Annotated in this window: 38 protein-coding genes; 22 read left to right on the top strand and 16 right to left on the bottom strand. The window is 73.2% G+C overall.

The genetic code is table 11. The features are described from left to right. Positions 1–58: 58 nt before the first annotated feature. On the bottom strand, positions 59–424 hold the full coding sequence (locus AVW11_RS24695; protein ID WP_030844656.1) for a PRC-barrel domain-containing protein: 366 nt from the start codon (positions 422–424) through the stop codon (positions 59–61). A gap of 182 nt (positions 425–606) precedes the next feature. On the opposite strand from AVW11_RS24695, the gene AVW11_RS24690 reads away from it, so the two are divergent. The 3 genes from AVW11_RS24690 (at position 607) to AVW11_RS24680 (ending at position 2885) form a co-directional block, all read left to right on the top strand. Further along, positions 607–1257, top strand: coding sequence for an HAD family hydrolase (locus tag AVW11_RS24690; RefSeq protein WP_030844654.1), 651 nt, complete (start codon positions 607–609; stop codon positions 1255–1257). Between the two features lie 196 nt (positions 1258–1453). Next, positions 1454–2284 (top strand): ammonia-dependent NAD(+) synthetase, encoded by an 831-nt coding sequence (nadE, locus tag AVW11_RS24685; RefSeq protein ID WP_060178653.1) that lies wholly within the window; start codon positions 1454–1456, stop codon positions 2282–2284. 103 nt (positions 2285–2387) lie between these two features. After that, complete coding sequence (locus tag AVW11_RS24680) at positions 2388–2885, top strand: YfbM family protein (RefSeq protein ID WP_076045973.1); 498 nt, start codon at positions 2388–2390, stop codon at positions 2883–2885. Positions 2886–2991: 106 nt separating this feature from the next. On the opposite strand, the gene AVW11_RS24675 is transcribed toward AVW11_RS24680, so the two are convergent. After that, entirely contained in the window at positions 2992–3837 is an 846-nt protein-coding gene (locus AVW11_RS24675) for an IclR family transcriptional regulator (protein WP_060178753.1), read from the bottom strand. A gap of 851 nt (positions 3838–4688) precedes the next feature. Beyond that, on the bottom strand, positions 4689–5267 hold the full coding sequence (locus AVW11_RS24670; RefSeq protein ID WP_220818769.1) for an RNA polymerase sigma factor: 579 nt from the start codon (positions 5265–5267) through the stop codon (positions 4689–4691). A 556-nt stretch (positions 5268–5823) separates the two neighbouring features. Between AVW11_RS24670 and AVW11_RS24660 the strand changes: the two genes are divergently transcribed. After that, entirely contained in the window at positions 5824–7755 is a 1932-nt protein-coding gene (locus AVW11_RS24660) for a glycoside hydrolase family 15 protein (protein WP_076045971.1), read from the top strand. A 160-nt stretch (positions 7756–7915) separates the two neighbouring features. After that, on the top strand, positions 7916–9181 hold the full coding sequence (locus AVW11_RS24655; RefSeq protein WP_076045969.1) for an FAD-dependent monooxygenase: 1266 nt from the start codon (positions 7916–7918) through the stop codon (positions 9179–9181). A 57-nt stretch (positions 9182–9238) separates the two neighbouring features. Here AVW11_RS24655 and AVW11_RS24650 read toward each other — a convergent pair whose 3' ends face one another. Further along, complete coding sequence (locus AVW11_RS24650) at positions 9239–9877, bottom strand: hypothetical protein (RefSeq protein ID WP_076045967.1); 639 nt, start codon at positions 9875–9877, stop codon at positions 9239–9241. 135 nt (positions 9878–10012) lie between these two features. On the opposite strand from AVW11_RS24650, the gene AVW11_RS24645 reads away from it, so the two are divergent. Together AVW11_RS24645 and AVW11_RS24640 are read left to right on the top strand one after the other, a co-directional pair. Continuing rightward, positions 10013–10690, top strand: coding sequence for a response regulator transcription factor (locus AVW11_RS24645; RefSeq protein ID WP_030844637.1), 678 nt, complete (start codon positions 10013–10015; stop codon positions 10688–10690). Positions 10691–10775: 85 nt separating this feature from the next. Beyond that, on the top strand, positions 10776–12149 hold the full coding sequence (locus AVW11_RS24640; protein ID WP_076045987.1) for a HAMP domain-containing histidine kinase: 1374 nt from the start codon (positions 10776–10778) through the stop codon (positions 12147–12149). Positions 12150–12421: 272 nt separating this feature from the next. On the opposite strand, the gene AVW11_RS24635 is transcribed toward AVW11_RS24640, so the two are convergent. Both AVW11_RS24635 and AVW11_RS24630 read right to left on the bottom strand, forming a co-directional pair. Further along, positions 12422–12706 (bottom strand): hypothetical protein, encoded by a 285-nt coding sequence (locus AVW11_RS24635; RefSeq protein WP_060178646.1) that lies wholly within the window; start codon positions 12704–12706, stop codon positions 12422–12424. Positions 12707–12729: 23 nt separating this feature from the next. Then, positions 12730–13629, bottom strand: a complete 900-nt coding sequence (locus tag AVW11_RS24630) for a thermonuclease family protein (protein WP_060178645.1) — start codon at positions 13627–13629, stop codon at positions 12730–12732. A 461-nt stretch (positions 13630–14090) separates the two neighbouring features. On the opposite strand from AVW11_RS24630, the gene fusA reads away from it, so the two are divergent. The 4 genes from fusA (at position 14091) to AVW11_RS24610 (ending at position 18468) form a co-directional block, all read left to right on the top strand. Then, complete coding sequence (gene fusA, locus AVW11_RS24625) at positions 14091–16190, top strand: elongation factor G (RefSeq protein WP_076045965.1); 2100 nt, start codon at positions 14091–14093, stop codon at positions 16188–16190. Between the two features lie 175 nt (positions 16191–16365). Further along, on the top strand, positions 16366–16905 hold the full coding sequence (locus AVW11_RS24620; protein ID WP_076045963.1) for a heme-binding beta-barrel domain-containing protein: 540 nt from the start codon (positions 16366–16368) through the stop codon (positions 16903–16905). A 192-nt stretch (positions 16906–17097) separates the two neighbouring features. Beyond that, on the top strand, positions 17098–17847 hold the full coding sequence (locus AVW11_RS24615) for a polysaccharide deacetylase family protein (protein WP_076045961.1): 750 nt from the start codon (positions 17098–17100) through the stop codon (positions 17845–17847). Between the two features lie 183 nt (positions 17848–18030). Next, positions 18031–18468 (top strand): DUF6069 family protein, encoded by a 438-nt coding sequence (locus AVW11_RS24610; RefSeq protein WP_076045959.1) that lies wholly within the window; start codon positions 18031–18033, stop codon positions 18466–18468. Here AVW11_RS24610 and AVW11_RS24605 read toward each other — a convergent pair. Continuing rightward, complete coding sequence (locus tag AVW11_RS24605) at positions 18401–19597, bottom strand: hypothetical protein (RefSeq protein WP_240528254.1); 1197 nt, start codon at positions 19595–19597, stop codon at positions 18401–18403. The two genes, AVW11_RS24610 and AVW11_RS24605, sit on opposite strands and share 68 nt — an antisense overlap. 195 nt (positions 19598–19792) lie before the next feature. On the opposite strand from AVW11_RS24605, the gene AVW11_RS24600 reads away from it, so the two are divergent. Genes AVW11_RS24600 through AVW11_RS24590 form a run of 3 tightly spaced genes read left to right on the top strand, consistent with a single transcriptional unit; the run spans position 19793 to position 21416 of the window. Further along, on the top strand, positions 19793–20221 hold the full coding sequence (locus tag AVW11_RS24600) for a hypothetical protein (RefSeq protein ID WP_076045985.1): 429 nt from the start codon (positions 19793–19795) through the stop codon (positions 20219–20221). Positions 20222–20232: 11 nt separating this feature from the next. Next, positions 20233–20448 carry a helix-turn-helix transcriptional regulator gene (locus AVW11_RS24595; protein ID WP_234330977.1) on the top strand — a complete coding sequence of 72 codons (216 nt, stop codon included), beginning with the start codon at positions 20233–20235 and terminating at the stop codon, positions 20446–20448. Beyond that, positions 20445–21416, top strand: a complete 972-nt coding sequence (locus AVW11_RS24590; RefSeq protein ID WP_076045957.1) for an NAD(P)-dependent alcohol dehydrogenase — start codon at positions 20445–20447, stop codon at positions 21414–21416. Before AVW11_RS24595 ends, AVW11_RS24590 begins: the two co-directional genes overlap by 4 nt. Positions 21417–21494: 78 nt before the next feature. Here the strand turns inward: AVW11_RS24590 and AVW11_RS24585 are convergent, their stop codons facing one another. Together AVW11_RS24585 and AVW11_RS24580 are read right to left on the bottom strand one after the other, a co-directional pair. Next, positions 21495–22061, bottom strand: a complete 567-nt coding sequence (locus tag AVW11_RS24585) for a CAP domain-containing protein (protein WP_240528253.1) — start codon at positions 22059–22061, stop codon at positions 21495–21497. Positions 22062–22454: 393 nt separating this feature from the next. Continuing rightward, a complete protein-coding gene (locus tag AVW11_RS24580; protein WP_143568893.1) occupies positions 22455–23798 on the bottom strand; it encodes a TraB/GumN family protein in 1344 nt (447 codons plus the stop codon). 254 nt (positions 23799–24052) lie between these two features. Here AVW11_RS24580 and AVW11_RS24575 point away from each other — a divergent pair, with 254 nt between their 5' ends. The 5 genes from AVW11_RS24575 to AVW11_RS24555 all read left to right on the top strand — a co-directional run bounded on the left by AVW11_RS24575 (position 24053) and on the right by AVW11_RS24555 (position 30635). After that, complete coding sequence (locus AVW11_RS24575; protein WP_079250768.1) at positions 24053–24766, top strand: DsbA family protein; 714 nt, start codon at positions 24053–24055, stop codon at positions 24764–24766. 268 nt (positions 24767–25034) lie between these two features. Beyond that, a complete protein-coding gene (locus tag AVW11_RS24570) occupies positions 25035–25928 on the top strand; it encodes a sigma-70 family RNA polymerase sigma factor (protein WP_060178636.1) in 894 nt (297 codons plus the stop codon). Between the two features lie 464 nt (positions 25929–26392). Further along, on the top strand, positions 26393–28444 hold the full coding sequence (locus tag AVW11_RS24565; protein WP_240528252.1) for an RICIN domain-containing protein: 2052 nt from the start codon (positions 26393–26395) through the stop codon (positions 28442–28444). A 145-nt stretch (positions 28445–28589) separates the two neighbouring features. Beyond that, complete coding sequence (locus AVW11_RS37500; protein ID WP_076045952.1) at positions 28590–29252, top strand: hypothetical protein; 663 nt, start codon at positions 28590–28592, stop codon at positions 29250–29252. Positions 29253–29600: 348 nt separating this feature from the next. Beyond that, the gene (locus AVW11_RS24555; RefSeq protein ID WP_079250767.1) at positions 29601–30635 is read left to right on the top strand and encodes an endonuclease/exonuclease/phosphatase family protein; all 1035 of its coding nucleotides are present in this window, start codon (positions 29601–29603) and stop codon (positions 30633–30635) included. Between the two features lie 58 nt (positions 30636–30693). Here the strand turns inward: AVW11_RS24555 and AVW11_RS24550 are convergent, their stop codons facing one another. The 3 genes from AVW11_RS24550 to AVW11_RS24540 all read right to left on the bottom strand — a co-directional run bounded on the left by AVW11_RS24550 (position 30694) and on the right by AVW11_RS24540 (position 34604). Next, positions 30694–31980 (bottom strand): acyltransferase family protein, encoded by a 1287-nt coding sequence (locus AVW11_RS24550; RefSeq protein WP_240528250.1) that lies wholly within the window; start codon positions 31978–31980, stop codon positions 30694–30696. A gap of 2 nt (positions 31981–31982) precedes the next feature. Next, a complete protein-coding gene (locus AVW11_RS24545; RefSeq protein WP_079250770.1) occupies positions 31983–34070 on the bottom strand; it encodes a bifunctional polysaccharide deacetylase/glycosyltransferase family 2 protein in 2088 nt (695 codons plus the stop codon). A 93-nt stretch (positions 34071–34163) separates the two neighbouring features. Then, positions 34164–34604, bottom strand: coding sequence for a hypothetical protein (locus AVW11_RS24540; RefSeq protein WP_143568892.1), 441 nt, complete (start codon positions 34602–34604; stop codon positions 34164–34166). Positions 34605–35041: 437 nt separating this feature from the next. Between AVW11_RS24540 and AVW11_RS24535 the strand changes: the two genes are divergently transcribed. After that, positions 35042–35980, top strand: coding sequence for a glycoside hydrolase family 16 protein (locus tag AVW11_RS24535; protein WP_076045946.1), 939 nt, complete (start codon positions 35042–35044; stop codon positions 35978–35980). 5 nt (positions 35981–35985) lie between these two features. Here the strand turns inward: AVW11_RS24535 and AVW11_RS24530 are convergent, their stop codons facing one another. From AVW11_RS24530 to AVW11_RS24520, 3 genes are all read right to left on the bottom strand, one after another. Beyond that, entirely contained in the window at positions 35986–36738 is a 753-nt protein-coding gene (locus tag AVW11_RS24530) for an SOS response-associated peptidase (protein WP_076045944.1), read from the bottom strand. Positions 36739–36835: 97 nt separating this feature from the next. Further along, positions 36836–38821 (bottom strand): helix-turn-helix domain-containing protein, encoded by a 1986-nt coding sequence (locus tag AVW11_RS24525; protein ID WP_079250766.1) that lies wholly within the window; start codon positions 38819–38821, stop codon positions 36836–36838. A gap of 92 nt (positions 38822–38913) precedes the next feature. Then, positions 38914–40314 carry an MFS transporter gene (locus AVW11_RS24520; RefSeq protein ID WP_076045942.1) on the bottom strand — a complete coding sequence of 467 codons (1401 nt, stop codon included), beginning with the start codon at positions 40312–40314 and terminating at the stop codon, positions 38914–38916. A gap of 232 nt (positions 40315–40546) precedes the next feature. Between AVW11_RS24520 and AVW11_RS24515 the strand changes: the two genes are divergently transcribed. After that, positions 40547–42019, top strand: coding sequence for a M1 family metallopeptidase (locus AVW11_RS24515; RefSeq protein ID WP_076045940.1), 1473 nt, complete (start codon positions 40547–40549; stop codon positions 42017–42019). 16 nt (positions 42020–42035) lie between these two features. On the opposite strand, the gene AVW11_RS24510 is transcribed toward AVW11_RS24515, so the two are convergent. Further along, positions 42036–42728, bottom strand: a complete 693-nt coding sequence (locus AVW11_RS24510; protein ID WP_063898507.1) for an N-acetylmuramoyl-L-alanine amidase — start codon at positions 42726–42728, stop codon at positions 42036–42038. 412 nt (positions 42729–43140) lie between these two features. Between AVW11_RS24510 and AVW11_RS24505 the strand changes: the two genes are divergently transcribed. Then, entirely contained in the window at positions 43141–45348 is a 2208-nt protein-coding gene (locus AVW11_RS24505) for an endonuclease (protein ID WP_076045938.1), read from the top strand. Positions 45349–45435: the final 87 nt, after the last annotated feature.

Raw genomic sequence — 45435 nt, 5'->3', positions numbered from 1 at the left:
GTGGGCCCGAACTCGGCGAGTTCGGGCCCACGGCCTCGAAGCGGTCGGACCCGGCCGGTCAGCGCGGCGGGAGGCCGAACCGGGTGGCGGCGTAGTAGGCGCCCAGTTCCTGGTGGTAGTCCCGGTCCCCGAGGTGCTTGTCCCGGTGGAACTCGGGGGCGTCCTTGATCTGGCCCTTGGTGCGGTCGACGTAGACGGTCTCGGCCTCCGGGTCGATGCTGACGACGGTGCTCGCCGGCAGCAGGACCTCCTTGCCGAAGATCCAGACTCCGGTGTCCACGACCAGGTAGGCGTCACCGACCTCGTCGGAGTGCTTGTCCACCTTGCCGATGCCGCCGTCGGTCGCCTCGACCTTGTAGCCGGTCAGATCGGTGCCGGCCAGGTGGCCCGAGGTCGACCTGTAACTCCACACATGCTCAGTCACGCGGAAACAACTCCTCCGATGAACGGGGGACGGCGGGGATGCCCCTGCCGTCCGTCCTTCTTCGTGTGTCGTGCGCGGGGTGTCCGTTCTCCCCGTGGACTCCGCCTGCCCCGCCGCCGGCACCTCATGCACGCGGACGCAGCCCCTCGGTCCGCGGAGGTCCTGGCACTTATGCTGCGGGAATGATCAGGCCGATTGAACTCGTCATATTCGACTGCGACGGCGTGCTCGTCGACACCGAGCGCATCGCGACGCGCGTTCAGGTCGCGCTGGGGGCGGAGCTGGGGTGGCCGCTCACCGAGGGCGACGTGATCGAGCTGTTCATCGGGCGGTCCAACGCCTCCGTGCGCGAGCAGGTCGCGGCCCGCCTCGGCGGGGCGACGGCAGACGTCTGGGCGAAGCGGTTCGAGCAGCTCCACCGCGAGGCGGTGGACGCCGGCCTGACCCCCGTGGACGGGCTGCCCGAGGCGCTCGACGCGATCGCCCTGCCGACCTGCGTCGCCTCCAGCGGCTCGCACGAGAAGATGCGGCACACCCTGGGCCGCACCGGTCTCTACGACCGCTTCGCGGGCCGCATCCACAGTGCCACGGAGGTGGCCCGCGGCAAGCCGGCCCCGGACCTGTTCCTGTACGCGGCGCAGCGGATGGGCGTCGATCCGGCGGCCTGCGTGGTGGTCGAGGACAGCCGGCCGGGTGTCGAGGCGGCCCGTGCCGCCGGGATGCGGTCCTTGGGCTACGCGGGCGGGATGACCCCGGCCGAGCGGCTCGAAGGCCCGGGGACCCGGGTGTTCCACGACATGCGGGAGCTGCCCGGTCTCATCGCGGCGGGGTGACGCGGGGCCGCGCCGCCCGCCGCCCCGCCGACCGGCCTGCCCCGTCCGCGCGGCAGCCACCTCCGCGGGGCAGCCACGGCCCTCGATCAGGGCTCCGCGGCCTTTCCTCTAGAGTGCTTTCCGGCCCCTCTTCGCATCCGCGGCCCGCCCCGCGGCGCGAACCGACCTGTCCGTGGGGCCCGACCGAGGAGCAATCGTGACCGACCAGGCGTCCATATCGCTGCAGCAGGAGATCGCCCGGGACCTCCAGGTGAGCGCGTCCTTCGACGCCCGGCAGGAGATCGAGCGCCGCGTGGCCTTCCTCGCCGACCGGCTGATCTCGACGGGCCTGCGCTCGCTGGTGCTCGGCATCAGCGGCGGTGTGGACTCCACGACGGCCGGCCGGATGTGCCAGCTCGCGGTCGAGCGGGTGCGGTCCACGGGCCAGGAGGCGACGTTCTTCGCGATGCGGCTGCCGTACGGCGTGCAGGCGGACGAGTCGGACGCGCAGCTGGCGCTGGAGTTCATCCGGCCCGACCAGGTCCTGACCGTCGACGTGAAGGCGTCGAGCGACGCCGCGCTGGAGGCGGTGCTGGCCGGCGGAACGGTCTTCCGCGACGCGCACCACCAGGACTTCGTGCACGGCAACATCAAGGCCCGCCAGCGCATGATCGCCCAGTACGCGGTCGCGGGCGCCCACGCGGGACTCGTGGTGGGCACGGACCACGCGGCCGAGGCGGTGTCGGGCTTCTTCACCAAGTTCGGCGACGGCGCGGCCGATGTGGTTCCGCTCACCGGCCTCACCAAGCGGCGGGTCCGGGCCACGGCGGAGGTGCTGGGCGCGCCGGCCTCGCTGATCTGGAAGACCCCGACCGCCGACCTGGAGACGCTGAAGCCGGGACTGGCCGACGAGGAGGCGCTCGGCGTCACCTACGACGACATCGACGACGTCCTGGAGGGCAAGCCGGTGGACGCGGCCGCCCTCGACATCATCGTCAACCGCTACCGGGCCACCGAGCACAAGCGGCAGCTGCCGATCGCCCCTTGACCGGATCCGGCCGCCGCGGGCTTCCGCGCCGCCGTCGACCACTCCCCCTGAGCGGGCCCCGCTACGGGTATCGATGTCAGTGGCCGCGCGTACGGTGCGGGGCATGAGCATGATCGGGCAGTACCTCCGCCTCACCCCCGCCGAACTCGAACGCGCCTCGCGCGACCCGGACTGGGCGGCCGAGCACGCGCACGACGTGTACGGCCGCGACGACGCGGCGGCCGCCGCGCGGGTGCACGAGACCGACAAGGCCTGGAACGCCTTGGACTTCCTGCTGACCCGTCGCGGTTTTCCGGTGGACGTGGTCTTCGGGGAGGCGGACATGCCCTGGCCGGCGGGTTCCGACTGGGGCTACGGCCCGCCCCGGCTGCTGACCGCGGAGCGGGTGCGCGCCGCCGTGGACGCCCTGGAGGCCCATGCTCCCGACGCACTGGCCGACGGGGTCGCCCCGGCGGATCTGGCCGCGGCGAACGTCTACCCCCAGATCGTCTGGGAGCGGGGCGAGGAGCTGGACTGGGTGGTGTCCCACTGGGCCTGCCTCGCGACGTACCTGCGCGCGGCCGCCCGGGAAGGTGACGCGCTGCTGCTGTGGATCTCCTGACCGGACCGACGGGCCCGACGACCGGGCAGACGGGTCCGACCGGGCTCTCCCCGACACGGGGCCCGGACCCGCCGGTCCGGCCCCCGCGTCGGGCCGCGCATCCTTCCTAGGCGGACGTGGACAGGATGGTGTCCTGCGGCCTGCGGGCCGTGGGCCGGGTGCTGCCGGCGACGATGAGCGCGAGTAAGACGGCGGCCGCTTCGCTCTGCAGGATCCTGGCGGCCTGCTTGAGCCGGCCCGGGTCGGGGACGGGGATGGACAGGGCCACGCATTCCGGGTTGGGGCCGGCGGTGATCGGCACCGCCGCGCACACCGTGCCGAGGGCGTACTCCTGGAGGTCGAGCAGGGGCGTGTTGGGCGGGCGGTCGTCCAACTGCCGGAAGAGGACCGGCCGGCTGGTGAGGGTGTGGGTGGTGAAGGGGGTGAGCCGGTGGCGGGACAGGTGGTCGCGCCGGCCGTCGTGGTCCAGTTGGGCCAGCAGCGCCTTGCCCACCGCGGAGGCGTGGGCCGCGGCGCGGAAGTCGACCCACTCGTCGACCGCGGGTGCGGCCGGCCCGTCCGCGTACTGGGTGATGGCGACCTCGCCGTCGGTGTAGCGGGCGACGTAGACGGCGGCGCCGACCGCGTCCCGCACCCAGGCCAGGGTCTCGCGCAGGTGCCCGCGGCCCTCCGTACGGTCCGTCCCGCTCAGCGGGAGGGCGTGGCCGGCGACGTAGGCGTCCGGTCCGATCGGCGTGACCAGGTCGGCCCGGATCAGCTGCTCCACGGCCCGGGCGAGGACCAGTTGCGGCAGCTTGGTCTCCCGGGCGATCTGTGTCAGGTTCACACCGCCCGAGTGGCGGTTGACGACTTCGAGGGCGCGCAGCGCCCGGTGAACTGATTCCAGCGCCGCGGGGGCCGTCCGTCCCGCGGGGGACGTCCGGGCCGCATGGGTCGATTGCGGCTGCTTCAGCGCTTCGAGTGCCCACCCGTTCGCCTGCTCCGTGAGGTGCAGGGGGTTGAGCCGGGCGTTCTGTGCGACGGCCACGGCGACCTGCGGGCCGGGGGTGACGACCTCCCCGAGGTCGGGGTGCTCCTTGCGGGGGCGCGCCATGAGCGCCTGCCGCAGTCGTGCCGGAAGCCGCAGCGGCGGCCTGGAGGACCCGCCCGGCCCGCCCGTCAGGGAAGAGAGGTCCTGGGTGGTGATGGGCGGGGACGTCCAGATGACGGAGGCTTCGAGGGCCTCTTCGAGGTCGTGCGGGATCTGCGGCAGGGGCGGCAGGTGTTCGTCGGGGGGCAGGATGTGGGCCTGGCGTTTCCAGTACCGGGCGGTCGTGACCTCGGCGCGCGACAGGTGGTGGAGGTAGAGGCAGCGGGCCGCGGTCTGCGAGCCCGCGCCGGCCGCGTACTGGAACCAGAACTGCGCGTCCTCCGTCCGGTCGGCGAGGTGGAGCAGGCACCCGAAGAGCAGCGCCGAGTCCATGCCGTGGGGCCAGGAGTCGACCGCCAGGGCGAGTTCGGCGAAGTCCCGGCTCTCCACGAGGCACCAGGTCAGGTCGTCGAGGCCGCGGGCGGCCCGCACATGGCAGGCGGCGTCGAGGACCAGCTCGTCGGTCTCGGCCGGCGCGGCCCGTCCGTGTGCGGCCGCGCCGGCCGCGGCCGTTCCGGTCGCCGCGCGGGCGCGGTCCGCGGCGATCCGGCGGGCGATGCGGCGCCGGGCCGCGCCCTCGTCGTATCCGGCGTACTCCTCCGCGAGCACCGTCGCGTCCGCCAGGGACGCGTCCAGTTCACACAGCGGCATGTCGCGGTGGCGTGGCATGTCGCTCACTGGTCCTTCTCCTCTCCGGGGATCCAGTCCACCCCGAGTTTGCGGGACAGGGTTCGGCGTGCGCCGCGGATGTGCGATCGGACGGTGGCGGGGGAGATCCCCATCATCCGGGCGACCGTGTCGCAGTCGTTGCCCAGCAGGAAGGCGAGCAGCACCACGTCGTACTGCCGCTCGGACAGGCCCGCGATCGCCGCGTACAGTCCGAGTTTCGACTCCAGCAGCTCCAGCCGTTCCCGGGAGGAGCGGCGCAGCGCGGCGAACCAGGCCGTCTCGACCATGGCCACCTGCCGGCCCAGTACCGCAAGCCGCCGCTCGACGTGCTCGCGCAGCACGGCCCAGGCGAATCCGTGCAGGCTCGCCTCCTTCAGCGCCTGGCGCCACACCTTCAGCAGGAAGGTGAACACGTCGTCGACGACTTCCTCGGCGTCCTTGGGATTTCCCAGCTGAAGGTGGGCGTAGCGCAGATAGGCACGGTGCTGCTGGGAGTGGAAAGCCGTGAACTCCACCGGCAGCACGCCGGCCAGTTCACTGGAGACCGCACGGTCTCCTGATGGGTCGAATTCTCCTTCGTTCATACGCTCCCCCACAGCTGTTCATCGCCGCCCCTCGGGGTGGCGGGGACCTGACGGTGGCGGGCCTTGGGGACGGTTGGTCGGCGGCCGGCGGACGCCTTGCCGGCTTCTCTCTCCGCCCCGGGGCCCGGCAGGCGCATGCGCGCCCGGAACACATCGATGACGACCGCGCCGACCACGGTGGTGACTAACAGAGCGAGGGCGAGCGTCTCGGCGACATTCACGTCGGAGCGAACCTTCCAGGTGGAGTGTGCGTAACCGGCCGCCTGCCCCCGCACCAGCGGCCGCGGAGCGCCGGGCGCTCCCAATCACCACCCCATCGGAAAACGAGCCCGATCGTGCAAGCCGGTCCTCGGAAATCCCGGAAACGAAGCGCATTCGCTTCTGCGCGCGCCCCTGTCACCCCGCGCACGCCCCCGATCGGATGGCGCCGTGACCCGATCCGGTGGGACACGTGCGGACTCCCCCCGCACCGGGGCCCGTTGCCTGCATGGTGGGTCCGGCACGCGGCGCCGGGCACTTCCGCCCGCGCCCGTCGAGGAGGAAGGGCCCCATCCGCATGGCGTTTGCGAGGACCGTACTGCCCGCCACCCTGCTCTCGCTCGCCCTGACCGGTGTTCCGGCCGCCGCTCCCGCCGCGCTGCCCGCGTCGGACGCCGCCGCGTCGGCCGCCGCGCCGTACGACGGGCAGGTGCGCCACGAGAGCGCGCTGTTCAGTGTGAAGGCCCCCGGCAACGCCGCCGCTCAGGAGTTCACGGTGGAGGGCACCCGGCTGTCCCGGGTGAGCGTCTGGCTGGGCAGCGCGGCGGCGACGGGGACGGTGACCGCCCAGGTGCGCCGGGTCCGCTCGGACGCGGGTTCGACGATCGCCTCGGCCACCGCGGACCTCGCCGCCCTCGGCGGTGCCGGGGCCGGCTGGGTGGAGTTCCCGCTCGGGGATGCCGAGGTCACCGCGGGCGGCACCTACCACCTGTTCGTCCAGGCCACGACCGCGGAGGCCGGACCGGTCGCCTGGTACGGCACGCGGCAGGCCGTGCCCGGCTCACTCACCAGCTGGAACTACGACCGGGCGTACTGGGGCGGCTGGCACGCCGACGACTCCGCCCGCCTGGCCTTCCACGTCAACCCCGCCGGCGGCAGGCGGTGCGGGGAGACCGAACCGTGCTACGTGCCCTCCTCCGCGCTCGCGGCCCGTACCGCGGGCCTGCTGACCAACGGGGTGGCCACCGAGGCGGTCCTTCCGTCCTTCGCCGTCGCAGCCTCGTACGTGGACGGGAGCAATGTGCTCCGGCTGCCCTCCGGCCGCTGGCGGTACCTGCCCGCAGGCGCCGCGGAGTCGGCCGTGGTCGAGGCGGGCGACGCGGGTGCGCTGGCGCAGGTCGAGGAGAGCCGCGCCTGGCTGGCCGGGGGCCGGGTGCCGGGGTCCGGCGCTGAGCAGCGGGCCGCCGTACAGCGCGCCCTGCTGTCGATGCGGGCGCTGCTGAAGCCCAACGGCGCCTTCGCTGCGGGGTGGTCGCCGCCGTGGGAGTACTCCTGGCCCCGGGACGGCGCGTTCGCCGCGGCCGCGTTCGCGGTGACGGGGCACGACGAGGAGGCGTACCGGATCCTGGAGTACGACGCGCGCACCCAGCGGGCCGACGGGACCTGGGAGGCCCGTACGAAGCTGGACGGCAGCGGACCGCCCGACGGGCGGAAGTGGCAGCTGGACGGCAACGGATGGGTGCCGTGGGCGACGTGGCAGTGGTACCGGGCCGCGCCGGCCGCGGGACGGGAGGAACGGCTGCGCGGGCTCTACCCGATGGTCCGGGCGGCGGCCGACTTCGCCGCACGCTCGCTCGGCCCGGACGGGCTGCCTCCGGCCTCCCCCGACTACTGGGAGCTGGACACCTCGACCGCGAACATCGGTACCGCCGCTCCCCTGCTGGCCGGGCTGAACGCCTCGGCGGATCTGGCCGCCCGGCTGGGCGCGGACGGGGACGCGGAGCGCTGGGCGGCCGCGTCCAGGCGGCTGTCCGCCGGGATCGCCGCCGCCTTCGCCCCGTTGGGCTACCAGCGCACGGTCGACGGCGAGCACGGCCGGGACAGCGCGGTGGCGTTCATGGCGCCCCCGTTCAACACCGCACCGCCCGGGCTCGGGGAGGCACTGGACTCCACCCACCGGGCGCTGCTGCTGCCCAACGGCGGCCTCTCCCCCGGCAACGACCCCGACTTCAGCTGGGGTTCGTACGCCTGGACCGCCAGCACCTCCTTCTTCGCCCTGGCCTGGGCCGGCACGGGTGAGCGGGCTAAGGCGGGCCGGGTCCTCGACTGGGTGCTGTCCAAGCGCAACGGGCTCGGCGAACTCCCCGAAACGGTGAACGGGGCCGGGCTGCCGTCCTCCGTCGCCCCCCTGGGCTGGACGGACGCGCTGGTGGTGCTCACCGCGGCGGCCCTGCAGGGATCTCCGCAGCCCACTCCTCCGGCGCCCGAGCCGGCGCCCGCGGGCCGGTGAACGCTCGGGTCATGGCGCGGCGGGGGAGGCAAGGACGTGGCCGGGCCACGGACGACCCCGCGAGTCCCCGGTGCGGGGCGCGCACGGTGCCGTCCGGAGCCGACGGCAGACGGCAGACGGCAGCAACAGGCGGCAGACAACAGGTGGTCGGGAGGCGGTTGTGCGGGGCGGAACGGTCGCGGTGATCGGCGGGAGCATCGCAGGTTGCGCGGTCGCCACGGCGGTGTCGCGGGCGGGCGCCGGGCAGGTGACGGTCCTGGAGCGGACGGGCGGCCGGCTGGAGGACCGGGGTGTGGGGCTGTGCGTGCACGACGAGCGGGCCGTCGAACTCCGCGCGAGCGGCGCCCTGCCGGCGGGGATCGCCGCGCATCCCCTCCAACGGCGCCGCTGGGTGGTCCGGGACGACGCCGAGGGGGCGGACGGACGGCTGATCTGGCAGCAGCCGTTCCCCTTCCATTCCTATCACTGGGGGCTTCTGTGGCGCGGACTGCGGGAGTCCGTGCCCGACACGGTCCGCTACCGGCAGGGCGAGACGGTGACGGCCGTCGAGCCCGCCCCGATCGGAACCGGAACCGGAACCGGGGCCGGGGCCGGGGCCGGAGCCGGGGAGGGCGCCCGGGTGCGGCTCGCGGGGGGATCGGTGGAGCACTACGACCTGGTCGTCGGCGCGGACGGCTACCGGTCGGTGGTGCGCGCGGCGCTCAGCCCGGACTCCCGGCCGCACTACGCCGGATACGTGTGCTGGCGCGGCAACGTCGACGCGGCGCGCCTCGGCGAACTCCGCGGCCTCGGTGACCCGGTGCCCGACGCGGTGACCACCGTCTGCTTCCCGGGCGGCAGCTGCGTCGTCTACCGCATCCCCGGTCCCGGCGGCCCCCGGGTGAACTGGGTGCTCTACGCCGCTCCCCCGCGCGACGGACGGCTGCGGCTCGACGACCCCACCAGCTTCCCGCCGGGCGCGCTGCCCCCCGCACTGGCCGAGCACCTCGACGCGCTGCTGGAGCGGGAGTTCCCGCCGTACTGGCGGCGGGCGCTCGCGCTGACGGACCGGGCGGACACCTTCGTCCAGCCGATCTACGACCTGGAGGCGGCCCGCACCGCCGGCGGGCGTCTGCTGCTCACCGGGGACGCCGCCGGCGTGGTGCGCCCGCACAACACGAGCGGCGCCGCCAAGGCCCTCCAGGACGCCACCGCCCTCGCGGACGGCTGGCGCCGCTCGGGATCCTTCGAGGAACTGCTGGACGGCTACCACCGGGCGCGCGGGGCCGCCGGCCGGGAACTGGTCGCGCTGGCCCGCCGGCTGGGCCGGGCCCAGGTGGAGCGGACCCCGGCCTGGGCGGCCATGGACCGCGACGGGATGGCCGCCTGGTGGCAGGGCCAGCTCGACGGGGCCCCCGGGATCGGGGGCCGCGCGATGGCGCCGTAGGCCGTGCGGCGGCCCCGCCGTCCAGGGCGTCCAGCCGTCCGCCGTTCCGTCCAGCCGCTAGCCGCCGAGGCGGGTGTTGCCGGTGATCGTGCCGTCCGAGCCGGACAGCGTGACCGCGTGCCGGACGCCGTCGGGGCCGAGGACCACGGCCAGCCAGGCACCGCCACCGCCTTCCTGGGCGACCGCCCGCAGGCTCTCCACCTTCCCGCCCGGCACGGCCGCGGCGGCCTTGCCGGCCGCGTCGGCGATCGGCAGGGAGGGCAGCGGCGCGGGCGCCCGGCCGCCCTTGCCGGGACCGCCGTGCCGCTCGGACCGGCCCGGGACCCCGGGCAGCTCGGGGGCTTCGGGGTGGCCGAACCGCTCGCCCGCAGAAGGGCCTTCCTCACCACCGGGTGCCTTCCGTGCGCGCTCGTCGTCGGGCGCCCCGCCCTGCGGTCCCCGCTTGAACCCGCCCCCGTGGCCGGGCTCGAAGCGGATCGTGTGCGGCCCCCGGTCCGCCCGCTCGTGGTGGTGGTGCTCGGCCACGGCGACCGCCGCGACCCCACCGCCCACGACCACCACGACGGCGCCCGCCGCCGCCCAGCGGGCGGGCTTGCCGCGGGGCACCAGCCGGGACAGCGCCACGCGCTTGCGGGCACCGGTCTGCGGCGCGTTCTCGGGCAGCCGCTCGGACGGCGGCGGCACGGATTCAGACATACGGCTACTCCTCCGGACAGCCGGACGCACTGCCCGGCTCGCCCCAGAGCATGCCGAGAGGATGCTGAAGCCCAGCTGAAGCCGCCTGAAGACCTCTTCAGCCGGGCGTCCCTCGGGCCTGCGATCCTGTTCGGCATGCGCGTACTGGTGGTGGAGGACGAACGGCGGCTCGCCGTGGCCCTGCAGCGGGGTCTGCAGTCCGAGGGGTTCTCGGTGGACGTGGCCCACGACGGGCCCCAGGGCCTGTGGATGGCGACCGAGCACGACTACGACCTGATCGTCCTCGACATCATGCTCCCCGGGCTGAACGGCTACCGGGTCTGCGCGAAGCTGCGCGCGGCCGGCAACGAGGCGGGAATCCTGATGCTCACCGCCAAGGACGGCGAGTACGACGAAGCGGAAGCCCTGGACACCGGGGCCGACGACTTCCTCTCCAAGCCGTTCTCCTACCTCGTGCTGGTCGCACGGCTGCGCGCCCTCGGCCGGCGGACGGGCGGCCGGCGCCCGCAGGTGATGCGGTTCGGCGACCTCCTCATCGACCCGGCACGGCACACGTGCTCCCGCGGCGGTACGGAGGTCCGGCTGACCGCCAGGGAGTTCGCGATACTCGAATACCTGGGCCGGCGGTCCGGGGAGGTGGTCTCCAAGCGGGACATCCTGGAACAGGTGTGGGACACCGCCTTCGACGGCGACCCCAACGTCGTGGAGGTCCACGTCAGCGCGGTCCGCCGCAAGGTCGACGCTCCCTTCGGCCGGGCCGCGCTGGAGACCGTACGGGGAGCCGGGTACCGGCTGGCGGCCGACGGTGGCTGAAGCGGCGGCAATCTCCCGCCTCCGCGGGCGCGCGGGCGATTGCCTGCGCTCGCTCCGGGCCGCCGCCCTCGGCCGGTGGCCGGTCCTGCGCCGGATGTGGCCCACCACGGTCCGGGCCCGGGCCACCGTTGGCGCGGGCCTGGTGGTGGCCGCTGCCCTGGCGCTCGCCTCCTTCGCCCTGCTCGGGCTGCTGGAGGCCAACCTGCTGCGCAACGCGGAGAACGACGCCCGGCGGCAGGCCGAGACCGTGGCGCAGCTCGCCTCGACCGGGAGGCTCGGCCGGGCCCGTCCGCCGGGCCGGGCGGTCGAGTTCGTGCAGGTGGTGAGCGCCGACGGGCGGGTCCTGTACTCCAGTCCGAACCTCATCGGCGTGCCCGCCTTGCCGCCGGCGCCGCCCGAGGCGCCCGGGACCCGGATGCACACCTGGCGGGTCCGCCCGGTCGACGGCGATCACCGGCAGCGGGTCGTGCAGGTCGTCACGCAGACGCCGGACGGCCCGGCCACCGTGTACGCCGGTGCCTCGCTGCGGGACGCGGACGCGGCCGACGACACCACCACGGCCGCGCTCGTGATCGGCATGCCGCTGCTATGGGCCACCGTCGTCCTGGTGACCTGGCGGGTCACCGGGCACGCGCTGCGGCCGGTGGAGGCGATCCGCGCCGAGGTCGCCGAGATCTCCGACCGGGACCTGCACCGCCGGGTGCCGGTCCCCGCCACCCGCGACGAGGTCGCCCGGCTGGCCGAGACCATGAACGCCACGCTGGACCGGCTGGAGGCGTCCGGCATCCGCCAGCGGCAGTTCATCGCCGACGCCTCCCACGAACTGCGCAGTCCCATCACCGTGCTGCGCACGCAGCTGGAGGTGGCGCTGGCCGTCCGGGACCCCGAGCTGTGGCCGGAACTGATCGGTGGCGCCCTGGAGGACATCGAGCGGCTGCAGCGCCTCGCGGCGGACCTGCTGCTGCTCGCCCGTATCGACGCGGCCCAGCCGGTGCCGGCCGTACCGCTCGACCTGGGCGCCCTGGTCCGCGAGGTGCTGGAGGCCCGCCTCGGCGACCGGGTGCCCGTACGGGCGGACCTCGCGGCGGACGTCGAGGTCACCGCCGGCGCCCTGTGGCTCGGGCGTGTCGTCACCAACCTCGTCGACAACGCGCAGCGGTACGCCGTCCACGGCGTGGACGTCACGTTGCGGACGGCGGGCGGCAGCGGCGCGGCGCGGCGCACCGCCGTGCTGGAGGTCGTCGACGACGGGCCGGGGATCCCCGGGGCCGACCGGGAGCGGGTCTTCGAACGGTTCACACGGCTGGACGACTCGCGCAGCCGCGACCACGGCGGAGCCGGCCTGGGCCTCGCCATAGCGCGTGACCTGAGTACGCACCACGGCGGAACGCTGACGGCCGAGGACTGCGCGAGCGGCGCCCGACTGGTCCTCAGACTGCCGCTGACACCGCGGTCCTGACACGGCGGTCCTGACACGGCGGTCCTGGCACGGCGGTCCTGACGGGGCAGGGCACGGCGGGCAGGCTCCGACGGGCCTGGCCGATCCGACCGGCCGGGCCGCCGGGTTCAGCGGGTATGGCGGTGTCGGCCGTGCTGGTGCGGGTGGTCGGTCGTCAGCAGGACAAGGGCGAGGCCGAGGGGCAGCAGGACGAGCAGAAGAAGGGTCATACGGCGCTTGTGCCCCGCCTGCCGCCGTCGACACGGCCGACCCGCCGAACGGCGGGCGGGCCGCTACCCGGCGGCCAGCACCTGGCCGGCCGTCACCTGGGGCGGGTGGGGCAGAAGCGACGCGAGGTTCTCCCGGACGAAGTCCGCCGCTCTCCTGACCGACTCGTCGGCCCCCGCCCGGTCCTCGAAGACGCTGGTGGAGACCATCACCCCGTCCCCGGCGTCGACCCAGTAGTAGGCCACGAACCCCGGGACCTGGCGCAGGAGCGCCACGAAACCCTCGTCCACCAGCCGTCCCGCCTCGGCGGGATCGGTCACCCCTTCGTAGCGCCGGATCACCGCGTACATGGTGGGTCTCCTCAGTCGTCGGGTCACTTGTCCAGGAAGAGGAGCTCGTCGCTGGAACGGGTCATCCGCAGCGTCTTGCCGTCCTCGCTGATCTCGATCAGCCTGTGCAGTCCGGTCTTGGTCCTGCCGTCCGGCAGGAAGCGGTACTCGTCGGCGGCTCCGGCGAGGTAGGCGGAGAAGCCGGCGAGCGAGGTGACGCCCGATCCGGAGTCCAGGTAGTCCTTCAGCCGGCGGAACAGCTTGGGCAGGATCACCACGCCCGTGGCGTCGTCCGTGATCGACCCGATGCCGTCGATCAACGCCCCGCCGAGGGTCTTGTCCTCGGCCCACACCCCCTTGGGCGGCACGGAGGCACGTGCCTCCCGGGCGGCGTCCCTGAGGACGTCGCGCAGATGGCCGGGCAGGCCCGGATAGAACATCGGATAGGCCAGACCGTCCTCGACCAGACGGTAGTTGACGCTCCTCTTCAGCAGATCCTCGTCGACCGAGACCTCGTAGCCGCTGTACACGGGCGGGCGGACGCCGGCGTCGAAGGCCAGCGCGACGCAGCGGCCATAGGCGTCGGCGCCACTGGTGAGGATGAATCCGGGCACCTGCACGGGGACGGTGGTCACCGTCTCGTTCTCGTGACGGTCGATGCTCGTGAATCCGAGGTGCTTCAGCGTCGCGTCGGCGGCCTGGTGTCCGAGCCGTCTCGGCTGGTGGCGTTCCGGACCGTAGCCCGTCTTCCTGTAGTGCGTCTCCAGTGCGTCCACGCCCTCCAGGCGGATGGGGGCGCGGCCGTCCGCCTTGGGCACCACCCTGGCGCGGCCGCCCACGAGCTTCCAGTCCGCCACGTCGTCCGGGACGAACGGGAGGGTGTCGCCGTCCGGTTCGGCACCGCCGTCCACCCGGAACGACCCCTTGATCAGCAGCATGGGCATGGCGACTCCCGAGAACGAGACGGACTGTCACTTTCCGTGACGCATCATCACTCACGGTACACGGTGTGGGCGGAAAATGCGGTGCCCCGCCCCGGTCGGCTCCCTAGACTCGCCGTACGCGCTGCCGACACGGCCCTGCGCGCCTCATGCCGAGTCCGAAGAGAAGGGGAGCAGCGCCATGTGCACCTACCGCACCGCCGCCTTCGCTCCCCCGTCCCGGTACGACGTGATCCCGGTGTCTCGTGACGCCCGGTGCCGGCTGCGCGGCCGTCACCGTATGCCCGTGACGCACCTTTAGGTCCCGTCCCCCCAGCCCGCCGTTGCGTACGCCACCGCCTGCCCGGACCCGCTCCGGCTTCGGGCGGGCCGGCCGTCCGCGGCCGGCCTGTCGCGGGTGACGGGGCTGTCGTCAGGGAATTCGCGCCGCCCTCTTCATCTCCTCATTCGAAAGGCCTCGGGCCATGCGCGCCAACGGACGCCCCCTCACCACCACTTCCCCCACCGCTGTCCGCAATCTGGGCATCCTCGCCCACGTCGACGCCGGCAAGACCACGATCACCGAACGGATCCTGTTCGCGACCGGCGCCATCCACAAGCGGGGCGAGGTGCACCACGGCACGACCGTCACCGACTACGACCCGCAGGAACGCGACCGCGGCATCACCATCTTCGCCGCGGCCGTGAGCTGCACCTGGAGCGGGCACCACGTCAACCTGATCGACACCCCCGGACACGTCGACTTCTCCGACGAGGTGGAACGCTCGCTGCGGGTGCTCGACGGAGCCGTCGCCGTGTTCGACGCCGTCGCCGGGGTCGAGCCGCAGAGCGAGAGCGTGTGGCGGCAGGCGGACCGGCACGGTGTGCCGCGCATCGCGTTCGTCAACAAGCTGGACCGGGCGGGCGCCGACCTCGACACCGCCGTCGCGTCGATCCGGCGGCGACTGGGCGTCGTACCCCTGGTGGTGCAGCTGCCCATCGGCCGGGAGGACTCCTTCACCGGTGTCGTCGACCTCGTCGCCATGCGCGCGCTGCGCTGGCGGGCCGACTCCGCCGGCTTCGAGTCGGGGCCGGTGCCCGAACCACTGCGGGAGGAAGCCGGTGAACGGCGCAGGCTGCTCGAGGAGACCGTGGCGGAGCTCCACGCCGAGGCCTTGGAGGAGTTCTGCGCGGATTCCCGACTGCGCGACGGGACCCTGGCCCGGGCCCTGCGGGAGCTGACGCTGCGCGGGGACGGCGTCGTGGTGCTGTGCGGCTCGGCGTACCGCAACCGCGGGATCGAACCGCTGCTCGACGCGGTCGTCGCGTACCTGCCGGCGCCCACCGACATGCCGCCGGTACGCGGTGCGGCAAACGGCGCGGAGGCGGACGGCGCGGAGCAGGAGCGCGCACCCGACCCGGCGGAGCCGTTCACGGCCCTCGCCTTCAAGGTGACGGCCACGGCGACGGGCCGCCTCACCTACCTGCGGGTCTACGCGGGCACCCTGCGCAAGGGCGCGGCGGTACTGGACGCTGCCACGGGCCGTACGGAGCGGGTGGGCCGGATCCTGCGGGTCCAGGCCGACCGGCACGAGGACAGGCAGGAGGCGGTCGCCGGTGACATCGTCGCCGTGATCGGGCTCAAGTCCGCCCGGGCGGGCACGACCCTGTGCGCGCCCGGGGCGCCTGTGGTGCTCGAACCGCCCACGGTGGCCGAGCCGGTGGTGTCGGTGGCCGTCGAGGCCGCCCGCACCGCCGACACCGGCCGGCTGTCGACGGCGCTGGCGCGGCTCGCGGAGGAGGACCCCTCGCTGGTCGTGCGCTCCGACGCGGAAACCGGGCAGACCGTGCTGTCGGGGCTGGGCGAGCTGCACCTGGAGGTGGCGGTGGAGAAGATCCGCCGCGGCCACGGGGTGGAGGTCGTCGTGGGCCGGCCGCAGGTCTCGTACCGGGAGACCGTCGTGCGCGGCGTGACCGGTCTGGTCCACCGGCATGTCAAACAGGACGGCGGCGCGGGCCAGTTCGCGCACGTCGTGCTGGACGTGGAGCCGGTGGACGAGCCGGTCTTCGAGTTCCGCTCGACGGTCGTCGGCGGCCGGGTGCCGCAGGAGTACGCCCGCGCGGTGGAAGCTGGCTGCCGCGACGCCCTCGCCGAGGGCCCGCTCGGCGGGTACCCGGTCACCGGGCTGCGCGTCACGCTCACCGACGGGGCGACCCACTCCAAGGACTCCTCGGAGATGGCGTTCCGGGCGGCGGGCCGGTTCGGGCTGCGCGAAGCGCTGCGGCTGAGCACGGTGGAACTGCTGGAGCCGGTCGTGGAGGTCACCGTGAGCGTCCCGGAGGCCGGTGTCGGGGGCGTCCTGGGTGACCTCGCGGCCCGCCGGGGCCGGGTCTCGGGCCGGCAGGCCGAGGCCGGCACCGCCGTGATCACGGCGGCCGTGCCGCTGGCCGAGCTGTTCGGGTACGCGTCCCGGCTGCGCGGCCGCACCCAGGGTCGGGGCGTCTTCACCACCAGGCCGGCCGGCCTGGCGCCGGTACCGGCCTCGGTGGCGGCCTCGGTGACGGGTGGTCCGCCGGCCCGGTGACCTGCGGCTGCCGGCGCCCGCGCCCCGCCCCCTGCTTCGGCGGGGGGCGGGGCGCGGGCGGGCGCGGTCCGGCACGGGCGGGGGCACAGGAACGCCCCGGTGCACCGCCTATGCTGCGGATTCGGTCGGTTCGGTTCGGTTCCGGCGGGGTCACGCGCAGACAGGCAGGGTGAACATGTTCGAGCCGGTACAGGAGAATCCTTACCCCGACAGCCACGTCCTCGGCGAGGGGCCGGATCCGCATCCGCTGCTGGCGCCCGTGCTGCCGCTGCTGGGTCGCTGGTACGGCCGCGGCCGGGGCGAGTACCCGACGCTGGAGAAGGACTTCCGCTACGAGCAGGAGGTCGCCTTCAGCCATGACGGCCGCCCCTTCCTGCGCTACGAGGCGCGGGCGTGGCTGATCGACGAAGCCGGCGCGCCGGTCCGGCCTGCGGGACGCGAGGCCGGGTGGTGGCGGGTGACGCCCGACGCCTCGCTGGAGGTCGTACTCGCCCATCCCACCGGCATCGTCGAGACGTACGTAGGGCGGGCGTCCGGTGCGCAGTTCGTGATCGAGACGCAGGACGTGTCGCTCACGCCGCTGGCCAAGGAGGTGACCGGCACACGCCGCCGGTACACCGTCGAGGACGGGGAGATGACGGTCGTCCACGACATGGCCGCGGTGGGCCGGCCCCTCCAGCACCACCTGACGACGCACCTGCGGCGGCGTCCCTGAACGGTCGGCCTCCGGCCCCTCAGGCCGGGGCTCGGCGGACCCTGGTGGCGCGCCCTGATCCGGCTGCACCGGCCGGGCCCCCGGCCGCTTCACCCGGCTGCGCGGCACGGGCTGCGGCCGCTCCGCCGCGCGCCGCCGCATAGTCGTGGCAGGCCGGCGCCCACCCGCGGTGCCGTGCCGGAGGGAGCGATCGTGGTGGACAGGGGACGACGCGCCGCGCTGGCGGCGCTGCTCGCCGCAGGGCTCGTACCGTGCACCGCCGCCCGTGCCGCGCACGGCGCGGCCCCCCGCTCCGGACCGCGCCCCCCGGCCTCGCTCATGGGCGGTGAGATCCGCCGGCTGCCCACGTCCCGCAAGGTCGTCGCACTCACCTTCAACGCCGCGTGGGACGAGGCCGGGATCGACACCGTCCTGGCGGAGCTGCGGCGGCGCAGGCTGCCCGCCACCTTCTTCCCGACGGGCGCCTTCGCCGACGCCAACCCGGCGGCGGTGCGTTCCATCGGCGCCGCGCACGGCCTGGGCAACCACTCGTACGGCCACCCCTTCTTCGACGGGCTCAGCACCGCCCAGCGGGCGGATGAGGTGCGCCGCGCCGACGCGGCGATCCGGACGGCCTCGGGCACGGAGCCGCTTCCCTTCTTCCGGTTCCCCTACAGCTCCACCACCGTCGACTCGGTCGCCGACGTCAACGACCTGGGATACGCGGCGATCGAGTTCACCGCCGACACCAACGGCTACCTCGGCCCGCAGGGCGGCATGAGCGCGGAGGCGGCGGCCGAGCGGGCCATCGACGCCCTGACACCGGGAGCGATCATCCAGATGCACGTGGGCAGCAACGGCGACGGCATCGTCCTCGACGCCGAGGCCCTCCCGCTGATCGTCGACGCCGCCGAGGCCGAGGGCTACACCTTCGTCGACCTGCGCGACTTCCTCCTCGCCTAGTGCTGTGGCCCGCGGGCCGGCGCCCCCGGCCGGCGGACGGGGCACGAGGCCGGGCAGGCACTGCTGCGCGGACCCCTTCGAAGCGAGAGGGCTTGACCTCAAGCGAGGTTCAGGTCGGAGGCTTCTGCGTATGCCGCGGCCGAACCGCAGCCCGGCACTTCACACGTCGTTGGGGGAACTCTCATGTCGAGCACCGCAGTTCACAACCCGGTCCGCCAGTCCGGCTTCGGCTGGTGGAAGGTGCTGGCCGCCGGCGCGGTCGGAGCGGCCGTGGTCAACCTGATCGTCTTCGCCGTCGCCGGGCTGGCCGGTGCCTCGCTCGTCGTCGTCGATGCCGGGGAAGAACACCCGATCACGGTCGGGGGCGTCATCGGGTCGTCCGTCGTGCCGCTGCTCGTGGGGCTGGGCTCCGCCCTCCTGTTGGCCCTGTGGAAGCCGGTCTTCCTGCGGATCGCGCAGTACGCGGGCAGCGGGCTGGCCCTCCTGTCGGTCGCCGGCCCGCTGTCGGCCGACGCCGACGGCGGCACCGTCGCGGCCCTGTCCCTCATGCACCTCACCCTCGGCGTGGCGGTCTTCGCCACCCTGCACCTCCACCGCCGCCACCGCCGCCAAGACCGCTGACGCCACTGGACGGAGCCGGCGCGGGCGTGGTGCTGCGTAGGTCGTCGAGGATCTCGCGCAGCCACGGTCGACGGACGTCCGGCAGCCGGACCAGGGTGCGCCGGAAGATGTCCGGGTCGGCTCGGAACAGGTGGCGGGGGCGTGGCGCGGGCGGGTCGAAGTCGTCGCGGAGGACGCCGTCGGGCAGCCGGCCCGCCAGGGGGACGGGAGGGTCGGCTGCCGGGAAGGCGAGCCACAGCCATACCCCGAACGGCAGCGGCACAGGGTACGCCGCCGGGTCGTCCGGAGCCCAGGCCTCCCCGGTCCGCGGATGGAGCGGTACGAGGAGGATGTCGGCCGTTCCGACGGGAACGGGTCGTCCCGGGCCGGCCAGGACCGCCCGCCGTGCCGGCGGGCCGGTCGGCAGCAGGGCGTCCAGCGCCCGCTGGAACACCTCCGCGGCCAGGCCGTCCGGGACCGTCACGGGCCGGCCCTGCGACGCGGCCGGCAGGTGGGCGAGGGCCTGGCCTGCCGCCGCCTCCCACTGGGGGCTCCACGACCACCGGTAGTGGGACCAGTGGCCCGCTCCCAGGCGCGACCCCCACGCGGCGATCGGCTCGAACGGGGGCCTGCCGCTGCCCTCCGCCACCAGCTCCGCCCAGGAGAGCGGCACGCTGTCGGTGCCGTCGACGCGGAGGCGGCGTACGGCTGTCGGGGCGAGCCACAGGGCCTGCCAGCGCGAGCAGTCGTCGATCCGGCTCGCCACGGGCAGGGCACACGCCGCGCACGCCACGTTGGGGCCGGCCGCCCCGTCGAGGCCGCAGCAGTGGCCGCCGCCGCGATGGCCCGGAATCAGTACGGTGCCTCGGGCGTCGCCGGGAGCGATGACGGTCGCGCCGGGCGCGCCGTCGGACAGGGCGTGGACCGGGGCGTGGACACCACGGGCGGCCGCCTCGTCCGGCGAGACCTCCGCCCACGTGCGCCACGGCGGCCCCCAGGGCTCCGGTTCCACGGCGAACGTGCCCGACTCCATGAGCACCGGGAGCTGGGTGCCGTTCCCGTACTCCTGATGGGCGTGGGCCGGCAGGGCCACCTGGGACAGCGGGATGGTCAGCTCCGCCCCGCACCCCGCGCACACGAAAACGAACAACCGACCTCCACCGGGGAATCAGAGCATCATCGCAGCCCGGGCGGGGCGGGCCAACACGTTTCCGGCGCCGCCGCGCGCGGCCGAGGCGCGTCGGCGCTCGGGACGGAACAGCTCGGCTATGTATGGAATTCTTGACATCGTGTCGCGCATCCTTGACATTGAGGATGTCGGGTTTTCTTTACATGGGGAGTGGCCGTGGCAGTCGAGGAGAAACGCGCGTGGATCATGATCGTGGTCACGGCCGCGTCGTACGGGGCCTACCTGGCCATCGTCCTCGGGCGGCCGGGCAGCGGGCCACTCGCCGAAGCGCCGTACGTGGCCGCCCTGCTGTGGACCGTCGGCGCGTCCGTCGTCGCGTCGATCGCGCTGCACCTCACCGTCGCGCTCCTCACCCCCGAGGAGGACAGGGTCAGGGATCAGCGCGACCGGGAGATCCACCGCTTCGGCGAGTACGTCGGACAGTCGTTCGTCGTGATGGGCGGCGTGGCCGCGCTCGTGCTGGCGATGGCCGACGCGGACCAGTTCTGGATCGCCAACGCCGTCTACCTGGCCTTCGTGTTGTCGGCGCTGCTCGGCTCCACCGCGAAGATCGTCGCCTACCGGCTGGGGTTCCAGCCGTGGTGAGGCCGACGCTGGTGACCAACAGGATCCGGGCGCTGCGCTTCGCCCACGGCGAGATGACCCAGGCCGAGCTGGCCCGCCGGATCGGCGTGACCCGGCAGACCGTCATCGCCATCGAACAGGGCCGGTATTCGCCCTCCCTGGAGAAGGCGTTCCAGATCGCCCGCGTGTTCGCGGTACCGCTCGACGCGGTGTTCCAGTATTCCGAGAACGAGGGAGACCCGTCGTGAAGGCCATCGTCCAGGATGTGTACGGACCGCCCGAGGTCCTGCGGCTCGACGAGACGCCACGCCCGGTCCCGGGCCGCGGCCGGGTGCTCGTGCGGGTCCACGCCGCAGCCGTCGACCAGGGGGTCTGGCACCTGATGGCGGGCATGCCGTACGCGGTGCGCGCCGCCATCGGCCTGCGGGCGCCCCGGACCCGGGTGCGGGGTATGGACCTCGCCGGGCGGGTGGAGGCCGTCGGCCCGGGCGTGACCCGCTTCCGGCCCGGCGACGAGGTGTACGGCAGCGGTGAGGGGTCGTTCGCCGAGTACGCGTGCGCCAAGGAGAGCGCCCTCGCGCCGAAGCCGCGCAACCTCGGCTTCGAGCAGGCCGCCGCCGTGCCCGTGTCCGGGTGCAGCGCTCTCAAGGCCCTGCGGGAGACCGGCCGGATCAGGCCCGGCCAGTCGGTCCTGGTGCTCGGTGCCTCCGGGGGCGTGGGCTCCTTCGCCGTGCAGCTGGCCAAGGCGTTCGGGGCGCACGTCACCGGCGTGTGCAGCGCCGCGAAGGCCGACTTCGTCCGGTCCCTGGGCGCGGACGAGGTCCTCGACTACGCGGTCGAGGACCCCACCGACGGCAGCCGCCGCTACGATCTCGTCCTCGACATCGCGGGCAACCGCCCCCTCACCCGCCTGCGCGGCGCGCTGACTGCGCGCGGGACCCTCGTCATCGTCGGCGGGGAGGGCGGAGGCCGCTGGCTCGGCGGAAACGAACGCCCCCTGGGGGCGCTGCTCCTGTCGCCCTTCGTGTCCCACCGGCTCCGCCCGCTCGCGTCCGTGGTGCGCGCCGGCGACCTCGAGGCCCTCACGGAACTCCTGGAGGCGGGCTCGATCTCCCCCGCCGTCCACCGCAGTTACCCGCTGGCGGAGGTTGCGGACGCCATCCGCGACATGAGGGCGGGCCGGGTTCGCGGCAAGGCCGTGATCCGCGTCCTGTAGGCGGGCCCGTTCACCGCGGCCGCGGGGGGTGCCGCGGCCGCGGTACGCCGAGGCCGCGGGGGGCCGCGGTAGCGGGGTTCACTGCTGGCAGCGCCCGAAGGTCACCACGTAGGTTCCGGCCTGGCTCGCGCCGGCCCCGGCCCGGTCGGCCGCACCCGGCTGGGCCCAGGCGCCGATCTCACGCATCGACGGGTCGAGGATGATCTGGCGGTGCCCCCAGGTGCTGACGTTCATCCACCAGTTGACCGCGGCGTTCGGGGTCCCGGAACCGCCCCAGCCCGTGTACGTGATCTCGGCAACCGCCCATGACCTGGGGTTCGGGCAGTAGCCCGCGGCCTTGATCCGGCTCTGCGGTGTCGAACCGGTCTGCGGATTGGTGTGCGAGTCCTTGCCCGGTCCCCACCACTTCAGCTGCACCGCGGCGACCGCGTGCTGCTGCGCCGCGGTCGTCAGTGCCTGGTTCGTGGTGAGGGCGGGCAGCCCCCGCTGCGTGCGCTGGTTGTTGATGAGGCACACCAGAGCGTTCCGTGAGGCGGTGTCGTTGCTGCCGCTCGGCGCGCGGGCGGCAGCCGCGGCGTCGCATGTGACCGCCGTCGCCGGTGCCGCCGATACGGGCACCACCACGGCGGACAGGACTCCGGCCAACGCGAGGCTCCGGGCGGTTCGGGTGAATGATGCGTGCCTGCTCAAGGAGGTCCACCTCCCGCGAACACGAACTGTGGTTTCCGGCGGTGGAGGGGCCAGGTCGCGCGATGGCGGCACCTGGCTCGGTCCGCCGCTACGGCTTCTCCTCCAGGCTGACAGCCGACGGGCGGCCCCGCCAGCCGGGCCCGCCGGGCTGGGCGCAGGGCCTGCGCCGCAGTGCTCCGAACCGGACGTGCCGAAGGGCCGCGCGGCGACGTACCAGCAGGCGGCGGGCAGGGGGATCGTGTACCCGGTCCCCTCCCGGCAGCCGGCAATGCCCTTGCACCGCACCGGAATTCGCCCGGGGGTGGCCCCGGCCGCCCGGGCGCCACCGTCCGCTGACGGCGGGGGCCGTCAGGAGTTGGGCAGGCGGCGCAGGCGGTCGTCGTCCTGGAAGCCGACCGCCGGGATGCCCAGCAGGTCGTCCACGCCGGGGAAGCCCTCTCCCGCCTGGAACTGCGCCCCGTGCACCGACGCGTTCTGCGGGGGCCCCGCGTACATGCCGGTGTGCGCGCTGCCCAGCTCCATGAGGTAGCCGCCCGTCCCGGACGGACGGCGCCGGTCGTCGGTGACGACCTGGGCGGCGTAGGTGTTCATGGCCGCGACGCGTTCGTAGAGGGCGGTCGCCGACATCGTGGGACGGCGGGCCGGTCGGCCGTCCAGGCCCTTGACCCGGATGTGGTGCGTCCTGGCGGCCTCCAACACCGCTCCCAGCCCGGTCGCGCCCAGGTTCATGCTGCTGTCGTAGCGGGAGACGAACGCCTCCAGCTCGGGACTCATGGTCCCGCCGTCGAGATATGCGTCGACGTGCGCCTGGTATCCGTCGTCCCGGATGCTCTCCAGGTAGAGGGTGCCCACGCCGGCGGCCTGGATCTGCTCCATGTGCGTACACAGGAACTGCCAGATGCGGGCCCCGGAGTGGGTGCCGCCGATGGCGACGCCCTCGAACTGCTCCAACAGGGCGCGCAGGTCGCCCATCGCGTCCTGGGAGTCGGCGCCGGCCAGGGCGTCGTCGACGGCACGATGGCGCTCCTGCCGCTGCTCGGGAGTCTCCGTGTACGCGTCACGGGTGGCCCGGGCGTCTCGGCCGAGTTGCGCGTCGCGTGCGTCCTGGCTGTTCCAGTGCCCGCGCGTCCGCGGGTCGGCTCGGCCGATGCCCGCCAGTACCTCGTTGCGTCCGGCCGTCGCGGGAACGTCCGACGCCAGCCTGCGGACGTTGCCCAGGTTGTAGTGCAGCAGCGGATCGGTCTCCTGGAGCGTCTGCGGATCCGCGTCGACGGCCAGGCGCTCCTTGTTCGCGGCGTCCCGGGTGCCCTGCGGCAGGCTCTGCCATTCGGCGGCCGTCAGCGCGTTCGGCGTGCGGTCGCGCGCGCGGGAGTTGCGCGGCCCCCGCACCCGCATCGCGGGGCCCGGCGGGTGCCCGTGCAGTTCGTCGTGCTGCATGCGCTGGACCACGGGAGCGGGACCCTGCGGCTCCGCCGTGCCCCGGGCGGGGGGCGCGTGCCCGCAGTCCGCGGTGTGGGTGTGCCGCTGCGCCTCGACGATGCGGGACACCACCGCGTTCCCGGCGACACGCTGGAGTTGGAGCAGCGACTCGGCGGCCGCCGCGCCGCCGGGACGAGGCGGCCGCTCGGCCTTTGCGGCACCCGGGCGCTGCGGCCCTCTCCGCTGCTCGTCACCGGATTGCTGGGCCCGCATGCGACATCCCCTCTGCGACATGGACCAGGAGCGTCCACGGTCACCGCTCCCCCTGTCCCGGCGGCACGGCCGGACGGGCAGGTGCGGGTGCAGGGGTCCTGCCCTTCACGCACGGCCCGGGACGTCCGTTCGGATACTCGTCCGGCGTGAGGAGGGGGCGGGCCGGCACGGTCTGCAGGGCCCGTGGAAACCCGGTGCGCGGTCGGGGCCGGGAGCGCGTAAAGTCTCCCTGTTGATCAGGGGGAAGGACATTGATGCAGGTCAGAACCAGACGTGGGTTCCTCGGTGCGGCCGCGGCGATGGCCGTGGCATCGTCGGTCGGTGCGTGCGAGGCCGGGCGGGGCGGCGGATCGCGGGGCGAGGACCCGCTCGACGTGCCGGCGGGTGCGGACCTGCCCCCGGCACGGGAGTCCCTGGCCGCGGACGGCACCACGATCGTGATCGGCAACCCGTCCGCTCCCCTCTCCGTACGCGTCTACGAGGACCTGAGCTGCCCGGCCTGCGCCGACTTCGAACTGGACGGCAACGGCCCCTACCTGAAGCAGGCGGCCCGGAACGACGCGCTGCAACTGCAGTTCACCCTGGGGTCCTTCCTCGGCCCGGGGTCGAAGTTCGCCGCGAACGCGTTGCGCGCCGCCGTGGACCACAACAAGTTCACCGAGTACCACGAGGTGCTGTACCGCCACCAGGCGAAGGTGCGCAAGGTCGGCGGGTTCACCCGGGACCGGCTGCTGGCCATGGCCGTCAAGGTGCCGGGGCTGCGCGGCCCGGAGTTCGATGCGGCCGTGCTGGAGACGAAGCACCACGCGTTCGTGGCGGCGGCGGACGAGGCGATGCGCGCGTCGCCGGCCGAGGGGACGCCCACCATGGCGGTCAACGGCGCCCTGGTCCCGACGGACAGCCGCGGCCTCTACGAGGACCGCGACCGCCTCTACCGCCACCTCCGCAAGGCGGCGGCCCGATCGTAGGGCGTCGCTCCCTGATCTCGTAGGTCGCGCCGACACGCGGTCACGGCGAGGTGCGACCGGCCGGCGGCCGGCTGCACGAAGCCGCGAGCGGCCGAGGCCGCGTCCCTCGTCGCACCGCACCGCACCGCACCGCACCGCCGGAGCGATCTCCTCCACGCCTGCCACCGCCCGCGGGTGCGGGGCGCCAACCCCTGTTCGGGCGACGTCCGTCGCAGGGCCGTCTATCGTCCGATTCCGGAACTGGCCTTCTGACACGGGGATGTGACGGGTGAACGGGAAAGAGTTGCTGGCGCGGCGGTTCGAGGAGCACCGGACCCACCTGCGGGCCGTGGCCTACCGGATGCTGGGCTCGCTCAGCGAGGCGGAGGACGCCGTCCAGGAGGCGTGGCTCAAGCTGAGCCGCTCCGACGCCGACGCGGTGGAGAACCTGGGCGGTTGGCTGACCACCGTGGTGGGGCGGGTGTGCCTGGACATGCTGCGCTCGCGCACGACCCGGCGCGAGGATCCGCTGCACGACCGGGACGGGCAGGTCAGGCTTCCCGACCCGGTCGTCGGCCGGGCGGACGGCATCGACCCGGAGCAGGAGGTCCTCCTGGCCGACTCCGTGGGCTTCGCCCTGATGGTGGTCCTGGAGACGCTCGCACCCGCCGAACGCCTGGCCTTCGTCCTGCACGACCTGTTCGCGGTGCCGTTCGACGAGATCGCCCCGGTCCTCGGGCGCAGCGCGGCCGCGACCCGGCAGCTCGCCAGCCGCGGCCGCCGCCGGGTGCAGGGCGTCGTGCCCCCTGAGGATCCGGACCCGGCCCGGCTGCGCGCGGTCGTCGACGCCTTCCTCGCCGCCTCGCGCGGCGGGGACTTCGAGGCCCTCGTCGACGTCCTCGACCCCGAGGTCGTGGCCCGCTCGGACGGCGGGACGCTGCGTCCCTCGCTGGTGCGGCGCGGCGCCTCCGAGGTCGCCGCGCAGGCGATCACCTTCGCCCGCTTCGCCGAGGCCGCGCGTCCGGCGCTGGTCAACGGGCTGCCCGGCGTCGTCGCGTTCGCGGAGGGCCGGCCGATGTCGGTCATGGCGTTCACCGTCCGGGACGGCAGGATCATCGCCCTCGACATCCTCACCGACCCCGATCGCCTCGCCCGCATCGATCCGAGCGTCTTCGACGGCTGATCGGCCGCCCGCCGCTTTTCCCCCCCGCCCCGCCGTCCCGCCTGCGTGCGAGGCGGCGGGGCGGCTCGGCTCCGGCCGGGTCGCCGGACGGGCCTGCGGCGGCAACTGGCGGGCTCCGTACGGGAACCGACGGGCCGACGGGTGGGAGCGGGGCGCCGGCCCTTACCGCTCGTGACGAAGGGAATTCGCGAGGTAGTAATTAGGTGAATTCCTGACTGAATTCCCGTCAACAAGCTTCCACATCATATCTCGATTTGATAACAACCCGGCCGGAAAGGACTGGACCTTTCGCGTGCAACGCGCGTAACTCGCTTGTTTTTACGGCAAGTTGAGTGTTCGTCAAATTATGCCGACAGGTAACGGAATGATTTCTCGGTCGGCGCCCCCGTTTGTCCGAATTCTCCGCGGCATTCGTCTGGCAGGCTTCCGCGAACCCACTGGTCCCACATCGATTTGAGGTGCCCATGACAGGACGCAGACGTGCAGCCGACCACCGCCGCAAACCCCGGCGGTTGATACTCGCCACCGCCGCCGTGGCAGCCGGAGCGGTGATAGCCGCTGGCATCGCCTACTCCGGGCTCGGCGACGGTGCCCAGGCCGCCGGCACCGTCGAGGCCGCCGCCTCCGCTCCGGCCGCCGCCCCCGCCCGCGACAAGGAGCCGGACCCCCTCGCCGCGGCGCCCGCCAACGAGAGCGCGCGCGGCATGGTCTACGACGGCCTCCAGCCCGCGCCCAAGGGCGACCGCTGCGTCGGTGTCTACCGCACCGGGGACGGCCACTGCACCCACGGCCCCGACGCCCCGCCCAAGGGCGTCGACATCACCAAGGAGATCCCGCCGGCCGTCAAGGAGACGGCTCCGGCGGCCGATCCGGCCAAGCCCTCCACCGACGACCCGGCCACCAAGGAAGGCGGCGGGCGTCCTCAGGACGCGCCCGCGGCCGACGGCGCGGCCACCAAGGACAGCGCACCCCAGCCGGCCGCCGCCGAGGGCGGCCAGACCGTCGCCGCGGGCCCCGCGGGCCAGACCGTCCAGTGCGACGGCGACGGCAGCACCGGCAACCGCGTGCAGGTCGTGTACGTCCACGCCCCCGGCAAGGACCGCTACTCCGAGTACGTGGCCTCGTTCCGCAAGTGGGCGGCCGACGCCGACCTCATCTACTCGGCGAGCGCCAAGGAGACCGGCGGCGTGCGGCACATCCGCTACGTCACCGCCGCGGACTGCACGCCCACCGTGCTCAACATCGAGCTCCCGGCCAACGCCCTGGCCGAGTTCAGCGCGACCAACAAGGCGCTCGCCGCCAAGGGCCTCGACCGCCGCGACCGCAAGTACATGATCTTCGCCGACAGCCAGGTCTACTGCGGCATCGGCACCTTCGCGGGCGACGAGCGCCCCGGCCAGAACAACCAGAGCAACTTCGGCCCCTCCTACGGCCGCACGGACTCGGGCTGCTGGGGCGGTCACACCGCCGCGCACGAGCTCGGCCACAACCTGGGCGCCGTCAACAACAGCGCACCGAACACCAGCCGCGGCGCGCACTGCACCGACGAGTACGACGTCATGTGCTACTCGGACACCCCGTACTACCCGAAGATGCGCAACATCTGCACCAACCAGGCGTCCGAGAACATCCTGGACTGCAACCACGACGACTACTTCCACACCAGTCCCAAGCCGGGCAGCTACCTGGCCACGCACTGGAACATCGCCGACAACCAGTTCCTGATGAAGACCAGGGGCGGTGGCGGCGGCACGGACCCCGGTCCCAACCCGAACCCGACGCCCACGCAGAAGCCGAGCCCGACGCCGACCAAGAAGCCCACGGGCGGACCGACCGCGACCGCGGCCCAGATCCAGTCCAACTCCGTCGTCGTGAGCTGGCCCAAGGTCGAGGGCACCGCCTGGTACCAGGTCATGCTGAACGGCAAGCACCTGGCGTGGGTCCAGTCGCAGGTGCTGCGCATCTACAACCTCCAGCCCGACACCTCGTACACGGTGACCGTGTCCGCCCGTGACGGCTCCGGCCGCGACAGCGGTCCCGGGAAGGCGGCGTCCTTCCGTACGACCGGTGCCGGCGGCGGGGCGACGACCCCGGGCAGCCGCTACACGCTCGGCAACGGCAGCACCGGCATGGCCGCCGAGGTATGGGGCGGACGCACCGCCGACGGCACCGTGCTCGTCGGCGGCCGCGCCAACGGCTACGCCCAGCAGCAGTGGTACTTCGAGGACGCCGGCAACGGACAGGTCCGCATCAAGTCCGCGGTCTCCGGCAAGTGCCTCCAGCCGGGCGCCGCACCTGCTCCGGGCATGTGGGTCTCGCAGCAGCCCTGCGACAAGAACAACGGCGCTCAGGCCTGGAAGCTGACGACCCGCGGTGGCGCGGTGACCGTCACGGAGCCGAGCGGCACCTTCGCCCTCACCGTCAGCAACCGCCCCTACTACGGGAACTGGCTGCTCGACCTCCAGCGTGCGGACGGCCGCGCGGCGCAGGCCTGGACCCTCCAGAAGTCCGGCTGAGCACTGCCGCCACGCCCGGACGCCCAGGCGCTCGCACGCCCTGGCGCCGGGACCACCCCGTGACGCCGTGATCCCGCCCCGGCGGACGGCCGCCCCGCGCGGCCGTCCGCCGGGTTTCCCCTCATCTCGACCGGAGCACCCGACGATGCGCATAAGAATCGTTCTCTCGGCCACCCTGACCGCACTCGGCCTCATGTTCCTGATCCCCGCCGCCGCCCATGCCCACGGAGACACCCTGAAGGTGGTGGTGACCGGGCAGCGCGCCGGCCACGTCACCACAGACATCACCTGGGAGAACGACGGGGACGCCGTCGACGAGACCGTCGCCGCCACCGTGAACGCGGTCAGCGTCGACGGCACCCGCACGATGGGCCCCTGGCGCCTGGTCCGCGACCCGGCGGCGGCGCCCGCAGGCTGGACCACGGCCGAGACGCTGCCGCCCGGTTCGTGGAAGGTCACGGTCGAGGTGGGGTTCCCCGCACTCGGCAAGGGTGAACTCGAAGTCGGTGTGCCGGTGGTGGACCCGGCTCCGACCACCGGCGCGACCGCCGGCGGCACTCCTGCCGTCCCGGCCCCGACGCCCGAGGCCGCTGCCGGCTCCACCGCCGGTTCCGGTTCGGCCGCGGCGACTTCCGCGGACTCCTCGTCCCCCTCCCCGGCTCCCTCCGGGACGCAGGCGGCAGCCGGCGCCGACGGGGACGCCGTCTGGTGGACGACGGCGGGTGTGGCGGTGACCGCCCTGGCCGGGGCGGGCGTCGGACTGCTGCTGCGCCGCCGCCGGATGCGCGGCGCGTGCAGGACGTCGTAGCCGGTCGCCGACCGGTCGGGCCGGGCGGCACGAGCCCGGCCTGATCGGAAGGAAGCGCTTCAGGCCTGTGCTTCCCCGCGCCGTACGCAGCTCCGCCCCGGTCGGGGTGTGGAGGACGGCGCCGGGGTGCGCCACGCGCTCGGCTCCTAGCGCGCTGTCCCGCGCACCCACGGAGACGCTGGGCTTGACCACCACTGCGGGCGCCGGTGCCGGAGGGAACCCCGGCGGCGGATCGAGCGTCGTAGCAAACGGCGTCGTGCTGCCGCACCTGCCGGCGTGGCGGAGCAGGTCCGGCGTGACGGAACACGTCGGGCGGGTCGGGGCAGGACGGGAACGGGGCCGGGACGGATGGGCGGGGTTGTGGCCGAGCGGAGGGGCCGCGGTGCGGACGGGGGTGTGCGGCGCATCGCCCGGTGGCGGGGGGCCGGGGGTGCTCGCGGGAGGGTCCTCGCCCTGCTCGCCCTGGTGACCGCCGCCGTACTGACATTCCACTCCGCCGTACCCGATGCGGGCGGCCGCCTCGGCAGCCTGGTGGAGGCGTTCCTGCCCTGGCTCGGCCTGGCGGTTGCGCCGCTCCTCGTGGCGGCGCTGGTGCGCCGGTCGGCCGTGGCCCTGGTGGCCCTGCTGCTGCCCGCCCTTGCGTGGCTGGGCCAGTTCGGCGGGCTGCTCCTCCCCGCGCAGAGCGGCGCCCACCACCTCACCGTGGTCCAGCACAACGTCGGCGACGAGAACCCGGACCCGGCGGGCACCGCCGCCGCCCTGGCCGCTGCCGCACCGGACCTCGTCGCCCTGGAGGAGGTGACCCCCTCCGCTCTGCCGGCCTACCAGGCGGTGCTGGCGTCGCGGTATCCGCACCACGCGGTCGAGGGCACGGTCGGCCTCTGGTCGAAGTACCCGCTGACGGGCGTACGGCGCCTGGACATCAAACCCGCGGCGATCGGGGAGGGCTGGAGCCGCGGCCTGCGGGCCGCGGTGCGCACCCCGGAGGGCGAGATCGCCGTGTACGTCGCCCACCTGCCCTCGGTGCGCATCCGGCCGTCCGGCTTCGCCTCGCAGCTGCGGGACGAGAGCGCGCGGCTGCTGGGCGCGGCCGTCGCCGCCGAGCCGGTGGACCGGGTGGTCCTGCTCGGCGACCTCAACGGCACCGTGGACGACCGCGGGCTCGCTCCGCTGACGTCGCGGATGGCTGTGCCCCGGCGGGGGTTCGCCCTCAGCTGGCCCGCCTCCTTCCCGGTGGCCCGGATCGACCAGGTCCTGGCGCGGTCGGGGGCCGTCCCCGAGATCCGGACGCTTCCCGCCACCGGCAGCGACCACCTGCCGGTGGTCGCCCGCATCACGTGGGACCCCGCGACCGGCGCGCGGCCGGACTCCCGCGGGCGCTGACGCGGCCTGCGCCGCCGCCCCGGGCCGGCCGGCGGCGTGGGTCAGTCGGCGGTCTGCGTCAGTCGGCGGCCCGGCGCCTGCCGCGTGGGCGGCGCGGGTACGGCAGGAGCCGCGGCGGGCGTCTGGCGGCCAGGTCCTCGACCCAGCCGAAGGCCAGCACCAGCAGCACGACCAGCGGGAGCGCCACCAGCAGCGTGAACCATTGGCTGGACAGCAGCCACTGGAAGTTCGCGTAGACGAACGGGACGCCCCAGAGCGGGTCGATCAGCGGGATCGCGACCACCAGCGCCACCTGGTGCCAGAGATAGACGCTGACGGCGCGTGCGTTGAGCAGGGCGACCAGGCCGTTCCAGCGTTCCAGCGGCCTGGGCCACCGGTCCCAGGCGGGGCTCACGTGGAGCAGGAGGGCGACGAAGCCGATGGACCACAGGGCCTGGGCGATCGGCCAGGACTCGATGTCGGTCGGCACGGTCGGGTCCACCGGACGGCTCTGCAGGTACCACAAGCCGGCCACCATGATCAGCGGCGCGACGGACGGCAGCACGTACTGCGGGATCTTCCTCAGGAGCCCCTCCTGGTGGGCCATGCCGAGGATCCAGCAGGCACCGAAGGTGGCGAAGTCGTTGGCGGTCTCCCAGACCCGGCCGTAGATGAACTCCTGGTCGAGGAGGAACACGTTCATGACGATCACCATCGCCAGGGGGGCGGCCAACGTCGCCACGGGAAACCGTCGCAAGGCCCGCAGCAGCAGCGGCGAGAACAGGACGTACCAGAGGTAGGCCCGGAGGTACCAGAGCGGGACGGTGATCTGCGCGGCCCAGGTGGCTTCCACGAGCTGGAATCCGGACAGCTCGTCCGCGTACGGCGGAGTGCTCAGCGGCAGGATCCAGAAGGCCAGCTTGAACCACCACCAGGTGGGGTGGCCCTCGGACCGGGGACCCCAGCCGGCGTGGATCTGGAGGGCGACCAGGACGGCGCCGAACAGCCACATCGGCGGCAGCAGTCGGCGCAGTCGGCCGCGGATCACGCCGAGGGCGGGACGGCTGAGCGAGCGGGCCATCAGCGAGCCGGCCAGGGCGAACATCACGCCCATCGACGGGAAGACGAGGGGCAGCCAGAACCAGCCGAAGTTGTGGTAGAGCACCACGCGGGCCAGGGCCAGCGCGCGCAGCAGGTCGAAGTAGCGGTTCCGGCCGCCCTTGTGCCCGGACGGTACCGGCGCCTGTGCCTGCGGCCCCGGCCACGGCTGGGGCTGCGGCCGCGGCTGCGGGTCGGGCCGTAGAGCGGCGGGGACCCGCAGCTGGATGGTGTCGCGGGTGCTGCCGGGTTCGGTGGATGCGTACACGGTCAGGCCTCCACCGGTACGGCGACCTCGCCGGTGCGCCGGAGCTTCTGCCAGCGCAGTCGGCCGCCGGTCACCGCCGTGATCGCGGACTGCAGGAGGACGATGTACATCAGCTGCCGGTAGACCAGTTGCTGAATCGGCAGGCTGATCAGGTGCCAGGGCTTCTCGTTGTCGAGCCGGAAGGCGTACCAGGACAGTGCGGCCTGGAGCAGGATGAAGCCGCCCCAGCTCGTCAGGGTGATCGGGGCGTCCCCGAACAGCACGCCGTAGAGCAGGAACAGGTCGACCAGGGGCGCCAACAGCGGGGCGATCACGCCGAACAGCACGACGAGCGGCAGTCCGAGCCGGCCGAAGCGTCCGGCCGGGCCGCGGGAGGTCACGGCGCCGCGGTGCTTCCACATCGCCTGCATGCTGCCGTAGCTCCAGCGGTACCGCTGGGACCAGAGCTGCTGGAGGCTGGCAGGCGCCTCGGTCCAGGCGCGGGCGTGTTCGGCGTAGACGATCCGCCAGCCGTCGCAGAGCACGGCGATGGTGATGTCGGTGTCCTCGGCGAGGGTGTCGTCGCTCATGCCGCCCACCCCCCGCAGGGCCTCCTTGCGGAAGGCGCCGACCGCGCCGGGGATGGTGGGGATGACGCCCAGCATGTCGTACATCCGGCGGTCCAGGTTGTGGCCGAGGACGTACTCGATGTGCTGCCAGGCGCCGATCAGGCTGTCGCGGTTGCCGACCTTGGCGTTGCCCGCGACGGCGCCGATCGCCGGGTCGCCGAAGGGCTGGACCAGCTCGCGCACCGTGGACGGCTCGAAGACGGTGTCGCCGTCCATCATCACGATGATGTCGTGCGAGGCGGCCGCGATACCGGTGTTGAGCGCGCCGGACTTGCCGCCGTTCGCCTGGCGGATCAACCGCACGAACGGCAGGTCCATCTCCTCGACGATGTCCGCGGTGCCGTCCGTGGAGCCGTCGTCGATGACGATCACCTCGATCGGATGGTCGCTGGCCGCCAGGGAGTGGAGGGTGTTGGCGATGCACTCGCGCTCGTTGTAGGCGGGGACCAGGACGGTGACCCGTTCGGTGACGGGCCGTCCCCACGCGTCCCGGCGTTTGGAGCGGCGGGCGTGGATCGGTGCGAGGACGAGCATCAGCGCGAACCGGCCGAAGTTGAGGAAGCCGACGAGGGCCAGCAGCCCGACCAGCACCGGCAGCGTGAGCACGGCGACCTGGGTGGCCCAGAGGAACCCCTTGCCCGCCCACAGCTGGAATCCGTGCACCGGCACCGTCGCGCTGGAGGCGCCGAGCGCCTCGGAGATGGTGGTGAAACGGTAGCCCTGGGCCTGCAGCCTGTCGATGATCTGCACAAGGGCGGTGAGGGTCTGGGTACGGTCGCCGCCCGCGTCGTGCAGCAGGATCAGCGCACCCGCGCCGGGCTTGGCCGGCATCGCCGCCTTGACGATCGCGTCCACTCCGGGGCGCTTCCAGTCCTCGGTGTCGCGGTCGATGAACGCGGTGAGGTAGCCGCGCGCACCCACGTACTTGATCACCGGGTAGTTCCAGTCGTCCATCGCGGTGGCGTCGGAGGAGTACGGCGGGCGGAACAGCGCGGAGTGGACACCCGCGACGCCGGCCAGCGCCAACTGCGTCTGCGCCAGCTCCCAGCTGATCCGGGCGTGCGACTGGTACACCAGGTCCGGGTGGGTGAAGGTGTGCACCCCGAGTTCGTGTCCGCCCGCGACGATCTGGCGGATCAGGTCCGGGTTGCGCGTGGTCATCGCACCGGTCACGAAGAAGTCCGCACGGATCTTGCGGGCCGCGAGCACTTCGAGGATCTTCGGGGTCCACTCGGGCGAGGGACCGTCGTCGAAGCTGAGAACGGCCGTGCGGTCGGGGATGTGGTAGCTCACGGGGTGCTCGTTCTTCGCGCCGCGCGCGTCGATGACCGGACCGCCCTTGAGCAGGTTCTCCGGGACCGTCGTCTTGTCGACGGAGATCGCGATGCGGGAGTCGTGGAACGCCTCGTTGGTGGCGAGGCCGCGCAGGACGAGCAGGGCGAGCAGGCAGGCCAGCAGGGACAGCGGCATGAAGAAACGCAGCGGCGGCGCGGCCAGTCGGCGCGGCCTGAGCAAGGACTGCCGGCGGCGCTGGTGGCGGGACAATGACGCTCCTGGAGGCGGTGGTGCGGGTGATCAGGGTTGCTTGGCCGGACGGGCCGAGGGCTTCGCCCCGTTCGGCGCGGTCATCGCGGGCTTCGAAGCGGGGGACGCGGGCTTGGGCCGGGCTGCCGCGGATGCCGAGGGGGCGGCTGCGGTCTTCGGCGGGACGGCAGAGGTTTTCGCGCCCGGAGTCGCAGATCGCGTGAGCGTCCGGGGCGGCGACGTCGCGGACGACACCGACGACGGGGTCGGCGACAGGGGCGGCGGCCCGGGTGAACGCGAGGGCTGCGCGGGTATGCCCATCGCCGGGGCGTCCGCCTGCACGCCGATCAGGCTGCCGCCCATGGCGACCGCCAGGACCGCGCCGACCACGGAGACCGGCCAGCCGAATCCCCGCAGCAGACGGCCGCGCAGGCCCGACTGGTCGACGAACACCGGTGCGGGAGCGGACTCCTCGACATTCAATTCGGACATTTCAGGCTTCGATTGGTGCATCGACCCGCGTTGCACAGGGGTGATGACTGGGCGCACCTTGCGAGGCCTTTCATGCAGGGTACGGAGACCGCGGGATCACAGAGGCGAACGCTAGTCCACCATCCCGAGGCGACTTGGCCTGGATATCCGGATTTGGAACGATCTACTCAGCGGTCGTGACCGGATCGAAACGGAATATGTAATACCGCTTAGTAGGGCCGCCCGCGCCTCGGCCGTGCCCTGATCAGGGCGCGTTCAGCCCGGTCCCCCGGCGCGGGGAGCGTGGCGGCCGGGCCTGCCGGAGGCCGCCTCACAGCCACCCCGGCGGTCACGGGAGCGGCCACCGCGTGCCTAGGATGACGCCCTCGTCGGATCAGCAGCTGATCCCCCGCAGAGGGCGTGTCCAGGTACCGCCTCTACGCCCCCAAGGAGCCCGCGTGAGCCAGCCCCGCCGCGCCCGTCGTTCCCGCGTGTGGACCGCGCTCACCCTGCCTGCCCTCTTGTGCCTGCTCGCGGCGTGTTCCGGGGGGCCGGGTGGCGATGCCGCCGCGCCCGCCGCGAGTGCCCCGCCGACCCCGTCCGGGCCGCCGGGAACCCTGTTCGACAACTTCCACTACAGCGGTCCCGACGACCCCGCGCTCGCCGCCCACGGCTGGGAGGTCCGCACCGGCGGCGGCGGCCCGGGGATCAAGGACACCTGGACCGCGTCCGGCGCGAGTTTCCCCTCCGACGCGACCGCCCAGGGCGGCCGGGTCCTGCAGCTGCGGTCCTCCACCGACGGCACCGGGCGGGGCACCGGGCAGGTCGAGATACAGGGCACCGGCAAGAACCTCTTCACCGGGACCTACGCCGCCCGGGTCCACTTCGGCGACAAGCCCGCGGGCGGCCGCAACGGCGACCACGTCGTGCAGGCCTTCTTCCCGATCTCCCCCTCGGACTCCTCGGACGACTACAGCGAACTGGACTTCGAGTACCTGCCGAACGGGGGCTGGGGTACGGCGGGTCCGCGACTCGACAACGTCAGCTGGTACAAGGCCGATCCGCCGGACCGGGTCAACCACACGCTCAAGCAGCGCCTCGAGGGCTGGCACACCCTGATGATCACGGCGGTGAACGGGTCGGTCACCTACTCCCTGAACGGCAAGGAGCTGTTCACCAGCTCCGGCAAGTACGTCCCGCGCGAGAAGATGGACATCCACTTCAGCAACTGGTTCATCGACCTGCCCTTCACCGGCGGACCGCGCACGTGGGACATGAAGGTCAACTGGGTCTACCACAAGGCCGACGAGGCCGTGTCCCTGGCGGATGTCCACAAGACGGTGGACGGCTTCTACAGTGCCGGCACCGACTACGTGAACACCGTCCCGAAGGCCTGACCTCCTCACTCCGGCGCCGGCACGGGGCCCTCGGGGTCGTCGAGGAGCTCGGGCCCGTTGTTGCGGACGTTGTTGACCGCCGTCGACACGGCCCGGACGTCCAGCCGGCCACCCCCGGGCGCGGCGAGCAGGGCGCGCAGTTCGTCCGCGTCCCGGTGGGAGGGATCGAGCCACGCGTCGTAGTCGGCCGGGGCGAGCGCGAGCGGCATACGGGGGTGGACGCGGCCGGCCGCGTCGGTCGCCTCGGTGGTGATGATCGTGCAGGTCGCCCACCACGCCGCCGGATCGTCGTCGGCGGCGACGCCGGGGTCGCGCCAGAACTCGTAGAGACCGGCCATCGCCATGACGGCGCCGTCCTCGGGGCGGATGAAGTAGGGCTGCTTGTACGCCTTCACGCCGGCGGAGGCGGGTACGGCCTGCCACTCGTAGAACCCGTCCGCCGGCAGCAGGCAGCGGCGCTGGGCGAAGGCCCGCCGGTACGCGGGCTTCTCGTGCACCGTCTCCACCCGCGCGTTGATCATCTTCGGGCCGCCGGACGGGCTCTTCGACCATGACGGCACCAGTCCCCACCGCAGGGGCCGCAGCCTGCGCTCCAGCAGCCCGCTCCCCCGGTCGGCGCGCTCCAGTACCGCCCAGACCGCGTCGGTGGGCGCGACGTTCCAGCTGGGCTCCAGCACGTGCCCCGGCTCCGGGGGCACCGCCCGGAAGAGGCCGGAGAGGTCCTCTGGACCACGGGTGGAGACGTAACGGCCGCACATGGACCCAGCCTGCCACTTGTCGGCGGCTGCGGCCGGTTACGCCGCGGACCGGGGCCGGGGCGTGGGACGGAGCGGGCGACACGGGTGGCGGAGGGGGTCATTGCGGCCGCTGGATCCGGTGGACGCGCAGTGCGAGCTGGATCTCCAGGGCCCGCTCGGGACGCTGCCAGTCGCGGCCGAGCAGCCGGCCTATCCGGTCCAGGCGCTGCACCACGGTGTTGACGTGCACGTGGAGTGCGTCCGCCGCCCGGGACTGGCTCGTGCCCTCGTCGAAGTAGGTCCGGAGGGTGTGGACCAGTTCCGTTCCGCGTTTGGCGTCGTAGTCGAGCACGGGTCCCAGGGTCCGGTGCACGTAGCCGCCGAGGTCCGTCTGCTCGCCGAGCAGCACGCCGAGGAAGCCCAGGTCGGCCAAGGCGGCGCCGGAGCCCTCCCGGCCGAGCGCGCGCAGGGCGGTCCGGCAGCGGAGGGCTTCGGCGTGGGCGTCGGGGAACCGCCCCGGTCCGGTGACCGGCCCGGCGGCGCCGACCGTGACGGGTCCGGCGAGGACCTGCCCCAGCTCGCCCGCCAGGCTCGCGGCACCTGCACCGGGACCGGCACCGGCACCGGGTCCCGGGCCGGTGCCGGTGCCGGATCGGGGGTGCCCGGCCGGGAGGACGAGGACCACGTCGTCGTGGTGCAGCCCCGCCAGGCCCTTGCGGGAGTGCGCGACGCGGGCCGCGGCGGCCAGCAGCCGCTGCCGGGGCGCGGCTGCGCAGTGCAGGACGAAGACCGCGTGCGGGTGGTCCAGGTTCACACCGAGCCGGCGGGCGCGGGCCGGCAGGCTCGCCGGGTCCGCGGCACCGGTGAGGAGGTCGCCGAGGAGTTCGCCCCGTACGCGGTCCTCGGTCTCGGCCACGGAACGGCGCTGGAGCAGCAGCAGGGCGGTGACGACCGCGGCCCGCTCGAAGAGGCGGCGGTCCGCGTCGCCCAGGTCGGGACGGCCGGTGAGCGCGATGCTGCCGAGCAGCTCGGGGCCCGCGAGGACGGCGCACACCCAGGTGCCGTCGGCGGACACGGCGCGCCCTCCGGTCCGGGACGCGCCGACGGCCCGGGCGGACGGCCGCCCGGAGTCGGTTCCGGACCGGGCGAGTTCGGTTCCGTCGGCGTCGTGGATCAGGGTGCCGCCTTGCAGGACGGCGCCGATGGCGGTGGCGACGTCGGTGATGTCCGCGCCGCGCAGCACCAGGTCGGTCAGCCGGTCGTGGGCTTCCTCGGCCCGCCGCATGGCGTGGCTGTGCGCCTCGATGGTCCGCGAGGCCTCGTTGAGGTCGACGAGTGCGCTGCGGGTCTCGTCGAGGAGGCGGGCGCTGTCGATGGCGATCGCGGCGTGGTCGGCGAGGGAGGACAGGAGGGCCACCTCGTCGGGTGTGAAGGTGCGGGCGGTGCGGTCCGCCGCGTACAGGACGCCGATCACCCGGGTGCCCAGGCGCAGCGGTACGCCGAGGATGGCCCGCAGCCCCTCCTCCGCGACGGCGCCGTCGATCGCCGTGGTGTGCCGGAAGCGCTGGTCGTCTCGGTAGTCGCCGGTGGAGTAGGGGCGGGCCGTTTCCGCGACCAGGCCGCCCAGGCCCTCCCCCATGCCGAGGCGGACCTGCTGGAACGCGGCGGAGACCGACCCGTCGGTCACCCGCATATAGGTGTCGCCGGCCTCGTCGTCGTTGAGGGACAGGTACGTGACGTCGGTGCCCAGGAGCAGTTTGGCGCGGCGGACGATGGCCTTCAGCACGGCGTCCGGGTCCCTGAGCCGGGCCAGGTCGCCGGCGGTGTCGAAGAGCGCGGCGAGTTCGGCTTCACGGCGGCGGTGCTGCCCGAGGGTGCGGCGGATGCGCAGTGCGACCCGGGTGGCCTCCGCGACCACGGCCGCGTCCGGTTCGTCGAGGTGGGGGCCGCGGGCCGGCGCGGCCGGCGGTGCGAACTGCTCGGCCGGGGCGCCCCGGTCGAGCAGGTCCAGCAGATGGCGCAGGTGCCGCAGGGCGGTCCAGGCCTCCCCGGCACCGGTACCACTGCCGGCGTCGGCGGTCGCGGTGTGGTCGGTGGTGGGCATCGGGCGCTCTCCGTCGTGGGTGGTGGGCCGGCCCGGGCCGGCCCCCGGCCGGGCAGTGGTGGCGGCGCTGCCCGGCCGGCGCCCGGTCCGGGTCAGGTTCGGTTGTCGGCGGGCAGCGGTGCCTGCCCGGCCGGGCGCGGGACGCCGGCTGCGCCGTCTGCCGGTGCGTGTTCGCGGGCCAGGCTACGCCCGCGGGTCTCCTTGGCGGCCAGGACGGTCAGCGTGGTCACCGCTGCCGCGGCGCCCAGGTAGATCGAGACGGGTACGGAGGAGTCGTAGCCGTCCAGCAGGGCCACGGCGACGATCGGGGCGAGGGCGCCGCCGATGACGGAGGCGAGCTGGGAGCCCATCGAGGCCCCGGAGTAGCGGACCTCGGTGGCGAACATCTCGGAGATGAAGGCGGCCTGCGGTCCGTACATCGCGCCGTGCAGGAGCAGACCGACGGTCACGGCGGCGACGATCACCGGGAAGGACCTGGAGTCGAGCAGGGCGAAGAACGCGAACGCCCAGCCGATCATGCCGACCGAGCCGATGAGGGTGACGGCGCGTCGGCCGATGCGGTCGGAGAGCGCTCCCCACGCGGGGATGGCCGCGAAGTGCACGGCGGAGCCGATCAGGACGGCGTTCAGGCCGTCGCTCTTGGGCAGGCCGAGGTGGCTGGTGACGTAGACGAGGAGGAAGGCGGTGATGACGTAGTAGGAGATGTTCTCGCCGAGGCGGGTGCCGATCGCGGTCAGGACGCCGCGCCAGTTCGTACGGAACACCTCCGTCACGGGCGGCTTCGCCATGACGCCGGCGGCGGCCCGCTGCGCGGCCTTGGCCTGCGCCTCCAGGAAGACCGGGGACTCGGACACGGATATCCGGATCCACAGGCCGATCATCACGAGCACGCCCGAGAGCAGGAAGGGGACGCGCCAGCCCCAGGCGAGGAAGGCCTCGTCGGACTGGACGGCGGCGAGGAGCGCGAGTACGCCGGTGGCCAGCAGGTTGCCGCCGGGCGCCCCCGCCTGGGGCCAGGAGGCCCAGAAGCCGCGGTGTTTGTCGTCGCCGTGCTCGGAGACGAGCAGCACCGCGCCGCCCCACTCCCCTCCCAGCGCGAACCCCTGGATGAGGCGCAGGAGGGTGAGGAGGACCGGAGCGCCGACGCCGATGCTCGCGTGGGTGGGCAGCAGACCCATGGCGAAGGTGGCGCCGCCCATGAGGAGCAGGCTGAGGACGAGGAGCCGCTTGCGGCCGATCTTGTCACCGTAGTGGCCGAAGACGAGGCCGCCGAGGGGGCGGGCGGCGAAGCCGATCGCGTAGGTGAGGAAGGCGAGGAGGGTGCCGACCAGGGGTTCGCTGTCGGGGAAGAACAGCTCGTTGAAGACCAGCGCGGCGGCGGAGCCGTAGAGGAAGAAGTCGTACCACTCGATGGTGGTGCCGATCAGGCTCGCTGCGACGATTCTCCGGATGCCGGACGGGGCCGGTGCGGCGGCCGTTGCGGGGGAGGTCATGTGCACCACTTCCGGGGGTCTGCGGGGACGTTCCGTGTGGCCACACCGTAGAAGCCCGCAGGTCGGCGGCGTATGTGGCGGGACATCACATTCAGGCACCAGCGCGTGTGCCCGGCCACCACACCCGCGACGCGGGCAGGGGGCGCCCGCCGTAGGGGCCAAGGGCAGGGCGTGCCCGCCGTGCGGGCCACGGGCACGGCGTGGCGAGGTCGGGGCGCTCGGGGCCTGGGTCATGATCGGCTGCGTGAAGACTTCCGGACGTCTGGCCGCCCTCGCGGTCGCGGGCCTGCTCGCCGCCCTCCCCGCGTGCTCGGAGTCCGGGGGCCGCGCCGACGGCGGGGCGGGCCGTGCAGGCGCGGAAGCCGCTCGGGCGCAGGGACACGGCACGGTGTTCCGGGGCGGGCGCCCGGGCGCCGCAGGCGCGGGGGACCCGTACTTCCCGAAGCTCGGCAACGCCGGCTACGACGCCACCCACTACACCCTGACCCTGGACTACGACCCCGGCAGCGGCCGTCTGAAGGGCACTGCGGAGATGACCGCGAAAGCCACTGCGGACCTCAGTGCCTTCAATCTCGACCTCCTCGGCATGGAGGTGTCGAGCGCCACCGTCGACGGCCGCACGGCGCAGGTCCGCCGGGACGGGCAGGAGCTGACCCTGCAGCCGCGCGATCATCTCAGGAAGGGCGCCGCCTTCCGGAGCGTCGTGCACTACGCGGGCACGCCGGAGTCGATCACCCATGACCACGGGTGGCGCGAAGGCTGGTTGAGGACGGACAACGGGGCGGTCGCGTTCGGTGAGCCGACGGGTTCGATGTCCTGGTTCCCGGGCAACCACCACCCCTCCGACAAGGCCTCGTACGACATCACCGTCACCGTCCCGAAGGAAGTCCAGGCGATCTCCAACGGGCAGCTCCGCGCCCGGCACACCAGCGGCGACCGCGCCACCTTCCACTGGCACCAGGCAGAGCCCATGGCCGGCCATGTGGCGACCGTGGCCATCGGCAGCTACGACATCAGGACCTCCCGCACCCGATCCGGCATCCCGGTCGTGTCGGCGATGGACAGGACCGCGGGGGTGGACGAGGACGGAGCTGTCCTCGGCCGGTTCCCCGAGGTCATGGAATGGGCCGAGGGGAGGTTCGGTCCCTACCCCTTCTCCGCCGCCGGGGTGATCGTCGATCAGGCGGCCGATGTGCCCTATGCCCTGGAGACGCAGACCAGGCCGACCATTCCGGCCGCCGTCTTCCACACCACGAACGTCGTGCACGAGATGGCCCACCAGTGGTTCGGCAACTCCGTCACCCCGCGGACCTGGCGGGACATGTGGCTCAACGAGGGCTTCGCGACGTATGCGGAGTGGCTGTGGACCGAGGACCACGGTGGGGCCAGCGCCCAGGACCACTTCGACCGCAACCACGCCAAGGCCGCGGACGACGACGAGTGGGACTTCCCGCCCGCCGAACCTCCGAGCGCGTCGGACATCTCCGGCCAGCCGGTGTACGTGCGCGGCGCGATGGTGATCCACAAGATCCGCCAGGCACTGGGCGACGAGGGCTTCCGCACCCTGGTGCGGGGCTGGACCCTGCGCCACCGCCACGGCCACGCCTCCACGGCCGACTTCACCGCGTACGTGGAGGCGAAGGCGGGCCGGGACCTCGACGCGATCTGGGACTCGTGGCTCTACGGCGACGGCAAGCCCGCGTGACGGGGTCGACGCGGTGTCAGGTCCTGATGCGCCGGCGCGCGGTCTCGACGAGGTTCATGTACTTGTCCCAGTCCCACACGGTTCCGGGGTCGTCGTGAGTGGACAGGGGGACCTCGACGTGGCCGAGGATGTGGTCCCGGTCGACGGGCACGTCGTACTTCGCGCAGATGGTGGCCGTGAGCACGGCGGACGTCTCGTACATCTTGTCGGTGTAGACGGGCTGATCGGTCCAGCCCTCGTGCTCGATGCCGATGCTCCGGTAGTTGTACCAGACGCTGCCGGAGTGCCAGGCCACGTCGCGCTCGCGCACGCACTGGGCGATCCGCGTGCCGCTCGCGCTGATCATGTAGTGCGCGGACACCCTCTCGGCGGCGTCGTTGAACTTGGCGAACATGATCGGCATGATGTCGGTCGTCAGATGGATGACGACGTATTCGATGGGGTACGCCTCGGGCCGGTCGGAGGCCGTGTAGTTGGCCTCGGAGGCTTCGACCCAGACCGCGGGGGCGTAGTCCACCGAGGAGTCCGTTCGCAGCGGTGCAGGCGGCCCTGCGGCGACGGCGGTCTTGCGCCCGGGGCCGGGCAGCGCGGCTTCCGCCTTCTCCTCGGACGTCATGAGCCGGGGCAGCCCGACAGCGGCCAGAGCCGTACCCGCCGCTCCGGCAGCACCCCACAACAGCCGTCGGCGGCTCAGCGGGCTGTCTTCCATGGCCACTCCTCATGAACTCGAGCAGGCAGGCAGAAGGACGACGCGCCGTTGATCCCGGCATCACCCTGCTCAGGCGGCACGTCCCGTAACCTGATGCTTCACCAGTGCCCGCACCCCGGCAAGCCGGTCCTCCACCACTCGGCGCACGCTCTCACCCGTCACCGGACGACTCAGCAGTCCGGCCGGGTTCCCGCCGTGCGGTCCACCGTGCTCCTCGCCACATCACCCTGTGCCGCGCCGCCGTCTGACCTGGCATCAATGAATTCGACGTCGAGAGATTGACGCGGCAACCACTGCGGAACTCCGCTCCGTCGGGCTGAGCGGCACTCGGTCAGGCCCTGTGCCCATACTGAATCGAGGGGAGGAATTGCGGCATCCGAGCATGAGGAGTGCGCCGAGGAGGCGAGCCGACATGACCGTGGAGCAGTTGTCACCCGTCGACAGGGCTTTCCTGGAGCAGATGGAGGAGGCCGGTCGGCGCTACGCAAGCCGTACCGGCGAACGCGACGGTCATCTGGAGGCGCTCGAGCGGCACGGCATCCTCCACGCCGACACCCGGGAACGGGTCGGCAGCAGGCTGACCCGTCTGGGCAGCGACTGGGCGATGGCCACAGCGATCGAGCGGACACCGGCGACCGCCACGACCGGTACCAGCCTGGACCTGGACCGCGAGCTGGTGAGCACCGACCTGTTGACGCTTGAACGGTTCATGGGCCGCAACGATCTGATCGGAATCGACTTCCTCGAAGGCGGGTTCCTCGCCGCCCGCTCGATCGGCCGAATAACCGTCCGGACCCCCGCCTCGTCCCACCACGGCACAGGCTTTCTGGTGTCCCCCTCGCTGCTGATGACGAACAACCACGTGCTGGGCTCCCCCGAGGAGGCGGCCGCCGGGGTGATCGAGTTCAACTTCCAGGCGGGCCGGGACGGACAGCCGCTCGTTCCGGTCGTGTTCCCGCTCGATCCGCAGAGCTTCTTCGTCACCCACCGTGACCTCGATTTCACCGTGGTGGCGGTCTCCGGCCGGTCCCTGGACGGTCAGCCGCTGGCGTCCTTCGGGAGACTGCCGCTCAAGGAGGCTCAGGGCAAGGCCGTCATCGGGGAACTCGTCAACATCATCCAGCACCCCAACGGCGAACCCAAGCAACTTGCCCTCCGGGACAACCGGATCGTGGACGTGCTGGACGACTTCGTGCACTACTCGGCGGACACGGCGCACGGCTCCTCGGGTGCTCCGGTGTTCAACGACCAGTGGGAGGTCGTGGCACTGCACCACGCAGGTGCTCCCCGCAGGGACCGCGACGGCAACGTACTGGCCGTCGACGGAACCCGCTGGCATCCGGGCATGGGAGAGCACCGGGTGGACTGGAAGGCCAACGAGGGCGTGCGGGTCTCCCGCATCCTCGCCGTGATCCAGCAGTTCCCCCTGTCCGGCGCCGCCGCGGCGCTCCGCGCGGAACTGTTCGCGGCCGGCTCGTCCCTGCATCCCGTGGAGGTCTCGCCGCCGACGCTCGGGCCGGACCGCACGAACGGCGCAGCACCCCCGGGCGCCACGGCGGGCCGCAGCGCAGAACGGCAGGCCACGACAGGATCGGTCCGCTGGAGCGTCCCCCTGCACATCAGCGTCACGCTCGACGGCGACGCCTTGCAGCCCCCGCCCGCATCACCCGCCGCGGGAGCCGAACCGGTGCACCGTGCGACCACCCCCTCGTACACGGGATCGTCCGACGGGATCGGAAGGATCGACGGTCGGTCGCCCGCCGAGCGGGACCTGGCAGCCGCCATGGCCACTCTCGCGGCCTTCCGCGCCCGCCCCTACTACGACGAGGCAGCGGACCTGGCGGCACGCAACGCCTACTATGCGGGCATTCACGTCGGCCACCCCACGAGCCTGCGCCTCGCGCTCACCGAGCGCCTGGAGTCCACGCACGAGCGCCGGCCGGCATACAAGCCGATGCGCCTGCTGTACCCGTGGGTGGACCTGCACCCCGACGAGAAGCTCCACGGCATCTACTCCGACAAGGGCTTCACCCCCCAGGAGCTCATCGAGGCCGACGCGGCGGTGGAGGCCGCCCGCATCGGACGCTGGCAGGAGTTCATGCTCCACGAGGGCGCACCCGGCCTGGAGGCCGTCGAGGCCGAGCTCGACCTCCTGGAGGCGTCACTGCCCTTCAACTGCGAACACGTCGTGCCCCAGTCCTGGTTCGCCAAGAAGGAGCCGATGCGGGGAGACCTGCACCATCTCTTCGCCTGCGAGTCGACGTGCAACAGCTTCCGCGGAAACATCCCCTACTTCGACTTCGCGGACTTCGACGAGGTCATCCGGCCCGCCTGCGGGCGGCGGGAGCCGGGAAGGTTCGAGCCCTCGCAGGGCAAGGGGCCCGTCGCCAGGGCGACGCTGTACTTCGTCCTCCGCTACCCCGGCAAGATCGGCGACGAGGCACGCGAACTCCAGCGGACCGGCCTGGAGGTGCTGCTGAACTGGCACCGGCAGCATCCGGTGGGCGTCTACGAGCAGCACCGCAACGCGGCGATAGCCGAGATGCAAGGCAACCGCAATCCGCTGATAGACCACCCGGAGTGGGCCGAGGAGATCGACTTCTCAGGTGCCTGGCCCTGAGCCGACGGTCCCGGACCGTACGGCCGCCCACCCCGCCGGTCAGAGGCTGCGGCAACCGCCGCAGGGGGCCTGCGGCCGAGCCGGCGG

It is taken from the genome of Streptomyces amritsarensis (assembly GCF_001953875.1).
Classification (GTDB): domain Bacteria; phylum Actinomycetota; class Actinomycetes; order Streptomycetales; family Streptomycetaceae; genus Streptomyces; species Streptomyces amritsarensis.
This window is presented reverse-complemented; position numbering and strand designations above follow the sequence as displayed.

Excerpts from the sequence above, each read along its gene's own strand:
- AVW11_RS24690 (WP_030844654.1), top strand. The coding sequence starts at position 607 with ATGATCAGGCCGATTGAACTCGTCATATTCGACTGCGACGGCGTGCTC.
- AVW11_RS24680 (WP_076045973.1), top strand. The coding sequence starts at position 2,388 with ATGAGCATGATCGGGCAGTACCTCCGCCTCACCCCCGCCGAACTCGAA.
- AVW11_RS24670 (WP_220818769.1), bottom strand. The coding sequence starts at position 5,267 with ATGAACGAAGGAGAATTCGACCCATCAGGAGACCGTGCGGTCTCCAGT.
- AVW11_RS24660 (WP_076045971.1), top strand. The coding sequence starts at position 5,824 with ATGGCGTTTGCGAGGACCGTACTGCCCGCCACCCTGCTCTCGCTCGCC.
- AVW11_RS24650 (WP_076045967.1), bottom strand. The coding sequence starts at position 9,877 with ATGTCTGAATCCGTGCCGCCGCCGTCCGAGCGGCTGCCCGAGAACGCG.
- AVW11_RS24645 (WP_030844637.1), top strand. The coding sequence starts at position 10,013 with ATGCGCGTACTGGTGGTGGAGGACGAACGGCGGCTCGCCGTGGCCCTG.
- AVW11_RS24635 (WP_060178646.1), bottom strand. The coding sequence starts at position 12,706 with ATGTACGCGGTGATCCGGCGCTACGAAGGGGTGACCGATCCCGCCGAG.
- AVW11_RS24630 (WP_060178645.1), bottom strand. The coding sequence starts at position 13,629 with ATGCCCATGCTGCTGATCAAGGGGTCGTTCCGGGTGGACGGCGGTGCC.
- fusA (WP_076045965.1), top strand. The coding sequence starts at position 14,091 with ATGCGCGCCAACGGACGCCCCCTCACCACCACTTCCCCCACCGCTGTC.
- AVW11_RS24620 (WP_076045963.1), top strand. The coding sequence starts at position 16,366 with ATGTTCGAGCCGGTACAGGAGAATCCTTACCCCGACAGCCACGTCCTC.
- AVW11_RS24610 (WP_076045959.1), top strand. The coding sequence starts at position 18,031 with ATGTCGAGCACCGCAGTTCACAACCCGGTCCGCCAGTCCGGCTTCGGC.
- AVW11_RS24580 (WP_143568893.1), bottom strand. The coding sequence starts at position 23,798 with ATGCGGGCCCAGCAATCCGGTGACGAGCAGCGGAGAGGGCCGCAGCGC.
- AVW11_RS24575 (WP_079250768.1), top strand. The coding sequence starts at position 24,053 with ATGCAGGTCAGAACCAGACGTGGGTTCCTCGGTGCGGCCGCGGCGATG.
- AVW11_RS24565 (WP_240528252.1), top strand. The coding sequence starts at position 26,393 with ATGACAGGACGCAGACGTGCAGCCGACCACCGCCGCAAACCCCGGCGG.
- AVW11_RS37500 (WP_076045952.1), top strand. The coding sequence starts at position 28,590 with ATGCGCATAAGAATCGTTCTCTCGGCCACCCTGACCGCACTCGGCCTC.
- AVW11_RS24555 (WP_079250767.1), top strand. The coding sequence starts at position 29,601 with ATGGGCGGGGTTGTGGCCGAGCGGAGGGGCCGCGGTGCGGACGGGGGT.
- AVW11_RS24540 (WP_143568892.1), bottom strand. The coding sequence starts at position 34,604 with ATGTCCGAATTGAATGTCGAGGAGTCCGCTCCCGCACCGGTGTTCGTC.
- AVW11_RS24530 (WP_076045944.1), bottom strand. The coding sequence starts at position 36,738 with ATGTGCGGCCGTTACGTCTCCACCCGTGGTCCAGAGGACCTCTCCGGC.
- AVW11_RS24525 (WP_079250766.1), bottom strand. The coding sequence starts at position 38,821 with ATGCCCACCACCGACCACACCGCGACCGCCGACGCCGGCAGTGGTACC.
- AVW11_RS24520 (WP_076045942.1), bottom strand. The coding sequence starts at position 40,314 with ATGACCTCCCCCGCAACGGCCGCCGCACCGGCCCCGTCCGGCATCCGG.
- AVW11_RS24515 (WP_076045940.1), top strand. The coding sequence starts at position 40,547 with ATGATCGGCTGCGTGAAGACTTCCGGACGTCTGGCCGCCCTCGCGGTC.
- AVW11_RS24510 (WP_063898507.1), bottom strand. The coding sequence starts at position 42,728 with ATGGAAGACAGCCCGCTGAGCCGCCGACGGCTGTTGTGGGGTGCTGCC.
- AVW11_RS24505 (WP_076045938.1), top strand. The coding sequence starts at position 43,141 with ATGACCGTGGAGCAGTTGTCACCCGTCGACAGGGCTTTCCTGGAGCAG.